At 68.8% G+C, this 57,109-nt stretch carries 50 protein-coding genes and 10 pseudogenes (1 of these 60 cut by a window edge); 33 read left to right on the top strand and 27 right to left on the bottom strand.

Going from position 1 to position 57,109, the window contains the following annotated elements:
* The 7 genes from ABD981_RS11485 to ABD981_RS11455 form a co-directional block, all read right to left on the bottom strand.
* Positions 1–415, bottom strand: partial view of an ABC-three component system protein gene (locus ABD981_RS11485; protein ID WP_240495459.1) — the 5' end (the start) only. It extends 812 nt beyond the left edge of the window; only the first 415 of its 1,227 coding nucleotides appear in the window; it begins with the start codon at positions 413–415; its stop codon lies beyond the left edge, outside the window.
* Between the two features lie 191 nt (positions 416–606).
* Positions 607–1,167, bottom strand: coding sequence for a telomere-protecting terminal protein Tpg (tpg, locus tag ABD981_RS11480; RefSeq protein WP_046911499.1), 561 nt, complete (start codon positions 1,165–1,167; stop codon positions 607–609).
* Positions 1,168–1,177: 10 nt separating this feature from the next.
* Positions 1,178–3,400, bottom strand: coding sequence for a telomere-associated protein Tap (gene tap / locus ABD981_RS11475; RefSeq protein ID WP_046911500.1), 2,223 nt, complete (start codon positions 3,398–3,400; stop codon positions 1,178–1,180).
* A 261-nt stretch (positions 3,401–3,661) separates the two neighbouring features.
* Complete coding sequence (locus ABD981_RS11470) at positions 3,662–5,044, bottom strand: hypothetical protein (RefSeq protein WP_046911501.1); 1,383 nt, start codon at positions 5,042–5,044, stop codon at positions 3,662–3,664.
* 50 nt (positions 5,045–5,094) lie between these two features.
* Complete coding sequence (locus ABD981_RS11465; protein ID WP_123955139.1) at positions 5,095–5,913, bottom strand: AAA family ATPase; 819 nt, start codon at positions 5,911–5,913, stop codon at positions 5,095–5,097.
* Positions 5,907–6,704: an AAA family ATPase gene (locus tag ABD981_RS11460; RefSeq protein ID WP_046911502.1), complete on the bottom strand. Its 798-nt coding sequence runs from the start codon at positions 6,702–6,704 to the stop codon at positions 5,907–5,909. Before ABD981_RS11460 ends, ABD981_RS11465 begins: the two co-directional genes overlap by 7 nt.
* A complete protein-coding gene (locus ABD981_RS11455; protein ID WP_046911518.1) occupies positions 6,701–8,215 on the bottom strand; it encodes a Mu transposase C-terminal domain-containing protein in 1,515 nt (504 codons plus the stop codon). Before ABD981_RS11455 ends, ABD981_RS11460 begins: the two co-directional genes overlap by 4 nt.
* 892 nt (positions 8,216–9,107) lie before the next feature.
* Here ABD981_RS11455 and ABD981_RS11450 point away from each other — a divergent pair.
* From ABD981_RS11450 to ABD981_RS11440, 3 genes are all read left to right on the top strand, one after another.
* Complete coding sequence (locus ABD981_RS11450; protein ID WP_131723937.1) at positions 9,108–9,356, top strand: hypothetical protein; 249 nt, start codon at positions 9,108–9,110, stop codon at positions 9,354–9,356.
* 19 nt (positions 9,357–9,375) lie between these two features.
* Positions 9,376–9,660 carry a hypothetical protein gene (locus tag ABD981_RS11445; protein ID WP_046911503.1) on the top strand — a complete coding sequence of 95 codons (285 nt, stop codon included), beginning with the start codon at positions 9,376–9,378 and terminating at the stop codon, positions 9,658–9,660.
* A 117-nt stretch (positions 9,661–9,777) separates the two neighbouring features.
* Positions 9,778–9,903, top strand: a complete 126-nt coding sequence (locus ABD981_RS11440; protein ID WP_276205615.1) for a hypothetical protein — start codon at positions 9,778–9,780, stop codon at positions 9,901–9,903.
* Positions 9,904–10,105: 202 nt separating this feature from the next.
* Here the strand turns inward: ABD981_RS11440 and ABD981_RS11435 are convergent, their stop codons facing one another.
* From ABD981_RS11435 to ABD981_RS11425, 3 genes and pseudogenes are all read right to left on the bottom strand, one after another.
* Entirely contained in the window at positions 10,106–10,837 is a 732-nt protein-coding gene (locus ABD981_RS11435; RefSeq protein WP_046911504.1) for a DUF2625 domain-containing protein, read from the bottom strand.
* 158 nt (positions 10,838–10,995) lie between these two features.
* On the bottom strand, positions 10,996–12,237 hold the full coding sequence (locus ABD981_RS11430) for an IS110 family RNA-guided transposase (protein ID WP_046911519.1): 1,242 nt from the start codon (positions 12,235–12,237) through the stop codon (positions 10,996–10,998).
* A gap of 407 nt (positions 12,238–12,644) precedes the next feature.
* A pseudogene (locus ABD981_RS11425) lies at positions 12,645–13,413 on the bottom strand (IS5/IS1182 family transposase).
* Positions 13,414–13,737: 324 nt separating this feature from the next.
* Here ABD981_RS11425 and ABD981_RS11420 point away from each other — a divergent pair.
* The 5 genes from ABD981_RS11420 to ABD981_RS11405 all read left to right on the top strand — a co-directional run bounded on the left by ABD981_RS11420 (position 13,738) and on the right by ABD981_RS11405 (position 17,783).
* Positions 13,738–14,526, top strand: coding sequence for a hypothetical protein (locus tag ABD981_RS11420; RefSeq protein ID WP_131723938.1), 789 nt, complete (start codon positions 13,738–13,740; stop codon positions 14,524–14,526).
* Positions 14,481–14,918 (top strand): DUF6479 family protein, encoded by a 438-nt coding sequence (locus ABD981_RS38875; RefSeq protein WP_425586404.1) that lies wholly within the window; start codon positions 14,481–14,483, stop codon positions 14,916–14,918. The genes ABD981_RS11420 and ABD981_RS38875 overlap by 46 nt, the downstream gene beginning before the upstream one ends.
* Positions 14,919–15,889: 971 nt before the next feature.
* Positions 15,890–16,132 carry a hypothetical protein gene (locus ABD981_RS11415; protein WP_046909634.1) on the top strand — a complete coding sequence of 81 codons (243 nt, stop codon included), beginning with the start codon at positions 15,890–15,892 and terminating at the stop codon, positions 16,130–16,132.
* Between the two features lie 79 nt (positions 16,133–16,211).
* On the top strand, positions 16,212–16,964 hold the full coding sequence (locus ABD981_RS11410; protein ID WP_425586403.1) for a YqjF family protein: 753 nt from the start codon (positions 16,212–16,214) through the stop codon (positions 16,962–16,964).
* A 336-nt stretch (positions 16,965–17,300) separates the two neighbouring features.
* Positions 17,301–17,783: a Ku protein gene (locus ABD981_RS11405; RefSeq protein ID WP_123954768.1), complete on the top strand. Its 483-nt coding sequence runs from the start codon at positions 17,301–17,303 to the stop codon at positions 17,781–17,783.
* A gap of 35 nt (positions 17,784–17,818) precedes the next feature.
* Here ABD981_RS11405 and ABD981_RS11400 read toward each other — a convergent pair whose 3' ends face one another.
* A complete protein-coding gene (locus tag ABD981_RS11400) occupies positions 17,819–17,947 on the bottom strand; it encodes a hypothetical protein (RefSeq protein WP_276205596.1) in 129 nt (42 codons plus the stop codon).
* 264 nt (positions 17,948–18,211) lie between these two features.
* Complete coding sequence (locus tag ABD981_RS11395; protein ID WP_046909635.1) at positions 18,212–18,997, bottom strand: sulfite exporter TauE/SafE family protein; 786 nt, start codon at positions 18,995–18,997, stop codon at positions 18,212–18,214.
* Between the two features lie 992 nt (positions 18,998–19,989).
* On the opposite strand from ABD981_RS11395, the gene ABD981_RS11390 reads away from it, so the two are divergent.
* From ABD981_RS11390 to ABD981_RS11375, 4 genes are all read left to right on the top strand, one after another.
* The gene (locus tag ABD981_RS11390; protein ID WP_205628231.1) at positions 19,990–20,256 is read left to right on the top strand and encodes a hypothetical protein; all 267 of its coding nucleotides are present in this window, start codon (positions 19,990–19,992) and stop codon (positions 20,254–20,256) included.
* Positions 20,257–20,670: 414 nt separating this feature from the next.
* Positions 20,671–20,880, top strand: a complete 210-nt coding sequence (locus ABD981_RS11385) for a hypothetical protein (RefSeq protein WP_123954769.1) — start codon at positions 20,671–20,673, stop codon at positions 20,878–20,880.
* A 60-nt stretch (positions 20,881–20,940) separates the two neighbouring features.
* The gene (locus ABD981_RS11380; protein ID WP_046909637.1) at positions 20,941–22,110 is read left to right on the top strand and encodes a hypothetical protein; all 1,170 of its coding nucleotides are present in this window, start codon (positions 20,941–20,943) and stop codon (positions 22,108–22,110) included.
* A 228-nt stretch (positions 22,111–22,338) separates the two neighbouring features.
* Positions 22,339–22,584: a hypothetical protein gene (locus tag ABD981_RS11375; RefSeq protein WP_240495333.1), complete on the top strand. Its 246-nt coding sequence runs from the start codon at positions 22,339–22,341 to the stop codon at positions 22,582–22,584.
* A 58-nt stretch (positions 22,585–22,642) separates the two neighbouring features.
* On the opposite strand, the gene ABD981_RS11370 is transcribed toward ABD981_RS11375, so the two are convergent.
* The 5 genes and pseudogenes from ABD981_RS11370 to ABD981_RS11350 all read right to left on the bottom strand — a co-directional run bounded on the left by ABD981_RS11370 (position 22,643) and on the right by ABD981_RS11350 (position 26,693).
* Positions 22,643–23,473 carry a DUF1206 domain-containing protein gene (locus ABD981_RS11370; protein WP_123954770.1) on the bottom strand — a complete coding sequence of 277 codons (831 nt, stop codon included), beginning with the start codon at positions 23,471–23,473 and terminating at the stop codon, positions 22,643–22,645.
* Between the two features lie 759 nt (positions 23,474–24,232).
* Positions 24,233–24,433 (bottom strand): hypothetical protein, encoded by a 201-nt coding sequence (locus tag ABD981_RS11365; protein ID WP_131723903.1) that lies wholly within the window; start codon positions 24,431–24,433, stop codon positions 24,233–24,235.
* The gene (locus ABD981_RS11360; protein ID WP_131723904.1) at positions 24,433–24,987 is read right to left on the bottom strand and encodes a hypothetical protein; all 555 of its coding nucleotides are present in this window, start codon (positions 24,985–24,987) and stop codon (positions 24,433–24,435) included. Before ABD981_RS11360 ends, ABD981_RS11365 begins: the two co-directional genes overlap by 1 nt.
* Before the next feature lie 557 nt (positions 24,988–25,544).
* A pseudogene (locus ABD981_RS11355) lies at positions 25,545–25,691 on the bottom strand (transposase); the annotation flags it as partial.
* Positions 25,692–25,739: 48 nt separating this feature from the next.
* Positions 25,740–26,693 (bottom strand): LysR family transcriptional regulator, encoded by a 954-nt coding sequence (locus tag ABD981_RS11350; protein WP_046909642.1) that lies wholly within the window; start codon positions 26,691–26,693, stop codon positions 25,740–25,742.
* 138 nt (positions 26,694–26,831) lie between these two features.
* Here ABD981_RS11350 and ABD981_RS11345 point away from each other — a divergent pair, with 138 nt between their 5' ends.
* The 9 genes and pseudogenes from ABD981_RS11345 to ABD981_RS11305 form a co-directional block, all read left to right on the top strand.
* Positions 26,832–27,650: an inositol monophosphatase family protein gene (locus tag ABD981_RS11345; RefSeq protein WP_046909643.1), complete on the top strand. Its 819-nt coding sequence runs from the start codon at positions 26,832–26,834 to the stop codon at positions 27,648–27,650.
* A gap of 41 nt (positions 27,651–27,691) precedes the next feature.
* Positions 27,692–28,288, top strand: coding sequence for an NADPH-dependent F420 reductase (locus ABD981_RS11340; RefSeq protein WP_046909644.1), 597 nt, complete (start codon positions 27,692–27,694; stop codon positions 28,286–28,288).
* 823 nt (positions 28,289–29,111) lie between these two features.
* On the top strand, positions 29,112–30,812 hold the full coding sequence (locus ABD981_RS11335) for a SpoIIE family protein phosphatase (RefSeq protein ID WP_131723905.1): 1,701 nt from the start codon (positions 29,112–29,114) through the stop codon (positions 30,810–30,812).
* Positions 30,813–31,170: 358 nt separating this feature from the next.
* A complete protein-coding gene (locus ABD981_RS11330; RefSeq protein ID WP_046909645.1) occupies positions 31,171–31,470 on the top strand; it encodes a YkvA family protein in 300 nt (99 codons plus the stop codon).
* An 825-nt stretch (positions 31,471–32,295) separates the two neighbouring features.
* Positions 32,296–32,877, top strand: coding sequence for a hypothetical protein (locus tag ABD981_RS11325; protein ID WP_123954773.1), 582 nt, complete (start codon positions 32,296–32,298; stop codon positions 32,875–32,877).
* Positions 32,878–33,021: 144 nt separating this feature from the next.
* A complete protein-coding gene (locus ABD981_RS11320) occupies positions 33,022–33,915 on the top strand; it encodes a hypothetical protein (RefSeq protein WP_123954774.1) in 894 nt (297 codons plus the stop codon).
* A gap of 237 nt (positions 33,916–34,152) precedes the next feature.
* Entirely contained in the window at positions 34,153–35,613 is a 1,461-nt protein-coding gene (locus tag ABD981_RS11315; RefSeq protein WP_046909647.1) for a basic amino acid/polyamine antiporter, read from the top strand.
* 182 nt (positions 35,614–35,795) lie between these two features.
* Positions 35,796–37,061 (top strand): arginine deiminase, encoded by a 1,266-nt coding sequence (locus ABD981_RS11310; RefSeq protein ID WP_046909648.1) that lies wholly within the window; start codon positions 35,796–35,798, stop codon positions 37,059–37,061.
* Between the two features lie 220 nt (positions 37,062–37,281).
* Positions 37,282–37,481 (top strand): annotated as a pseudogene (locus ABD981_RS11305) (ATP-binding protein); the annotation flags it as partial.
* A 33-nt stretch (positions 37,482–37,514) separates the two neighbouring features.
* Here the strand turns inward: ABD981_RS11305 and ABD981_RS11300 are convergent.
* The gene (locus tag ABD981_RS11300) at positions 37,515–37,928 is read right to left on the bottom strand and encodes a hypothetical protein (RefSeq protein ID WP_046909649.1); all 414 of its coding nucleotides are present in this window, start codon (positions 37,926–37,928) and stop codon (positions 37,515–37,517) included.
* 280 nt (positions 37,929–38,208) lie between these two features.
* Here ABD981_RS11300 and ABD981_RS11295 point away from each other — a divergent pair, with 280 nt between their 5' ends.
* Together ABD981_RS11295 and ABD981_RS11290 are read left to right on the top strand one after the other, a co-directional pair.
* The gene (locus tag ABD981_RS11295; protein WP_123954775.1) at positions 38,209–38,958 is read left to right on the top strand and encodes a hypothetical protein; all 750 of its coding nucleotides are present in this window, start codon (positions 38,209–38,211) and stop codon (positions 38,956–38,958) included.
* Positions 38,959–39,022: 64 nt separating this feature from the next.
* Positions 39,023–39,742 (top strand): annotated as a pseudogene (locus ABD981_RS11290) (Tn3 family transposase).
* Between the two features lie 20 nt (positions 39,743–39,762).
* Here ABD981_RS11290 and ABD981_RS11285 read toward each other — a convergent pair.
* Both ABD981_RS11285 and ABD981_RS11280 read right to left on the bottom strand, forming a co-directional pair.
* On the bottom strand, positions 39,763–39,987 hold the full coding sequence (locus ABD981_RS11285; protein WP_046909689.1) for a hypothetical protein: 225 nt from the start codon (positions 39,985–39,987) through the stop codon (positions 39,763–39,765).
* A gap of 118 nt (positions 39,988–40,105) precedes the next feature.
* Positions 40,106–40,609, bottom strand: a complete 504-nt coding sequence (locus tag ABD981_RS11280) for a hypothetical protein (RefSeq protein WP_046909652.1) — start codon at positions 40,607–40,609, stop codon at positions 40,106–40,108.
* 134 nt (positions 40,610–40,743) lie between these two features.
* Between ABD981_RS11280 and ABD981_RS11275 the strand changes: the two are divergent.
* From ABD981_RS11275 to ABD981_RS38865, 5 genes and pseudogenes are all read left to right on the top strand, one after another.
* Positions 40,744–41,507: pseudogene (locus ABD981_RS11275) on the top strand (transposase family protein).
* Between the two features lie 175 nt (positions 41,508–41,682).
* Positions 41,683–41,769, top strand: a pseudogene (locus ABD981_RS38870) (IS5/IS1182 family transposase); the annotation flags it as partial.
* 469 nt (positions 41,770–42,238) lie between these two features.
* Positions 42,239–42,364 (top strand): hypothetical protein, encoded by a 126-nt coding sequence (locus tag ABD981_RS11270; protein ID WP_276205597.1) that lies wholly within the window; start codon positions 42,239–42,241, stop codon positions 42,362–42,364.
* A gap of 951 nt (positions 42,365–43,315) precedes the next feature.
* Positions 43,316–44,266: a GNAT family N-acetyltransferase gene (locus ABD981_RS11265; RefSeq protein ID WP_123954778.1), complete on the top strand. Its 951-nt coding sequence runs from the start codon at positions 43,316–43,318 to the stop codon at positions 44,264–44,266.
* Positions 44,256–44,549 (top strand): transposase, encoded by a 294-nt coding sequence (locus ABD981_RS38865; RefSeq protein WP_123954779.1) that lies wholly within the window; start codon positions 44,256–44,258, stop codon positions 44,547–44,549. The genes ABD981_RS11265 and ABD981_RS38865 overlap by 11 nt, the downstream gene beginning before the upstream one ends.
* Positions 44,550–45,670: 1,121 nt before the next feature.
* Here ABD981_RS38865 and ABD981_RS11260 read toward each other — a convergent pair.
* Positions 45,671–46,666 (bottom strand): quinone oxidoreductase family protein, encoded by a 996-nt coding sequence (locus tag ABD981_RS11260; RefSeq protein ID WP_046909653.1) that lies wholly within the window; start codon positions 46,664–46,666, stop codon positions 45,671–45,673.
* 672 nt (positions 46,667–47,338) lie between these two features.
* The gene (locus ABD981_RS11255) at positions 47,339–47,770 is read right to left on the bottom strand and encodes a winged helix-turn-helix transcriptional regulator (RefSeq protein WP_046909654.1); all 432 of its coding nucleotides are present in this window, start codon (positions 47,768–47,770) and stop codon (positions 47,339–47,341) included.
* 95 nt (positions 47,771–47,865) lie between these two features.
* On the opposite strand from ABD981_RS11255, the gene ABD981_RS11250 reads away from it, so the two are divergent.
* Positions 47,866–48,216 carry a DoxX family protein gene (locus ABD981_RS11250; protein WP_046909655.1) on the top strand — a complete coding sequence of 117 codons (351 nt, stop codon included), beginning with the start codon at positions 47,866–47,868 and terminating at the stop codon, positions 48,214–48,216.
* A gap of 350 nt (positions 48,217–48,566) precedes the next feature.
* On the opposite strand, the gene ABD981_RS11245 is transcribed toward ABD981_RS11250, so the two are convergent.
* Entirely contained in the window at positions 48,567–48,755 is a 189-nt protein-coding gene (locus ABD981_RS11245; protein WP_046909656.1) for a hypothetical protein, read from the bottom strand.
* A 757-nt stretch (positions 48,756–49,512) separates the two neighbouring features.
* Here ABD981_RS11245 and ABD981_RS11240 point away from each other — a divergent pair.
* The gene (locus ABD981_RS11240; RefSeq protein WP_123954780.1) at positions 49,513–51,072 is read left to right on the top strand and encodes an FG-GAP-like repeat-containing protein; all 1,560 of its coding nucleotides are present in this window, start codon (positions 49,513–49,515) and stop codon (positions 51,070–51,072) included.
* Between the two features lie 156 nt (positions 51,073–51,228).
* Here the strand turns inward: ABD981_RS11240 and ABD981_RS11235 are convergent, their stop codons facing one another.
* The 3 genes and pseudogenes from ABD981_RS11235 to ABD981_RS11225 all read right to left on the bottom strand — a co-directional run bounded on the left by ABD981_RS11235 (position 51,229) and on the right by ABD981_RS11225 (position 53,118).
* The gene (locus ABD981_RS11235; RefSeq protein ID WP_046909657.1) at positions 51,229–51,417 is read right to left on the bottom strand and encodes a hypothetical protein; all 189 of its coding nucleotides are present in this window, start codon (positions 51,415–51,417) and stop codon (positions 51,229–51,231) included.
* Between the two features lie 55 nt (positions 51,418–51,472).
* A pseudogene (locus ABD981_RS11230) lies at positions 51,473–51,625 on the bottom strand (nitroreductase family protein); the annotation flags it as partial.
* A gap of 641 nt (positions 51,626–52,266) precedes the next feature.
* On the bottom strand, positions 52,267–53,118 hold the full coding sequence (locus tag ABD981_RS11225) for a hypothetical protein (RefSeq protein ID WP_123954781.1): 852 nt from the start codon (positions 53,116–53,118) through the stop codon (positions 52,267–52,269).
* Between the two features lie 438 nt (positions 53,119–53,556).
* Between ABD981_RS11225 and ABD981_RS11220 the strand changes: the two are divergent.
* The 3 genes and pseudogenes from ABD981_RS11220 to ABD981_RS11210 all read left to right on the top strand — a co-directional run.
* A pseudogene (locus tag ABD981_RS11220) lies at positions 53,557–54,305 on the top strand (IS5 family transposase); the annotation flags it as partial.
* A 533-nt stretch (positions 54,306–54,838) separates the two neighbouring features.
* Complete coding sequence (locus ABD981_RS11215) at positions 54,839–56,617, top strand: reverse transcriptase/maturase family protein (protein ID WP_205628234.1); 1,779 nt, start codon at positions 54,839–54,841, stop codon at positions 56,615–56,617.
* 108 nt (positions 56,618–56,725) lie between these two features.
* Positions 56,726–56,833, top strand: a pseudogene (locus ABD981_RS11210) (IS5/IS1182 family transposase); the annotation flags it as partial.
* Positions 56,834–56,847: 14 nt separating this feature from the next.
* Here the strand turns inward: ABD981_RS11210 and ABD981_RS11205 are convergent.
* A pseudogene (locus ABD981_RS11205) lies at positions 56,848–57,109 on the bottom strand (hypothetical protein); the annotation flags it as partial.

Raw genomic sequence — 57,109 nt, 5'->3', positions numbered from 1 at the left:
CGTCGGGATCGCCGGCGATGGCCTCGAGTTCTGCCAGTGCAGCGGTGACATCCCGGGCGTCGTGTCTGAGTTTGGCCAGAACATTGCCGGGCGAGACAGTCTGTGTGGTGACGAGCCTGAGCATGGGAAGCTGCCCCGCCGGCAGGTGTTCGAGCGCGTCGCACCAGGAGTTGATCGAACGCCACAGGTCGGCACTGGTGGACCCCAGTTCGCCGGCGTGTCCGTGGTGTTTGGACTGGACGAGCTCGACCGGCGTGCCGTGGCGGAGGAGGTCGATGTCGTCGAGCATCTCCATGCGGAGCTCGGTCTGCGGGTCCCTGAACCATCGGCGGGCCAGTTCCACCAGGGCCCATTCGCACTGGTAGAGGTATCCGACCATCTGGCCGGCCGCGGAGTGCGGCATCTTCTGTGTCACGATTGGCGTAACTATAGTTACGCACGGTCATGCTAGGCAAGGAGAGTAGCTCTTCTCCCCAAGGGGGATTCTTCGGTGCGAAGTGCGGTTCCGCTGACTGCCACCATCCTGTGACCACGGGCCTGTCTTGGCGGCGCCTCTCGCGCTGCGGTTCAGTTGCCGGGGCGGTGCCTCGTCCTGTGGTGGGATGGTCAGAGGCCGAACTCGATGTGCTGGACGTCGAACAGATGCACTTCCTCCAGGCTCCCGGCCCGCGTCCCATGGTTTTGGAAGTAGGTCTCCTTGAGTCCTTCGGCAGCGATCTGCTGGAGCTGGCTCTCAGAGGCGCCCTGCTCCTGCGCTGTGAACAGGCGCTCGGCGAAGCGCGGCGGCAGCGCTACGGTGAGGTGGCGTTCGCGTGCCTCGTCCGTGGTGCCGACGGGCGCGCTGTAGCCGAGGCGGCCCTGGACGTCGATGACGAGGCCGCTGCTCGTGCCGGCGGTCTTCTTCGCTTGCGCCTTCACGCGGGGCTGCCACCGCTTTTTCACCTCGCTGGACAGTCGGGCGGCGAGGTCCGGGCGCGGTTTTTTGAGCTGGTTCTTGATGTACCGCTCGACGGTGCGCTGGGAGATCCCGAGGGCTTGGGCTGCGGCCTTGGTTCCTTTCAGCTGCTTGACCAGGTAGCGCATCTGGACGCCCGGGCTCTTGGGTGCTGGGCGTGTGACGGCTTGTTCTAGTGCGTTGTTGAGTCCCTCGCCAACGGACTTGGTCATCTTTGGTGTCCTACTCCCCTGTGTCGGCGGTGGTGACGTCGCCGGTCTTGATGTAGCGGGCCAGGTTCAGCTCCGGTGCCTGGACGCGCTCGCGGAGCTCTTCGGCCCACAGGGTCGTCTGGGTGCCTTCGTGCTTGACCATTCCGGGTGACACTCCGAGCCGGAACGACCCGGGCACCGTCTTACCGGCGTCGTCGTAGGGCAGGACGTCGAGTGGTGAGGGTCCGTCGGCGGCGTAGACGGCGCAGTCGGACAGCACAGCGACCGGGTAGCGGCCGGCGGCGGCGGCCAGTGCCACCATCTTGCGGTGCATGCCGATCCGGGCGCGGGAGATCACGGCGGCGCGGATGTCCGGGCGCCACGTCGGGCGGGTGAGAGCCGGCCAGGGCTGTCCCGGCCGCCAGCCTCCTCCGCGTGCCTTCTCCTGGAACTTCCCGATGCCGTTCTTCACCGTCGACTTGATCGCGTCCAGGACGATCGCCGCCTGCGGGTCGCGCCGCTTGTAGCCGTCCATCGCCGCGAGCAGTTGTGGTGGTGTCAGGTTCTCGGTGACGCCGAGGTCGGCCATCGTCGACACATAAGCGTCGCGCAGCCGCTTGTACCAACCGTCGAGGTAACGGCCCGATTCCGTGCGGATGAAGGCCTCGGTGGGGGCGACGTCGTAGCCGAGTTCGGCGGCGTAGGCGACGGTCGGGGTCGCGTACCAGGCAGGCCCTTCGGGACGCTTGCCGGTCGGAGTGAACGGGCTGGGCAGGAGATCGCCGTCGAGGGTGTGCCACTGCTTGCCGACCTGCACGCGGGACAGGTCGACGTGGGAGAGGTCGACCAGCCACGAGCCGGGTGTCTTCGCGTCGAAGACGGGGTGGGTGACGTGGACGGGCGGGGTGGCGAGGCCGACGACCGCGCCGTTGGCGCTGGCGGCGAAGGCCATGTTCACGTCGATGCCGACGAGATGACGCTTCATGCACTCGTCGTCGGTGAGCGGGCGCGCCCAGTCGTAGGCCTCCTCGAAGAGTTTCTCGGCCGGGGTCCGGACGTGGAAGCGGGGCAGGTGGGAGAGGACGGGGTGGCCGTCGGTCGCCTCGCACGGCGCCGGGTCCATCGGCTCCTTGCCCAGGGAGCCGGGGTTGTGCTCGCTGTGCCGCTTGCCCGTCTCGTCCGGGGCGGAGGCCCGGGTCGGTGGGTGGAGGGCGGTCATCAGCTCCAGGCCGGTGACGGCGGTGGATCCTCGGGGGGTCATGACCCGGGTGGCGTATGTACCGAGAACGGAGGCGAGTTCGGCAGGGGGGAGGTCCGCGGCGTGGCCCCAGCTGCGGGTGTCGAGCGCGTTCCAGGACGGGATGCACAGCTGGACGCAGGAACGGCGGCCGCCCTGGGCGGGGCGGTAGATCCGTGCCCAGGGGCCGAGACCGCGTTTCGTGAGCTGCCACTGCTCCCGCGTCAGCTGGGCGATCGCCTTGTGGGCGTCGGGCAGGCGGCCGGCCAGGCGTTCCTGGTCGGTGAGCTCGGCGGGCAGGCCGAAGCGCTCCAGGGCGGTTTTCGTGAGGACGAGCAGCGGGTCGGCGTCCTTACCCGAGCCGTTCAGCCGCTGCGCACCCACCTGTGCTTCGGTCAGTGTCCACTCCACCAGCGAGGGCAGTGTCTTCGCGGGCACGTCCAGGACCAGACCGCCCACGCAGTACGCGAGAACCTGACCCTCGTCATCGACGTCGATGACGGCCAGCGGGCCATGCACAAACCTCGGATCGGAGGCGGGGGGCGCGGCGGTCACGGGCTTCGAAGCGGCGGCCTTCTTCGCGCCCGGGCGCCGCAATGCCGTTGGACGAGCTGTAGCCGCCGGGCTGGGTGCTGCTTCGAGCCTGCGGGGCTGTCCGGGTGCCGCAGCAGCAGGTGTCGGGGCCGGGGGCGTCTCCGGCGCCGGGGCGCATGGTTCCTCGAGCCTTGGCGGCTGCTGAACCGGGGTGGTGGACGCCTCCGGGGCGGGGGCGGGATACTTCTGCGCCCATCCCTCCAGCAGACGCTGATACGGCGCGCGGCGCGGGGGCCGTGGCTCGCTGCGGCCCGCCTCCCAATTCTTCACCGTCTGCGTACTGGTCTCCAGGACCTGCGCGAGCCGCGCCTGCGTGACCCCGGCCGCCTCACGCAGCCGCGCCCGCTCCGCCGGCGGTGGCATCTCCGGCTCCCCGGCCAGCAACGCATCCACCGCATCGAACAGCTCATCCTGAGTCGGCATACCCCAGAACCTAACAGATTTACCTACAGATTTAGCCTTTGCTTTACCCCCTTCCGGGTGACCCAGGCGGGCACGCCGTCCCGGCTGCACCACAACAACGAGCACAGACCGACGAGCGCCGTCAGCGGCGGTCCCCCGGCGAGAACCCCGGGTGCTGCGACGTTGCCCGGTAAGCCGGAGGGCCCTGTGCAGTCCACTGACGAAGGCACACACTGCGGTTGTGGACGGGCGGAGCGTCGGGGCTCGGTCACCCGAGGACTTTCAAAAGGGCGCAGGGAAGTCAGAAGTGCGCGGCGCGGGGGTGTGCAGATGCCAGGCGTGGGTGGCGGTGTGCCAATCGTCCCCGGCGTGGCGGGCCAGGGCGGGGATCGGGAGGCCGACGTCGGCGATGAGGGCCTCGAAGCGTGGGGTGGTGCCGAAACAGTTCGCGAACAGGCCGTGGTGGTCGTAGGTGCGCGGGGTGCGGCGGCGGAATGCGACGGCTGTCTGCAGCAGGGGGCGTGCGCGGGGTGGGACGGCGTACATGTGGCGGGGGCCGGGTGGTTCGCCGATGTTGATGCGGGAGTCGCGGTCGATGGCCAAGGTGCTGTGGGCGTGTTCGATGCCTGCGGTCTGGGTCATGGAGAGCAGCGAGGTGTCTGTGCCGGTGAACAGCAGGGCGGCGATCGCGGCGGCGCGCAGGGGGTTGGGCAGGCGCGTGGTGATCGTGTGCACGGTTTGCGGGGTGAGGGGCTTGGTGGTGATGCCGGGGCCTGTGCGGGTGGTGAGGTCGTGGGGTACGTCGAGCAGAGTGGAGCGGGAGAGGAAGCCTGCCTGGGCTCCTCGGACGCGGGCCAGGGTGTGCTGGGGGCTGGGGCTTGAGACGGTCAGGCGGGCAAGGAACAGCCTCAGGGCTTCTGTCTGCTGGAGGCTGAAAGGGGTGCGCTCGTCGCGGCGGCTGGTGGTCGGGGTGTTCTCGGGGCGGGGTGGCTGGGTCCGGGCCAGCCAGGTGCGGGCGGCTGCGTAGCCGGCGCGGTATTGGCCGTCGGTGTGGGCGAAGTCGGCTGGGTTCAGGCGGCGCCGGCAGTCCTCGCGGAAGACGGGCACCGGGCTGTGCGGCAACGGCGGTAGCCGGTAGGTGTGATCGTGCGGTGGGGAGCCGGTGCGCCGGCCGGCGGCCGGGCCGATCGCGTCGAGGACACAGGTCGTGCCGCGTGCGGCCACCTGGGGGTCGAGACCGGCGGCTGTGAGGTGCTCGAGCAGGCTCCGCTCGCCATCCCGCTGCGGGGTGTGCGCCAGGAGCGTGAGGCGGATGCCGGTCTGTGCCACCCAGACGGCCAGCCGGCGCAGGCGTTCAGCACTCAGGCGGTGAGCACGCAGCACGATGACGTCGCGTATGCCGGTGGTCAGGGTCCAGCAGGTCACCGCGCGCCAGGCCGGGTTGGTGGACATTCGCTCCGCCTCCGGGCGGAAGTACCCTTCACGGCCCATGGCGCGCAAGACGTCCAGTGCGAGGTGGGCCGGGCTGGTGGTGTGCGGGGTGGGTTCGACGGTGATGCGTCGGCGGGCGGGGTCCGCCCACTGGTGGGCGGACCGGTCGACCGCGTGGTCGTCGTCGGTGTCCAGGAGGAGTCGGACCGGCCGCTTCACAGAAGTCGCCGGCATCGGCCGGCTTTCCGCCCTCGTCCGGGCGATGCTGCTGAACTTGGGTGCGGTCACGGGCGCCGTCCGCCGTCGGCTCGGTCGGCCACAGCCTGCAGCATGACCCGGTCTGGCTTCTTCGCCCCGTGGGCGGCCATCGCCCGCTGGGTGTGCCGGGTCAGCACAGCCCACCGGCGCAGCACGCCGCCGGCACATCGGGCGTCGAGTGCGTCGAGGTCACCGGGCGCGACGCCCTGCCACAGCGCATGCAAGGCGGGAACCGCCTGCGGAATGCGGTCGCGGGTGAGCGGCTGCACACAGAGCCAGCTCGTCGTGCGGGTGGCGAGCATCCGCTGGGCACGCAGGAAGCGTTCGCCGCACGCCGGGGCGGTCAGGACCACGCACAGCCCCTGGGAGAGCTCGTCGTGCAGGAATCGCAGATACTCCCAGCACGACGGTGACAGCCGGTGGGCGTCCTCGACCACGACAATCCGCGGCCCCTGCGCGAGGGCGCGGCGGATCAGCGTGTCGGCAGGGGCGGGGTCGGCAGGCGCCTGGCCGGGGAGCCTCAGTGCCTCGTGGAGGGCGTCACGCAGGTCTGCCGGTGACGGCTGAGCACGAAGGTCCAGGGGCAGCAGCTCGCCGAGGCGGCGTGCGGCAGTGTGGACGGCGAAGGTCTTGCCGACCCCGGCCTGTCCCAGCACGCACACGAACCGGCCCTTGGCGTAGGCGTCGGCGAGCGCATCGCCCACGGCAAGCAGGCCCGGGGTGAGCAACGTGCGCAGACCTGGGGTGCCAAGGAAGTGCAGACCTGTCGGGGCAGCGTGTCCCATCGCATCGAAGAGGTCCGGCGCAGCGGCGGCACTCTGAACAGCCAGCGCAGTGGTCAGCAACGGTTCAGGGCCCAGTCCACGATGCGGTCGTCGACGTTGTCGGCCTTGAAGTGCTCCATGCCTTTGATCACGTGCTTGGTGACCTTCGCCCACTCACGGAAGGACCCGAGCGCGTACTGGGTGTCGACCCGCTTCAGCAACGCCTCCTGTACGCCTTTCCATACCGGGTGGGAGTCGGGCACGACCTTGAGGACCTCGTCCTCCCTCATCGCCGGAATCTCCAGGCGGATATAGATCCGCGAGGCCAGCGCCGGGTCGCTCTGCAGCGTCTCGTACGCCTCTCGGCCTCCGACGAAGACGATGGCAGGCTTGGGATCGCAGGTGTCCCACAGCTTGCGCAGGAACTCGAAGTTCTCCCGCCGGTACTGCTGGGCCTCGTCACACACGATCACATACGGGCGCCGGGGCAGCGTCTCGCGCAGCAGCTTGTCGAACGCGGTCGGCGTCCCCGGCATCTTGCAGGACAGATTCATCTGGTGGAACAGTTCCTCGCGCAGGTCCTTCGGCCCCGGGCGGGAACGAGCGAAGTCCAGCGGGAGGATCAGATCTGGGTTCATCTCCTGGATCGTGGCCCGGGTGCCGAAACTCTTCCCCAGCCCCGCGTCGCCGTAGATCACCGACATGGCCCGCGATTCGACGGTGTCGACGACGGTGTCCTTGATCTGCAGCAGCGTGTCGGTGGCGACCAGTGAGGAGTCCTTAAGGCCGAGGAAGAACTGCGGGCGCAGATCCGGACGGCGCGGCGGCCCCGACTCGGGCGGCGCGGCAGAAGTGGCGGCGGTGGTGGTCATGCGTCCTCCGAAGACGGATCGGCGGGGGCAGTGGCCTGGCCGGGGCGCACCCAGCCGGCTGGGACGGGCGTCAAAGGCTGATACGGCTCCACGCGCCGGCGAGGCGCGGCAGGCGCTGACCGGCTGGGGCCCGCGAGTTCGGCGAGCGCCTCTTCCTTGGTCATGCGGGTCGCAGAGACAGGCAGTTGGGGTTCGGTAGCCGGCAGATAACGGTCGTGCCTGCGCTCACCGGAGCGCTTGAGGGCCCGGCGCAGCTCAGCGCTGTGCTCCCGGCGGTCGGCAAGGACCTTGGCGCGCAGCTCCTTCGTGGCCTCGTCACTGAGGAACGCCCGGCCCAGGTAGCGGTCCCCGCGGAAGGTGTACAGGTCGATCTCGTGGCTGTGGTGCGGCATCCACCGCACCCGTACCTCGACCCCGATGCGGCCCACACCGTTTTCCGGCATGTAGCAGCGGCCCGCGAACTCCACCCCGTGGCTGGTGATCTTCCGAAGCCGGTGATCACTCTCCAGCATGAACGCGCGCAGCTCGGCCGGGGTGGGCTCGGGACGGATCTCGGTCGGGTCGGCCAGCCACGCCTCCAGCGGCGTCAGCCCGGTGCGCTTCACCACGTGCTGGGTGTTGTGCTCGGTGACCCACTCCCCCAGGAGCTCCACGAATGCCTCGAAGGTCAACGGCGGGTCCGTCTCGCCGACACGGCGGCGGTGATCGAGCAGGGGCGCCTTGGTGTAGCGGGGCAGGTCGGCGAAGAAGCGGGTCACGCCGGTTCGGTTCAGCCGCTCGACACCGCCCTTGTGGCGGGCGCTGCGCACCCGGTGTGCAGGGACACCGAGCAGGCCGAAGGCCCGCCGGACTGTCTTGGACAGGAAGTCGGCACCGCCGTCGACCCGTACCAGGTGCGGCAGTCCCCCGGCCGGCCCGTAAGGATCCTCCCGCAGGACCGAAGCCCGCACCGCCGCCAGGACCGAGCCGCGGTGCGCACTGCCGGCGGTGACCGCCCAGCCCATCACATAGCTGGTACCGCGGTCCTCGAACCAGGTCACCCACACCTTCGACAGCTTCTTGTCGGGCATCATCACGACGAGCGGAGCCTGCTTGTGATCCCCCTCCCACACCTGGTTCCGGGCCACCGCCGGGCGATGGAAGGCGGGGTCGAAGCCGCGGGCGGCCGGAATCCCCTCCCGCAGACCCGCCATGAAACCAGGGTCCAGGTCACGGGCGATCGCGTCGTGCAGCGTGGTCAGACCGACCGGCTTCTCCCCCGCCGCCTCGGCCACGCGCACCAGGTACTCGTGAGCGCGTTTCACATTGCCCTGGTGGTCGGCGAGGACTTCGATGATCTCCTCAGTGATACGGAACCGCCTGCGCTCCGGCTTCTCCGTGCTACCCGTCTCCTCCGCGCGGGCCAGCCAGCGCCACACCTGCCGCACGCTGACGTCCACTGACTCGGCGACCAGCCGTACATGCGCCGTCCTCAGCTCCCCCGCCCCACGCAGCTGCAGCAACCGGGCCACCGCAGCGGGCCGCAACTCGTCCCGATGCCGCCCCAAGCCCGCCTCCGCAGCCTCCGGGGCGACATCCCCTCTCGTCACCGGTGCCGGCAGCCGTAAAGCGGGCGGGCGGATAACGGCATGGTGATCACGTACAGCCTCCAGCAGTTAACGGCGTTGCAAGATAGCGAAGTCCAGCCAGGCGACCGAGCGAAAGATGTGCCTGACGTGAGACTAGATCCGGCACCACAGGCAACCACCCGGCCGATCACCACGACGGGTGACACCCATCCGTTTCACTCCCACCCCCTCGCCGCACGCGCTACGTAAAGCACGCCGGGCGGAGCAAGGAACCGCAAGCGCAGTCCACAGCCCGAAGGCGCCCATCTCCAGCGGAAGAAGCCCCCCAAGCGACAAGGCCGTAATCACAAAGGAGGTTCGGCGAACGTGACACCAGCCGATACGGCTTCACGTCACTGCAACGCTCGGAGAACTGCCACCATGATCAACCGATCTAGCAGCCCTTGAACAGCACGAACACGTCTACACGTCAGTGACGTAGAACGCCGAACATCCCAGTGACATCACGACCGAACCTCACATGATCTTGTTCTGGAGCGAGGTTGCTGACGGGCCGTCACTACGGGTACGGGTCGCGACCTGTCCGTTTCGCCTACGACGAGGAGCTCCAGACATGAACCGAATCCGACGCATCCTCTGCGCAGCGGTCTCTGCGGCCACTGCGGGGGCGCTCCTGCTGGGGGCTGCCCCGGCAGCGTTGGCCGACGCCGGCTCCCCGGCCTCGTCTGCTCCGGGGGCACTGCCTGAGGGGGCGCTGTGGGAGGCGTCCGGGCCCGCTCCGGGTCCTGGCGGGACGCCTCAGATCACTCCGTACTGGGAGTTCAACTGGGGGATCGTGACCGGGACGCTGTATCTGAACCGCAACGAGACACGTAACGCCCGGGACGCGGGGTACATCGTCGCTCTCGGGGCGGCTGTGTGCTCGGCCGCCGGCGGTATCTGCATGCCGATCGCGGCCCAGGCCGGCGGCATCGCGATCGCGGCGGGCCGGTACTACGAGGAGGGCAACTGCGTGAAGCTGAAGATCATCGGCCCGACGCTGAAGCCGGAACGCCAGAAGCGCGCCGCCAAGGGATGCTACTGATCACCAGGGGGTATGTCCGATGCGCTGGAACCCCAGCGACGGCCTGTACGCGGTCTTGCTGATCTGCTGGGCGGGCTACTTCGCCCTCCTGGCCTACCAGCGCGCCCGCCGTGACCGGCAGGCCACCGACCGGCTGATCCTCAAGCACCCCAACGTTTGGGCTGCTTTCCATGGCCTGGGCGCCGGCATCCTGCTGTCCTTCCTTCACCCCGCGTACGGGCTCCTGGCCGCCGCGGTCGTCTTCGGCGCAGTGCGCTGGACCGCGCCGAAGACAGCCCGGCGGCGGACCACCCGGACACGCTGACCCCCGGTGGCCGCTTGCCCGGCCGGGCAAGCGGCCACCGTCAGGGCCGTTCACCGCGGAGCTGGACCTCGCGGCGGCACTCGGTGCAGTCGGGCAGACGACGCGGCGTGGCGGCGGTTGTCGTACGACGAGGAGACCACCGTCCTCGCCCTGTCGACCGCCGCGCGCGGGGTCGCCGTGTGGGGCGTGGACGGGACGATCGAGCGGCTGCGGGCCCTGCGCGAGAGCGTCTCGCGGCCGTAGGGCCGGCGGTGGAGGTCCCCGCCGGCCGCGCCCCGGCCTGGAGAGAGAAGACCTCCTTGCACGGCTACGCGTACAAAGACACCTCATGCAGTTAAGCCGTCAAGCCGTGGGGTGATCGCCGCCCCATCGCGCCCGCACAACATCGGCCGAGTTGACCAGCTCCGGGCCTAAGCTGACGCACCAGGACGGTCGGCGAAGCCAGTCACAGGTCGCCCAGGAACCCCGGATCGGACGGCCCCATCTGGCGGGCGAAGTCCGCTGCGACTCCCAGCACCTCGCGCATCGGCACAGGTCGCCGACTCGTGGCTGCGAGATCGGCGTGAGCTTCCTCGGACCACAGGAACGGATACACGGACAGGCCCTGCTCGAAAGCCAGGGCTTCGGCCTCCTCGCGCCAGCCGGGCCAGCGCGTTCCGTCATAGAAGGTCTCCAGCCTGCCCGAGAGCAGCCAGGAGACCCACCCGGAGTGGCCCATCTCCATCGCCTCCCACTCCAGAGTGTCGGGAGCGAAGTACGTCATCTGTCCAGGTGCCCCGGGGCGGCCCGCGGCCGCAGGATCGCCACCGTTCAACGCGAAGACCCCTCCGACGATGTCGTGGCCGACGACAAGGCCTGTCGCAGGATGCCAATTGGGATCGAAGTCCGTGGGGAAGCGGTTGACCTGCGCCAGACTCGGAAGCCGCCCACCCTCGACCGAACCCGAACCCCCGCCGAACACTCGCAGCCACCCGTTGTCCACGAGCAATCCGCCGGTGTGCAAGGCCAATGCGCCCAGCGCCGATCGTGCGGTGACCTGCATCTGCAGAAGGCACCGGCGGCTCTCACTGGGGTCTCCGGGCAGCACGTGGACCGGCACGGAGCTCGCCCTGAGAGCCCCCTGCAGCTCCGGCCACGCCGGATCTTCCACATTGACCAGTTCATCGATGCCTCGCATCCGACGATGGTCGCACCTTCCGGTATCGCCTCATCGTGTGGGCTGGACAGCGGTCACTCGGAGGACGGGACGACGAGCCGGGCGGCGATCGTTTGCGCTTGGGGTCTCAGGGGCGTGGTCGTCGCTCGGCCGCCCCCGGACGAGCTGTCCCGTTCATTTCACCTAGCGGCTGTCCCGGCTCGTAGCGGCTGTGTGGGAAAGGCGATCGATTCATCGAAGGGAGTGCGCGCCAGGAGGCAGTGGTGGAACTGGCCGAGCATCCGGTTGAACAGGTGCCGCAGTGCCTGCATGTGCCAGTCCCCTCCCGCTCGGCGGCGCCGGTAGTGGGCCTCCGCCCCGGTAGAACCGCTGATGGAGGCGAAGGCCCACAGGTGGCCGACGTGGTTGAGCCGGTTGTTTTTCACGAACCGGCGGCCGACATAGCGACGCTTGCCAGAGGCCCGGGTGATCGGGGCCGAGCCAGCGTAAGCCTTCAGCCCACCAGCCGTGGCGAACCGGGTCCGGTCGTCTCCGATCTCGCCCAGAATGCGGGCACCGACCTGAGGGCCGATGCCGGGAAGGCTCAGCATGATCGAGGCGTCCGGGTGCGAGCGAAAGGCCTCCTCAGTGGCCCGCGCCAGGTCGTCGACCGCCTGGCAGGCCGCGTCCAGCTGCAGGAGCAGGGCCTGTGCCTGCTTGCCCATGGCGTCCTCAACGAGGGGCAGCTGCCGAGGGGCTTCCTCGCGGAAGAGCTGCTGGATTCGTTCGGCGTCGGTTTCGATGCCGCGGCGGCGGCCGGCTCGCCGGAGCATGGCGGTCAGCTTCCACATCTGCAGCTTGGCGGCCAAGGCAGGTGTGGGTGCGACGGCCAGGATCCGGCGGGCATCGGGGCGGGTCAGAGTTCCCTGTTTGTCCCGGAAGGCCTCGATCATCGCCGGAAAGTATTCCCTGAGCAGGGATCGGAGCTGGTTGGCGACCTGTTGGCGGTTCCAGACCGCGTCCTGCTGTGCGCGGGCCAGGACGGCGACCGCCTGGGCCAGGTCGGTGTCGGCGGGCAGCGGGCGGTGCATCGGAGCGTCGGTGCGGATGATGTTCGCCAGCACCAGGGCGTCGCCTGGGTCCGACTTCTTGCGGCTGACGCCGTGCCGGTCACGGTAGCGGGAGGCGGCCATCGGATTGGCGGCGTAGATCTGCCGGGGGCCCTGCCTCAGCGTGGCGACCAGTAGGCCGCGGCTGGTCTCGATGGCCACCGGGATCGGCGTCTCCGCGGAGTCGCCGTGCTCGACCAGGAGGTCCAGCAGCAGCCGGTAGCCGTCCAAGTCATCATTGATCCGGCACTTGGCCAGCAGCTTGCCGGTGTCGTCCACGAGCGCGACGTCGTGGTGTCCCTCCGCCCAGTCGATCCCACAGAACACGTCCACGAATCCCGCCCCTTCTCCGGTGCTGATCTCGAAGGCGAGCACGCGGGGCCGCACGGCGCACTAATTCCAGGGCTCCAAGGCCCGCCACCTCATCAGCCGTGCGCGGCACCGCCAGACCGCACGGGCGCACGCCGTGTCCAGAGCTCGAAGCTCGTGAGGAGAAACGCGTCACCGTGCGGCAGCTCATCCATCGAGGATCCCGAACCCGACGGGCCCGCGGGGCAGAACGTGCGAGGACCGGCCGGCGCCCAGCGCCACCAGTCTTTACAAAGGCCTCGCACGGTCGGAGGTGTCGTAGGGGTCACCACGGCACCGACCGGACCACACACGTCCTGCCCCGGGCTGAACAACGCCGCCCCGGGCCCATCAGAGATCCAGGACCTCTAATTACTGAGCCTTTTCCAACCTCACGCTGACGCGTGGTGAAGGACGAGGACGGCCTTCACCACGTCGGTGATTCGGTTGGTGCTGCAGCGGAGCTTCCGCAGGAGACGCCAGCCCTTCAGGGTGGCCGTGGCCTGCTCGCCGAGGCAGCGGATCTTGGCGTGGGTGGTGTTGTGGCGGCGCTTCCACCGTTTGAGGAGCCGGCCCCGAAACGGTACGAGGACGGGGTTGCCGGCGCCTTGGTACGCCTTGTCCGCCCAGCATCTGAGTCCTGCTTCGGCGAGGGCTTCGATGATCCCGTGCTGCCGTGCGGCGGTCAGGTCGTGGGTCGAGCCGGGCAGAGCCGGCGAGGCCCAGAGCAGCCGTCCGAGCGGATCGGTGAGGACCTGCACGTTCATGCCGTGGCGCTTGTGCTTCCCGGAGTAATGGGGGGGGGTCGGCGGCGATGCGGTCGATCGGCAGCAGGGTGCCGTCGAGGATGACGAACGCCTTCTCCCGGATCGTCCGCATCGCCTCGGCCAGGGACGGGGCAAGGCTTGCCAGGGCCTCGACGGCTTCGCGTATGTATCGGTAGGCGGTCGCGATCCCGACGCCGAACCCGGCGGCCAGCTGGGCGTAGGTGTCACCGCATCGCAGGTGGGCCAGGGCGAGCAGAGCCTGTCGCGAGGCGGGAAGGCGTCGCCAACGCGTCCCGATCTCCCGCCGCCTGGCCTCCAGCCGTCCGGTCAGGAACCGCAAGGTGCGGCTGGACAGATCAAGCTGCTCACCACGCGGGGGCGGTGAACAGACGATCTGTGAGGCTCACAGGTACCGCCAGCTTGGAAAGAGCTCAGTGACAGCAGTCAAATGAGCCTCATGCCGCACCGACGTAGCCAGCAACTCCACCGAGCCGAGTGGTGCTCCCGGAGGAAGGCGAGCTGCTGCTGGACGCCGGACGGCATCAGCCGCGTGCACTCCTGCCGGCGTATTTCTCGAAGTGCTCACCCACGTACAAGTGAACGTGCTCAGTGGAGTGCCGTATCGGGCGGGGCAGATGGCCAGGCAGTGTCGCGCTGTGGGCCCAGGTGGGTGAGGGGTGTGCCAGAAATTTGCGTGCAGAGGCTACGAGCTTTTGGCATGATCGCCCGGTTGTCCTACCGTGCCTGGTTCTGGAGGAACACCACGGCTATCAACTACGAGCTCGCTCCGGCCTGGCTGCCGTGGTCTGCCGTCGATCCCGACCGCATCGCCTTCGCCTGGGACGAAGCGGAGGCATCCGAGATCACCACGGTGATCGCCTCGATGGTGCCTCCTGACGATGCCGGGTGGGAAGACAAACATCGCTTCACCACCGAGGTCACGGCGCTCCTGGCCGCCCGATACGGCCGATGGACCTGCGGCTGGCATTGGGCGGTCGGCGAGGGTGGCGGCGGTGGCGTCGTCACCCACTGGTGCTGCACCTCCCATTCCATGGGTGGGCCCGCAGCAACGGCCGCCAAAGTGGTCGCGTCGCTGCTGGAATGGCGCGACTGGCTGGAGGAGTTGGCTGAGCGGTTCGAGCGGTTGGCTCCATCCAGCGGAGCGAATGCCGAGGATCGCAGCTGGCACCTGGAACGGGCGGCCATCCGACTCGTGACCGTGGTCATGGACCGCACGGGTGCCGAATGCGGCTGGTACGGACTGAAGCGACCCAGACCCGGCCCCCGTCCCTCCCGCACCACACCCTCAGACGGTCGGCCGTCCTTCAGCCCTCGCACCCCGCCGAGGGCAGTCATCTGCCCTGGAGGAGGCGGTGACCACGCGCGGGGACGGTGGGGGGTCTCTGAGCGCTCTTCTTCCGTCATGTCTTCCTGCCGGCGCCTGGCCGATTTCTCCCGAAGATGGACTTTTCGTTGTTTTTGCATCCGTCTGCGGAGCGGGGGCTGAAGCAGGGGCAGATCCATCGCTTCGCACCACGGGAGGCCGCTGTGCTCGTTCTGATCGGAGTGATCGTCGTCGCCGTGCTGATCGGCGCCTTCGTCCTGGGGTCCAAGGTCCGCGACGAGGAGACTGCGCCGCCGGATCCCGCCCTCGCATCCTCTGCGCCCCCTGACCGACCGTCTGCCGGGCGAGATGTCCGCGTACCGAAGGCCCTTCGAGGTGCCCCGCACCGACTGGGCCAACCGGCTCCGGCCGCATCAGCTCGGGGCCAGCACAGAGGCATCGCCGGTACCCCCGCAGGAATAGCCGCGGTCGGGCCGGGGGCTTCCGGGCGACGGCAGGATCCGGGCGACGGAGCGCGGCCCCCCGGGGTGAGCCCGGCACGTGCGGCTGTGTGACCGGACCCGTTGGGAAGAGGCGCATTTTTCGCTGCACCATCAGTGCGTGTTGCCCTGATGCATCGGTGCGGCGAACGTCAGGAGGAACGGTGACCCTGCCAGAGGAGCATGACATGGTCTTCGCACCGTATCCGGCTTCGGCGCAACGCAGCCGGCAGGCGCCGCCCGCGCATCCGCTCACATCTGCCTTCCGGGCCGGCAGTTCGGCGAAGAAGCACCGTGCCCCGGAAGCGGAGCCCGCGAGGCGGTTCGCCGGCGGCGATCCGCCCGCCTCGGTCCCCGCACTGCACGGACAGCGCTCTCCGCTGGTTTCCCCGCCTGCCCGACGCCCCGGCAGCACCCGGGACGCGCAGGACGTCACCCCACCGGTGTTCCGCTCCGCCCGGCACGGCCGCGCGCTGACGGATCAACCACAGGCGGCGCGTGCCCCGGGAAAGGAGGAGGGCGCTCAGACACTCAATCGCGTGCCCGTCCTGAAGGGCTCGGACCGACGTCACGCTCCCTCTGCGGTGGACCGCGTACGCCCGCCCGGGCCGAGGACTCCTCCGCGGGAGACAGGCGCTCACCCTCTCCGTCGCATCACTCCCACGCTCTGTCAAGGAGATCTCATGTCCCCTGCCGAGACCCACACGCCCGGCGCCTGCACCCCAAGAGCAGGCCTTTACGAGTGCGACTGCGCCGCCGGGCACCTCTGGCTCATCGATCTGGCCGGTCACGCCTTCCCCTCGTTCCCACCCGGTTGCTCCGCCGGCCTCTGGCGGGCGAAAGACCCCGGGACCACTGCCCCGGCCGGCCCCGAGAGCGACTCGAAGCTGTGAGAGGGCCGGCCAGGGCGCTCCGCGCAGCGCCCCAGCCCCCAGGCCGGCACCACCAGCGCCGGCCGGCGACCACGCGCTCCTGAGCGGACCGGACCTGTCTGCTCACTCCCGAGCAGACGCCCTCGTCCTACTCGACGAAAGCGGGAAACCAAGATGATCGTCAAGAAGCTCCACGAAGCAGGAGTCACCAGCGAACACGCCTACCTCGCGGCCTTCGGTTCGATCGGGCTGTCGCTCGCCTCGTGGCTCACCTCGCGGCGAAGCGAGAACCTGGAAAGGGCCGACCGCTGGGGAATCTTCGTCGGCGAGTGGGCGCCCACGTTCTTCACCCTGGGGCTGGCGCTGGCGAACTACGAGCGGGAGGAAACCCCTGCGGGCCCCGCCGACGCCGGGTAGCACCCCCACGGTGACGCCATCGGGCAAGGAGGAGAAGCAAGCCATGGCGAGGCCGCGCCGCAGTTGCGATGGATCACCCGTGCGCCGGGCGGACCGATACGCGGTGCCGCAGCCAGTGCCGGCGGCCGCTCCACAACACTCTTCCGGAAGCGTCTTCCGCCAGCGATGGACCGATCTGGTGTTCGTGCACTGGGAGACATCGCCTGACACCGTCGCCCATCTGTTTCCCAAGGGAACGCGGCCGGACGTACTCGACGGGAAAACCTACGTCGGCCTCGTCTTCTTCGGCATGCGCGAACTCCGTCTGGCGCGAGGCCCCGCCGTGCCCTACGGAGGCCGGTTCGAGGAGATCAACGTACGCCTCTACAGCGTCGACGCAGCCGGTCGGCGCGGGGTGGTGTTCCTGAGCCTGGACTGCAGCCGGCTGCTTCCCGTCATCGCCGCGAACTCACTGTTCGGACTGCCCTACCGCTGGGCGTCCGCCCGCTGCGACCGCTTCGAAGACAGGATCCTCTACACCATTCGACGCAAAAGCCGGGAATGTCCCCACTCCCGGCTCTGGGCCGCGATCGAGGGCGAGGAGCGGGGCCCGAACCCGCTGGAGAATTTCCTGACCGCCAGATGGGGCCTCCACGCCCGGACCCGGGGCCGGACACTCTACTGGCCACTGCACCACGAGCCATGGCGCTTCAGAGACGCGGCGCTGCTCCTGCTCGAGGACCAACTCGTGCGGGCAGCCACCGGCCTGACCGTCGACGCGTCCGCACCAGCAAGCCTGCTGTACTCGCAGGGCCTGTCGGTACGCTTCGGCCGGCCGTTCCGGATCTCTTGAACAAGCGCGCCGTGCCCCCTCCCGGGCATTCCCACCGTCACCCACCGCACCCGAGCCACACACCTCCACCCGCCAACCGAGCGGCAGCTTCGACCCAGGCGTCCACCAGTCGATGGACGCCTGCGCAGCACCACACCGCGTTCCCCGCCCCCTCCCCCGGCAACTGATTACGGCCCGCCTTCCAACCGCCCGGCCCACGCCTCCGTACGCGTCCAGCGTCAGTGGCACGGCTGCCCCTGGGCGGCGGCAGCCGGGTGTGCCGGCCACGGGAACATGGTTGAGTCTGCATAACCTGAGGGCGGACCCCAAGGGGGTGTCCCGGAGGAGCATCACCCGATGCCCCGACCCATAGGGAACGGCGCCATCAGCCTCGGACTCGTGACCGTTCCGATCACTCTCGAGCCCGCCACGGAGACGCAGGACGTCCACTTCCGGCAGGTGCACGTGGAGGACGGCGGCCGCGTCCGCTACCAGAAGCGGCGCGAGATCGACGGCCAGGTGCTCACCGAGGACGTGATCGGCAAGGCGTACGAGGTCACGAAGGACGAGCTGATCCCGATCACCGAGGACGACCTGTCCGGGATGCCGCCCCCCACCGCACGGGCCATCGAAGTCGTGGCGTTCATCGACGCCGGCAACGTCAGCTTCGGCACCGGCGACTATTGCCCGCGGCCAAAGGGCGAGGTCGCGAACAAGCCGTACACCCTCCTGCGTCAGGCCCTGAGCAGGACCGACAAGGTCGCCGTGGTGAAGTACGCGCTGCGCGGACGGGAGCGGCTGGGGCTGCTGCGGCCGGTCGGGGAGACGCAACGCTCCTAGCCGAGGCGCAGAAATACGCAAAGGTACACAATCGTTCACAGATCGATGAGAGGTCTGTAAAAGACTCCCTGACTGTCGGCCCACACCAGCCGCATCACGCCGGCAAATCCATCCTGCGCACGCAAGAAGCAGAGCACGCAGCCGAAATGCAGCTTCGCAAACACGTGCTATCCCCAAATGCACGCGAAGCAGCTCCTCGCGGCCTCGGCCAGGCGCTCGAACAGACCATCCCCGCGTGCGCGGGGAGCAGTCGTCGACCCAGCCGCGGGTGCGGGTGGCGCCGGGCGTGGTGAGTCCGGTGGCTCTGTACGCGAGAACGACAGCGCTTCGACACCGGTTCGGGAGGCGCAGCGGGCTGACGTCGGGGCCGGAATGGTCACGAGTTTCGACAGCGCCCCGGTGCTCCGGCACGGCTGGTCGCCGCACGGTCAGCGAAGGATCTGGGCTGCGTAGAGGGCGCCGATACCGGTGGCGAGGGTGCCGAGCAGGAGCCGGAGGGTCTTCTCGGGCAGGTGCGGCTGGAGGTGTGCGCCGAGGTATCCGCCGAGGAGTCCGCCGGCGCCGCAGGACAGGCCCAGCAGCCAGTCGGGGGCGACCTCACCGGCGGCGGCCAGGGAAAGCAGCGCGTACGTGGCGGCGCCGACGATGGAGGTCACGAAGGTGGAGGCCAGTGCTGCGGGTGCGACAGTGGCGACCGGTATTCCGCGGCCGACGAGGATCGGGCCGAGGAGCGAGCCGCCCCCGATTCCGTAGATGCCGCCGGCCACGCCGACGGCCAGGGCCAGCGACGTCGTCGCGCGGGGCGACAGCAGCTTCTCCCTGGCCCGGGGCGGGGCCGGGCGTACGGTCCGCAGCCACAGCCACAGCCCGAGCGGCAGGAGCAGGACAGCGATGAGCAGGCGGAAGACGCGCGGGCCGGGAACGGCGAACACGCGAATTCCGGCACCGACGATGACGCCGGGCACGGTGCCTGCGATCAGCAGCCGGGTCAGCGGCCCGCCCAGCTGTCCGGCTCTCCAGTAGCGCAGGAGGGCACCAGGGCCGGCCACGACGTTGTAGAGCAGGTTCGTGGGTGTCACGGCCGGGCTCGGCACGCCCAGCACACTGACCTGGACGGGCAGCAGGAAGACCGCTCCGGAGACGCCCACGGGCGCCGTGACGACGGATATCAGGAGCCCGGCGGCGAACCCGAGCAGCCCCATCGACCACTCCACGACATCCCCTCAGCCCACTCCCACCGGCACCCGGAACAGGCCCCGGATCAGGTGCCTCCCGTTCTCGTGAACACCGACCCCGCCCCGATCCAACCGCCTCCCGAGACGATGAACAACAGCCGTCCAAACTCCGAACAAAGCCACGTACTCGGTGTCTGGGACACGACGCCCAGGTGCCTGCGCGTGAGCGGCGCAGTCCAGGGCGCCGGGGTGTGCCGGGGTGCCGAGGTAGGCGTACCAGGACACGCCCGCCCCGCTCGTCATACCGTCGGAGTCGACGTCCTGCGGCATGAACGCGCTCAGTACCAGGGTTCCGTCGTCGTCCCGGTCCACCATCCACCACTCCCCCACCAGCGCCGCTGCTGCGCCGGCACAGCAGGGCCGCGGCCTCACGTAACACGCCCTTCTCCTTCACCGGCCCCCGAACTCCGCGAGCGCCCGGTGGTCGCCGGTGGGGGCGTAGCGGCGGGTGGCGAGGTCTTGGTCGGTGGGCTCGGCGATCTGGTCGCAGAGCAGCACCTGGGGCTCGGTGCCGGCGGTGCCGGAGCGGTAGGCGGGGGGGCGATGTCCAGCATGAGCTCGCCGAGCTCGTGGCGGGGCGCGAGGAGCTCTGCGACGAGGGCGCGGCCGGCGGTGGTGGTCGGGTCAGATGGTGGTTCGGCGCGCGGCGTGGGCGGGGTGCGGACGTCGTGGACGCCCTGCCGGGCTGTGGGCTTGTTCGGGGGCTGAGAGCTGCTGTGAGCGAGCACGGCGAGGCAGTCGGTATGTGCCCAGCGATGTCGGTGGAGCGGGCGGAGACGGCGAGCAGGTCACGCTGGGGTAAGCCGTAGTCGAGCGCGGCCCGGGTGGCGGCCGGGTCGGTGTGGGTGGTGACGGGGCGGGCGGCATCGAGGAGGCGGTCCGCCTGCGCGCGGCTGATCTTGGACTCCGGCGAGCGGTAACCGCGTTCATCGACGCCCAGCCTGTCTCCCGTGTGGCCTGGGTTTCGGGGAGTGCCTTGTCGTGGAGGTGGCTGGTCCGCGATCGTCGCCTCGATCGAGCCGGGCCTTCCCACCAGCGTCCACTGGATCGGCGACTGCCACGCCTATGGCTGGGACGGCAAGGAACTGACCCTCTGGAGCTCGGACCAGACGATGGGCGAGTGGCTGCGCTGGAACGGCGGCCGCAGCATCCAGATCGTGCCCGAGGAGATCGCGCAGACCCAGGACAACCGGGCACGGCTCGGACTGTCCCAGGCGACCGAGATGACGTGCCGCTAGCTGGAGATCCCCGCGAACGTCCCGCTCGGCCTCCTGGTCTCGGACGGCATCTCCGACCAGGTCGACCCGGACGTCTGGGAGGCCCTGTGCCGGAAGCACGCCAGCGACCCGCAGGCCCTGGCGGACGCTCTCGTCGCCGCCGCCGAGGACGGCGAGCTCGACAAGAACGACGGCGGCGGGACCCACCGCGACGACGCCATCGTGGTCGCCCTGCTCACGACCGACTGAACACCAGCGGCTGCTGCCGCTCAAACGGCCTCGGGACCGGTGAGCTCGCATGTTGAGGTGTCGCGTACTCCAGCTCAGAGCGCCCCGATCGGTCACTTTGGGTCATGCGGGCGGTGTTCAGGGTCCGGCCCGGAGTGAGTATGTTCGTCCGATGGCGCCTCGGGAGGGGAGAGCGTCGTCGCGATTATGGAAGCACTGGCTGAACAGGGCGTAACGGTGCTGTTCAAGGCCGATGCTGAGCGGATGGCAGAGAGGGGCAAGCCTTGGACCTTCGTCGCCAGTGGAGCGCCGTTGCGCGAGGACGTCCTTGTACGAACCGATGCCGTGTTTGTGGAGCAATGCCTCGCAGTGTGTTTGCCCCGCCTGCGTGAGCTGGGCTTTTCGTTCCCTGAGTGAGAGAGCGGGTGGGGCCGAACCGCCGCCCTGGATGTCGGTGCCTGCTGCTTACATGAGCCCATGGACACCGTGCACACGACCGCCGCCCTCCTCCCCGACCCCGCCGAGCTCCGCGCGTACCTGCGTGCGCTGGCCGTGCTGGACCAGGCGATCTGCCGCGACCCGCGGTTCTCCCGCTACTCCTTCTCCACCACCTGGGGGCCTGGGACGGAGGTGGCCCTGATGGACAACGGCTCGGGTGACGACTTCTCCGTCCTCTTCACCCCGGCCGGTGTGCTCGTCCGCGGCTTCGACCACGAGTCGGAGATGAGTCCGTACGGCACGGACGACGAACAGGTCTGGCCCGGTGTCATCGACGAGGTGCCCGTCGCGCTGCGCCCGCTCCTGGACGACCCGGCCTTCGTCGACGAGGGCCTCGGCGCCCCGCGGGTCACCGCCTGCCTGTGGTGGGAGACCGGCGGCAGCGCATGGCGCACCGGCTCCGGCATCGAGTTCCCCTCGGGCAGCCCGGACCCGGACGGCTCCGGACACCTTTTCCGCCTCCTCACCGACCGCTCCCCAGAGGCCGTCCAGGCGCACTTCGAGGAGGACTACGGGCGGCCCGTCCCCCTCGACACCGTCCGCCACGTCCTCGCGGGCCACCCCCTGACCCCCGAAGCCGCCCGCGGCCTCAACCCGGCCGCCCTCTCCGACGAGGCCCTGCTCCGCCGGATCGCCGCCGACCCTGCGCTCGAGGCGTACCTCGCCTGCGACGGTGAGTTCGACCTCACGCGGACCGACCCCATCGAGTCGATCGCCCTGCCGACCGGTCTCCCGGTGGAACCGGTGGCCGGCTGCAACGCGGGAGGCACCCACTACCTCTGCGGCCCGGCCGGCTCCGACCGCGTCCGCCCCGTCCTCTACACCGATTCCGAGGGCCAGGCTTCCCTCATCGCGGAGTCCCTCGCCGAGGCCCTGACCCTGGCCATCGTCCTCCCCTCCTGGCGCGACGCCCTGGCCGGCTTCCGTCCCCCCTCGCTCAACGCCGACTACCTCGAGGACAACCCGGACCACCCCGAGGTCCGCGACCACCTCCTCGCCGCCCTCCGCCTCCCCCCGGCCACCGAGCCCGAGGTCCTGGCCCGCCTCCTCACCACGGCAGCCCGCACCGTCCCGGACGGCTTCCTCCCTTCGGTCGAGGGCGAGGAGGACGCGGCCTTCGAACCGATGCTCCGTCTGCCGGCCGAGTAGGACAGCCCCGCCGCGCGCCGGGGAAACGGTCCGCCACGCCGCTGACCGGCGGGCCCGGGCAGCGGCTGAATAGGCGGTGGCCGGGCGCCCTACGATGCCGGGGTGGGCCCTTACGTTCCGGGTCATGCCAGTTGAATTGTCGGTGGTGTGTGGTGGGATGGCCGGGCTCTGCCGTCGATCTGCTGGGAGACCGTCGTGACGTCTTCGTACCCGTCCCTGACTCGCGCCTTGGCCGAGGCTTTGTTCGATGTCCTGTGGTTCATCGACGGCAGTGATGACGAGCAGATGGACCAGGACGATGCGGTCAAGGTCATGGAGGGCGTCGCCCACGTGGTCAGCACGCTGTCGAGTGATCAGCAGCAGGAGCTGATCGCCCTGCTCGGGGAGACGGCAGCTGCCGAGACCAACCCCGCCCGCCGTGAGTTCCTGGAGGAGCTCCCGCAGGGCCTCGGGCTCATCGACCATCTGTCCTGAAGGACTTCAGCGTGCCGCGCAACCCCGGCACCAAACTACGCCGGGGGTGCGGGCGGGCTCAGACGTCGCGCCACTTGGCCTGGCCGAAGGAGAACACACCGAAGAGGACGAGTCCGACGGCCACGGCGACCAAGAGCCACGGCCCCACAGGCGTCTGGGCGAAAGAGCGGATGGCGTCGTCCATGCCCTTGGACTCCTTCGGGTCGAAGGTGACCGCCGCCCGCAAGCCGAAGTAGCCCACCGCGCCGAAGACGAGCCCGCGTCCCACCCCTCCACCGATTCCCGTCACGTCCATGAACCGCCGCTGAGGCTTCGTCATCCCGCCCCAGGCCAGGTGCTTGCGGTAGGCGCGCAGTACCGCCCGGCCCGCGATCCACAAACCCGCGCCGACAAACCCCGCGGCCGCGGCGCCCACCCACCACTGCCCGCCGGGCAGAGCCAGAAGGCGCCCGGTGACGTCCCGGCTCTGCCGGTCGGTGGAACCCGCCCCGCTCCCCCGGTCACCGGCCGCGAAAGCCAGGACCAAAAACGAGGAAACCCCGTAGAACACGCACCGGACGCCGGACAGGGCGCGCTTGCCCGCACTGCCGCCCTTGGGCCCCGCCGAGCCGAACAGCGCCTCGCAGAGCCGCCACACCGCCATCCCCGCAAGCCCGGCACCCAGCGCCCACAGCAGCCCGGCCCCGAAGGGTGTCGCGGCGACCTCGGTGAGAGCCCCGCCCCGATCGGCCTGCTCGTTCGAGCCCGTCACTCCTATGCGTACGGCCAGGACTCCGACCAGCAGGTACAGCACACCCCGCGCCACGAAACCCGCCCGGGCACCCGCACGAATCACCTCCCCCCGTGCCCCACGCCTCACAGCAGCCCACGACGACCCGTTTACAGCCATGCCAGACCCTCCCCATCCTCCGAACCCCCCGTATGCCCCGACCACCCGCCCCGAATCACAAGACAGAAACCACGACCACCAACGCGCCCCACCCAGCGATCCGCCATCCCCCCGTGGGACAAGTCCGGACCTCCTGCGAAGTACCTTGGCGGACATGCTGCGGCGCAGGACGTAGCCGGTGTCGTACTGCTCGGCCCTGACCTTGGTGGTAGCGCTTCGGCGCAGGCGTCAGCAGTGACCTGGTCCATCCGGCGGCGGTCGCGGGCCCTCTGTCCTGCCTTCCCTGGTGAGGGCGGAGGTGGCCTTCGCGTCGTTGCGGCTGCCCGGACGGCGGCGAACTGCCGTCAGACACTCTCCCGCCTGGTGGCCTGCCGACCCACCAGGTCGGCCGCGCGTTCGACGCGATCATGCACATCGACAACGTGAACGGGCGCAACGCGCTGACCTCCAACGCGTACACGCCCGCCACGTCGTCGAAATGCAGCAGTACATCCGCAGGAAGACCAGCACCACCTGCACCCCGGCCACCTGACACCAGCACCCAGGTGACCGGCTCCCCCGCACACGAAGAGGAGTCGGCCACCGTGGTCCACCACTCCCACGTGGGCCCCGCCGGTCCGGCGGGGCCCACGTTCGCCGCCGGGGAGAACGAGGCCGTCCCGATACAGCAGGACGACGAGATCGGCCAGCTGCCGCTCAGGGAGCGGCGGGCCGCCGTGGTGGCGCCGCGTCTTCAGGTAGTGCGGACAGGTCGCGCTGTTACCGCTGCCAGCGGCGCATGAGCCAGAGCACCAGCAGGCAGCCGGGGACGGCCACCGTCAGGTAGAGCGCGAGCGTCTGTGCCAGACCATCCCCGCTGGACCGCCATGTAGTACACGAGAGCACCCCGAAGAGGACGAACAGGCCCACGACCAGCCCGGTCGAGAGCGGGGTGGGACGGCGCACGACGGACTTATCCATCAGTAGCACTTCACCCCGGCCGACCTGCCCGTGTAGGTGAACTTCATCTCCACGCCGTTCTTGCACCGGTCGATGCCCTCGTTGCCGAGCGAGACCATGTACGCGTACACACCGGCCGCGACGGCGGCGCCGATGCCGCCGGTGATAACCCCGATCAGCCCGGCTGCGGTCGCGGCCGAACCGGCGTTCACGGCCTTGGCCTGGGACTTGCTCAGCTTGACGTAGACGTAGCAGCCGAGGGACACCCCCCGGGCCACGCGGGAAGAGGCTTCGCCGTTCTCGCGGGGCAGCTCGCCCCGGACGACGGTCACGACGGCGGAGTCCTTGAAGGCCTCGACGGCCTCCTCGTAGGTGTAGCCGGCGGAGGCCAGGTCGAGGTAGGCGCCGCCCCCGTCGACGTTCACCACCGTGGCGGCGTTCGCCGGCTTCGCCGCGGCAGCCGGCCCACCGGCGGCCGAGGCGACGGGCGCGACGGCCACCAGCAGGGAGGTGGCGAGGACGGTGGCACAAGCGGTCCGGAACGTGCGACGGGACGTAGTGGTGCCAGAGTTCATATGAGAATCCCCCATCGAGGCGTATGGATATACGCATCTGTTGATCAGTCACATAAAGTCGATCATGAATACGAAGGCGGCCTAAGGGACAAAAGTCCCGAGCGGCCCGACGAAAGTCCTGGCGGCAAAGGACTGGCCCTGTCCACGCCGTAGAGCAGCGTTCCGAGACCGGTTCGGGAGGCACCGCCCGCACTCTCAACCAGGGCTGGCCCGCCGCCGGCGTCATCAAGCTCGCCACCGCCGCCCTCGCCCTCATCACCCTCACCGTCGCCACTGGCAGCGGCGGTGAGTAGGCCCTCAGCCTGGTCGTGGTCCCTGCATACCGCCGGGACCACGACCAGGCCGGGACCAGAGGAGAGCCGGCCGACACCTGACCGCTCCGCGAGGGTGAACGCCTGATCCAGCAGGAGGCCGGCAGCACCTTGCGGTCCTCGAGGGTGCAGCCCGGGGCCGACATGACCTTCATCCATCCGAACAAGGCGCACGGCAACCCGCCATCGCGGCCAGAACCGCGTAACGGAACAGCGCCGGGGCAACCGCAGCCGCTCCTGGCCGGGTCAGGACCCGGGGCCAGGTGTGCCGGTCCGCTGCCACCGACGGAACAGGCCGCAGACCCGGCCCCACGGCCCGTACTCGACGGGCACATCCCGCCACGGAACACCGACCCGGACCCGAAATCGTATGCCGCCGATCAACCGCGCAGATTCCTGGTGAGGTGCAGGGGGCTGCTCGGCCTCGAGCGTGGTGCGGCGTCAAGGTGATCGTGTGGGCGGAGGGGTGAGGCGCCCGGACGGCGCCGAGGGCGGCGCTGCGCACGTGGCCAGCGCGGTGCGTGCCAGCCCGCGCAGCCAGGTGTGGGCGTGGTCGGTGTCGTAGCGCTGATGCCACGACAGGTATACCGGTGCCGGCGGCAGTTCGAGTGGGAGGGGGAGTACGGCCAGGCCGGGGTCGGCGGCCGCTGAGCGTGTGGTGGCTTCGGGGACGCTGATCAGGAGATCGGAGCCGCGCGCGAACTCCAGTGCGGCTGCTTCCGTGGGCGCGGTCGCCACGACGCGGCGGGTGAGGCCGAGGTGTGCGAGGGCGTCGTCGAGGGCGTTGCTGAGGTTTCCGCGTCGGGAGACGGAGACGTGCTCGGCGTCGGCGTACTGCTGTGCGGTGAGGGTCCTGGCGCGGGTGAGGGGGTGCCCTTGCCTCACGACGATGACGAGGGGGGTCTCGCCTACGGTCTCGGCCCGGATGTCCGGTGCGCTCGGGTTGTTGGCGTTCGCTTCCAGGTCGACCTCGCCGCGCCGCAGCTCGGGGGTGTCGGTGCTCGATTCCGCGACGAAACGCAATCGCACGCCCGGCGCCTGCCGGCGCACGGCCGTGAGCAGTGCGGGGCCGCTCAGAGCGACAAGGGAATCGTGCCAGCGGAGTGTGAAGGTGCGCTCCAGTGTGGCCAGGTCGAGTTCCCGGCTGGGTGCCAGCACCCCCTGGACCTGGTGCAGCAGCTCGTGTACCTGTTCCCGGACGGCGATCGCATACGGCGTCGGGGTCATCGTGCGGCCGGTGCGGACCAGGATCTGGTCCCCGGTCGTGCGCCGGATCCGGCCCAGGCTCCGGCTCATCGCGGGGGCGGTGACGTGCAGGCGTGCTGCTGCCCCGGCCACGCTTCCCTCCTCCAGTAGCGCGTCGAGGGCGGCGAGCAGATTCAAATCCAATTGCATGCGAGTAATGCTAGTCGTGCTTTACATGCATTTGAAGTTAATGGTGGGGCTGGATACGTTCGAGGCGAAGGCGCGGGAAGCAAAGCGCAGTTCGGCCCCGACCGGCCTCATCACCCCTCCTCACACGGGAGCACCGCCATGTCCGAAACTCTTCAGACCACTGACCTGTCCGTCTCGGACGCCGGCCTGCTGGCCCAGACCGCGACCGCCGTGCGCGCGGCCGGTTCGGTGCTGCGCGAGCGGTTCGGGGAGGTGGTCCGCTACCAGAGCCGCGACGAGCTGATGCGCGCGCTGGCCGCCAACGACGACGCGGCCCTCGACATCCTGCGCCCGCGCCTGACGAGCTTGCGCCCGGAGGCCGGCTGGGTGGAGGACGAGCTGGACGGCGGGGCGCTGCCGCCCGGCGAATGGTGGGTCGTGGATCCGGCCGAAGGCAACGTCAACCACTTGCACGCCCTGCCGGAGTGGGCGGTGACCGCCACCCTCGTGCGTGAGAACCAGCCGGTGCTCACCGTGGTTCACCTGCCGCTCACCGGTGAGACCTACACCGCGCTCACCGGCGCGGGCGCCCGTCTCGATGGCCGGCCGCTGCACGTCTCCCCGACCGCGGACCTCGGCCTGGGCATCGTGGCCACCAGCCAGGCCCGGCCGCAGGAGAACGAGAAGGTCGTGCGGCGCGTCGGCTCCTCGATCACCGCGATGCTCCTCGACGCGCTCGTCGTCCGCACCTCTGTTCCCGCGACCCTGCACCTGCTGAACGTGGCCGCCGGCCGGATCGACGCCTTCTGGCAGTTCGCCGGCGCCCGCGCGGACCTGCTGCCCGGAGCGCTGCTCGTCACCGAGGCCGGCGGACAGGTCTCCGACGCCGAGGGCCGCCCGTGGACCCCGCACAGCGAAAGCTTCCTGGCCGCCGCACCCGGCGTCCACGCCGGGGCCGTCGCCACGCTCTCACGCTGACCGCACACCACAGCCCGCACACACGGAAGGACCAGATCACCATGACCACCCTTGCAGTTCTCGGAAACGGCCGCGTCGGCAGCAGCCTGGCCGCAGCCCTCACCCGGGCCGGGCATGAGGTGAGCGTGGCGGACCGCGCGCCCGGCGCCGCTGCCGACGCCGCCTGGAAAGCCCAGGTCGTCATCAACGCCACCCCGGGCGCCGGCTCGCTGGAGCGGCTCGCAGCCCTGCGGGAGGAACTGCGCGACAAGATCCTCGTCGACGTCTCCAACGCCACCGTCGACGGACCCGACGGACTGCCCGCCGGCCTGGTCTACCCCGGCTCAAGCCTCGCCGAGCAACTCCAGGAGGCACTCCCCCGAACACGCGTCGTCAAGACACTCAACACCATGCTCTTCCCGGTGATGACCGCACCCGACACACTCACCCGGGCGCCCGATGTCTTCCTCTCCGGCGACGACGCGCAGGCCAAGCAGATGGTCCGCGAACTGCTCACCGACCTCGGCTGGCGCAAGGAATGGATCACCGACCTCGGCGGGATCCAGACCGCCCGCGCCACCGAAGCCGCGATACTGTTCGTACCGCACGTGATCCGGTCCAGCGGATTCGCCCCCTTCGCGATCTCGATCGCCCGCTGACACCCACACTCCGCCCCCGGCAGCCGCCGGGGAGGGCGGGCCCCGTCCAGAAACGGATACGGCAGCACAGCCCAGGGCCAGCGATCCAGCGCCCTCCGACGACCCGTGGTCGCCCCCTTTCCCCCCGCGGCCGTCAACCTCGCACCGGGGAATCGGCCGTCTCACGGCGGAGGCAGCCACCGGCACCGGCCTCACACCCGCCGACTCCACGTGCGCCGGCGCGGGCACGGGCGAGCGCGGGCACCAGCGGCCAAGGGCACGAGCGTGAGAGTGCGAGCGCCGGACGGCATCACGCTGCCGCTGAAGCAGTGGCCTGGCCTGGCAGCGAGGGCCAGGCCGCCTGGCCGTAGACGTCCGCGCCAGGGCCGTCGCACGCAGCGGACAGGAGCAGAGACGGCCAGGAGGACCGCGTCGGCGGCCCGACGCCGCAAGGCCCGCCTGACTGCCGAAAGGACGGGGTGGGGTGAGGTGGACCGGCCGCCGGATCCGCTGCGGGAAGCACCGCCGAAGACCCTGCCGCAGGACAAGCTGGCATCACGCCCGTACCGCTTCGAAGACGGCGCCGGCCTTCAGGGGCCTCCGTACCGGCCGGCAAGGGGGGTGGGCCCTGCCTGTGCTGGGCGGCGGGGTCCCTGGCCGCGGGGGCGCTCGCCTCCGCAAGCACGACGCAGGAGGTCGGGTGAGAGGCGGCCGTGCCGGGCTTGCGTGCTTCAAAACGCTCCCCTGCCTAAAATGGGGCCCGAGGCAAAAGGCAAAAGCCCCAGGTGGAGATGGCACAAGCCCACTCGCCCCGTCGTTCCCCAGGATCTTGGGAGGCCACGGATTGAATCGGTTCGCCCGGCTCGCCGCCCGAGTGCTGGCCGCCCCCCTCGGCCTCGTCTGGCTGGAGCCAGCGGGCGAGGCCGCAGGAGCGCTCCCCGAACGCTGGCCGCCTCAGGCGCTGCCGCCCCGGGAAGGGCTGGAACGCTGCCGCCGGGTCGCAAAAAGCGGGCGCCCGCAGTTCCTTGCACGTGCCGAGACCGGCTCACCGGCGTTCGGGTTCGCCGGCGTCCCGCTCATCGGAGGATCCGGCGAAGTCCTGGGAGTCCTTGCCGTCATCGACCCCGCCCCCCGGGTGTGGAACGAGGACGACATGCAGGATCTGGCGGACCTGGCGGGGGCCTGCAGTGCGCAGATGCGGATGCGGAAGCGTTCCGAGAACGGGCGCCAGGCCCGCGAAGCCGCCGAGGTCGCCGCGCACACGGCCCAGGGGGAAAGCCACCGTGCGCACAGGCTCCTGAGCCGTTCCGAGCTGCTGCTGCGGGCCTCCGAGGACCTCGCCGACACCAGCAGCCTGGACGACGTACGACAGCGTGTAGGAGACCTGGTCAGCGGAGACCTCAAACCCGCCCGCATCGACCTCGTCCTCTTGCGGCAGGGCAGACTCCACCACGTCCGAAGCCCCGTCGACGGCGAGCAGCCCGACGTCCCCGACTCATTCGACCTCGATACGGCCTGGCCGGCCGCGCAGGCCGTACGGAGGAACCGGACCGTCGTGGTCGACACCCCGCCACAGACCGACGCCCCCACCGGCGGCATAGGCAGCCCGGCCTTCGCCACCCTGGACCTCGCGACCGTCGCCTGTCTGCCCCTGCGCGGAGCCCACGGGGTTCTCGGCGCCCTGGTACTGGGATGGGACGCCCCCTACACGATCGGCCTGGACGAGCTCGCGGTGCTGACCACACTCGCCAGCTACACCGCTCAGGCGGTGGAGCGCGCCCTGCACCTCGACGAACGGGTGACGGTCGCCCGCCAGCTTCAGCGGGCCATGCTCACACAACTCCCCCACACCCCCGGCCTCGAACTCGCCGCCCGGTACAGGCCGGCCGCCCGGGACGACATGGTCGGCGGTGACTGGTACGACGCATACCCACTGCCAGACGCACACAACACCGACGTGACCGGAGGGCTGGCGCTGACCGTAGGCGACATGACCGGCCACGACATACGAGCCGCCGCCCTCATGGGACAGGTCCGCAGCATGCTCCGCCAGGCCGACCACGACCACCCCGGCAAAGGCCCCGAGCAAGCCCTCACCGCACTCGAGCGGGCCTGCCGCCGCCTTGACCTGCCGGCCACCGGCACCGCCGTCCACGCCCATCTCCGCCCGGCAGCCGACGGCTACTGGCACCTCAAATGGAGCAACGCCGGCCACCCCGCACCCCTGCTCGTCACCGCCGACGGCACCGTGGAAAGCCTCACCCAGCACGACATGCTCCTGCACCACGCCCTGCCACCGAGTGCACGCACCTGCGACAGCCGTTCACTGGCCCCCGGAGACACCCTGCTGCTCTACACCGACGGACTGGTAGAGGAACGCGGCAAAGACATCGAGGACAACATCGACCGCCTCGCCCACCACCTCACCACCACACCACCGGGCACGACACTGCCCGCACTGCTGCGGTCCCTCCTGGACACCGTCGGTCCACACGAAGCACGAGACGACACCGTGCTCTTCGCCATCCGCATCACCACAACCTAGACCCCGTCCGGAAGGTAGCGCCGTCTGCCCTCAGAACAGGGCTCGCAGCACAGGGCTCGCAGCGTCTGGCGCGTGCGAACGCAAAAGGCCGTGCCCTCATAGCGGAGCCAGCTGGGCACTCCGGCAACGCGGCGATCGTGCGTGCCGGACGCCGCGAACCAGGCCGGCCTCTCCGGACACAACCCAGGCACCGTCTTCCGGAACAGGCCGGATCAGCCCGCGGCGCCCGTGCGCCTTGCTGCCCGAGCACATCGGACCGGCTTACTCGTCGTAGCCTGGAACACACCGCGGACGGCCGGCGCGGCACGACATCACACCCACCCGGCATCCGCCGACCGGCAGCGGGCAGGAGAACGGCATGGACGGATCCCTCTGGGCCATCGCGGCCGTGATACTCCTGCTCGCACTCGCCACGATCGCCGTCGTCCTGCTCGTCCGCGTCTTCCGCGCCCGCCGGATGCTGCGGGACGCCGGCGTCCCGCTGCAGTCCAAGGCCTTGTTCTGGGCAGCGGTGGTCTACACCATCTCCCCGGTCGACCTCATCCCCGACCCGGTCTACCTCGACGACATCGGCGTGCTCCTGATCACCCTACGGGTACTGCACACCGCGGCCACGAAAAGCAAAGCCACACCCGAACAACTCCCCGAAGAGCAGTAGCAGCGCCCATTTGCCGGCCAGCCGTAGCGGCGACCCCACTTCCCGGAAAGCGGTAGCCGCGACGCCGGTACAGACCCTCCCGCATCAGCACGCTCACAGCACCACCACGGCAATCCGCGACATCCGGCCATGGCCCGTTCAGGCCGAACCGTAGCCGTCCACGCATCCCACCGCCCGCATCATTCCCACGCCCCCATGACGAAGCTGACAGAAGTCAGCGATCGTGCGCCCATGCGGTGCTCGTACCAGACCAGGAAGGGCACCGAACTCGCCAGGCCGCCCCTGCCCACGACGCGAAAGGCGTTCGGGAACACGCCGGCGAAGACGCCGTGTCGCAATGGAAGCCCCCCGTCACCGTCTTCGTGGCTCCGCAATGGGGCCTCCGGCCTTCGGGTCCGGCATGACTTCCTCCCTTGTTGTTCATGATCCGGGGGAGTGGTGTCGCCGGGTCCGGAGGCATCGACGGACCGCTGATGAGGGGCTTGAGCACCGGCTTCACCCAGGCCGGAAGAGCTCTCCGTAACGTGGAGGTGGCAGCTCGGTGCCGAGGAAGGCCGGACGCAAACGTGAGCGGAGGGGCCTGCACGTGAGCGACACCCGCGGCATCGACGTCTTCCTCGGCCTGGACGTCGGCAAGGGCGAACACCACGCCACCGCCATGTTTGTAACCACCCTTTTGGGCTCCACTGCACGGTCCAAAAGTGGCTCCACGACGTATGAAGTTGATCTGGCCCCACCGTGCGGGTGCTCCGCCGCCGGCTTCTGGATTCCACCAGGGCTGAAGCCACGGCGGCGGGGTCTTCGGGCCAGTGAGACGCTGTCGCCGTGACAGAACGGAAGACTTTCCAAACGCATCTGCGGCAGGCCGCCATCGGGATCCTGGAGCGCGTCCCCGAGCAACTGAAGCGAGAGGTATACGTCCTGGCCTTCAACGTCTGGCGCATCGACGCCGACAACCGCCACCCGTACGTGGACATCGGCTACAACACAGAGAGCCAGTACGAGAAGGGGATACGCCGGGATTCCGATCCCTGGGAGGTGCGCTGGAACTATGCCTTCTGGATCCTTGAGGGCTTCGACAAGCTCGGCAACGTTTCCGAGGACCCGGTCGGCGGCCCACTGTATGAGGAGGAGGCCAGGGGGCTCGGCATCTGGTACGACGGCGAGTTCGATCTCGGTCGGATGCTGGAGGACAAAGAGCTTCGCGCCAAGTCCGGGCTCCTCGAACTCCACTTCCACGACGCCGTGATCGACCTCGCCCGTTACCTCCATGCGAGCGGCGCCATCGAGAGGGTCTTCGGCCGCCGACTGCCCGTCGTTGTGTTCGACATGGACTGTCCAGGCTGGGAGGAGGAGGCCACCAAGGCCGCCAACCCGGCCGACCTGATCGAGGACTTCCTGGCGTGAATGCCGGTATCCGACACTTTCACGACGTGCCCTCTTAGGAGTGAATGCGCTGGTCCGTCCGCCCGGCGACGGCAGGATTTGTGCGTCGATCACGGTCATGTCGGAGGCCGTGCTGCTTGATCACGGTCATGTCGGGAGGCCGGGATGGGCCTGTCGCGGACAGAACTGTTCGCTGCAATCCGGAGGGACAAGCGCCTTGATCCGGAACTGTCGCAGCGGAGTCTGGCGGAGAAGTACGGGGTGCACCGCAGGGCGGTGCGGCAGGCTCTGCTGTCTGCGGTTCCGCCGCCGCGGAAGAAGCCGGTGTCCCGGGCCACGGTCCTGGGCCCGGCCAAGCCGTGGATCGGCGACATGCTGCGGGAGGACGCGGGTGCGCCGCGCAAGCAGAAGCACGCCGCCCGTCGGATCCATCAGCGTCTCGCCCAGGAGTACGGCTTTGCCCTGGTGTCCTATTCCACGGTCTGCGACTACGTGCTGGCCAGGCGCCCGCAGGTCGAGGCCGAGGCGCCGGAGGGACGCCGGCATCTGACGGGCATCCTCCCCCAGGTCCACCTGCCCGGCGAGGAGGCCGACGTCGACTTCGCCGACGTCTGGGTCCGTCTGGCGGGCGAGGTCGTCAAGAACCACCTGTTCACGCTGTGGCTGTCGCACTCCGGCAAATCGTCCACCGCCTACGCCTCGCAGGCCCAAGAGGCAATGGCAGTCCACGGGTCGGTGCCAGCCCGCTCGGCGGCGGCGAGAGTAAACATGACATCGACTTATACCGCCACGGCTGGCGGAGCTGCACATTCCAGTGACTCGTCACTCCCCCTCGGACAGAAGCCGCAGGGCGAGGGCATGCCCCTGAGCTCCCGCCGCACGTCCCTGAACCAAACGTCGAGGGTCTGCGCCGGCACCGGTGACGGCCGACCGGCCACGGGCTTCGCGGTGGCCCCAGCCCGCCGCGTGAGGACGTCACGCCGCGGCCTCGCCCCGATGCCCGAGGAGCCCACCAGACACCGCCGCCAGACCCACGCCGGGGAGCCCCCTCCCGAGTGACCGACGGGCGATTCCCCGCCTTCGCCCATACCGGAGCCATGTGGATCGCATGGAGCACAAGGGGCGACCAACGCGCCTGGGCCCCGCCGAGACGCGGCCACGTCATCACCCGCGCCCTTCGCCATTGGAGCGATTTTCCCGCGCGAATGGGTAATCAAATCAGGATGAATCACCATCCGGGAGGTTAGATTCCCGTGTTACTGCCGCAACGGAACGCTCCCGTCTACGAGGTATGCCATGACCCATGCGGAAACCAGCACCGAGGCCTCCTCGGGCGGTTCCCCGCCCACGGCCAAGCTGACGCTGTTGACGCTCACCGCCATGGTCGTCGGCTCCATGGTCGGAGCCGGCGTCTTCTCGCTGCCCCGGCGCTTCGCCCAGGAGACGGGCGTCGCGGGCGCGCTGATCGCCTGGGCGGTCGCCGGCCTCGGCATGCTGATGCTCGCCTTCGTCTTCCAGACCCTCGCGGTCCGGCGCCCCGACCTGGACGCCGGCGTGTACGCGTACGCCAAGGCCGGCTTCGGCGAGTACCTCGGCTTCTTCTCCGCCTTCGGCTACTGGGCCAGTGCCTGCGTCGGGAACGTGACCTACTGGGTCCTGATCATGTCGACGATCGGTGCCATCGCCCCGGCGCTGGGCGACGGCGACACCGCCCTCGCGATCGTCCTGTCCTCCGCAGGGCTCTGGTGCTTCTTCCTCCTCATCCGCCGGGGCGTGAAAGAGGCGACGGCGATCAACCGGATCGTCACCATCGCCAAGATCGTGCCCATCATCGTCTTCATCATCCTGGCGCTCTTCTACTTCGAGCCGTCCGTCTTCGCGGACAACTTCGCGGGCGCCGACTACGCGGGATCGCTCTTCAACCAGGTCCGCGGCACGATGCTCGCCACCGTCTTCGTCTTCCTCGGCGTCGAGGGCGCGAGCGTGTACTCGCGGCACGCCAAACGCCGGGAGGACGTCGGACGGGCCACGATCCTGGGCTTCCTCAGCGTCTTCGCGATCTTCGCCTCGGTGACCATCGTGTCGTACGGCATCATGCCGATGAGCGAGATCGCCGAGCTGCGCCAGCCCTCCATGGCGGGCGTCCTGGAGGCCGCCGTCGGGACCTGGGGCAAGGCCTTCGTCAGCGTCGGCCTGATCGTCTCCGTGCTCGGCGCCTACCTCGCCTGGACGCTGATGGCCGCGGAAGTGCTGTTCGTCGCGGCCAAGGACAAGGACATGCCCCGCTTCCTCGGGCGCTCCAGCGGAGACGACGTTCCGGTCCCGGCGCTGCTCCTGACGACGGCTCTCAGCCAGGTCGTCCTGGTCGTCACGGCCTTCTCCGACGACGCGTTCAACTTCGCCCTGGACCTGACGAGCGCCCTGAGCCTCATTCCGTTCCTCCTGGCCGCCGCCTTCGCCGTGAAGATCGCGCTGCGGCCTCAGGCGGAGCGGGTGGCCGGGCGCGGCACCCGGCGCGAGCTGGTGGTCGCCCTCGTCGCCACCCTTTACACGGCCTTCCTCCTCTACGCAGCGGGGCTCAAGTTCGTCCTCGTCTCCTTCATCCTCTACGCCCCCGCCACCTTCCTGTTCGTCAAGGCCCGGCGCGAGCAGAACCGGCGCCCGTTCTCCCCCGCCGAGGCCGTGATCTGCGCGGTCTCCGTCGCCGGAGCCGTCATCGGGGTCGTCGCGCTCGCCGCCGGCTGGATCGAGCTCTGAACCCGCCCGTACACGTACCCGGCGCACACCTGCCCAGTCACGTGAACGACGCACCCGTAAACCCGGCGGATACGTAAGTGACGCGCACGTAAGCCACGCACACGCACCCGACGGCCACGCAACCGACGCCGCGCACACCTAGGCGGCGGACGCGTGCCCGACTCTTCTCGGAAAGGCTGACCATGAACAGCACCCGCTCCGGCTCCGCCCCCTCCCCGCTCGGCGTCCACTCCGAGGTGGGCCGGCTGCGCAAGGTCCTGGTCTGCTCCCCCGGTCTCGCGCACCGGCGGCTGACCCCGACCAACTCCGACGACCTGCTCTTCGACGACGTCATGTGGGTGGAGAACGCGCAGCGCGACCACGCCGACTTCGTCAACAAGCTCACCCAGCGCGGCGTCGACGTCGTCGAGCTGCACCAGCTGCTCGCGGAGACCATGGCGATCCCCGACGCGAAGGCCTGGCTCCTCGACCGGAAGATCGTCCCCAACGAGGTGGGGCTCGGACTGGTCGACGGCACCCGCGCGTTCCTCGAGTCCCTCGCCCCGCGCGAGCTGGCGGAATACCTCATCGGCGGACTGTCCACGGCCGACCTTCCCGATGACTTCCGCTCCGGGTACGTGTCCCTGGCCCGGGAGGGAATCGGGGCGCGCGAGTACCTCATGCCACCGCTGCCCAACACGCTCTACACCCGCGACACCACCTGCTGGCTGTACGGCGGCGTCACCCTCAACCCGCTGTACTGGCCGGCCCGTCACGGCGAGACACTCCTCATGAAGGCCGTCTACACCTTCCACCCCGACTTCAAGGACTCGACCGTCTGGTGGGGCGACCCCGAACAGGACTGGGGCCAGGCGACCTTCGAGGGCGGTGACATCATGCCGGTCGGCAACGGGGTCGTCCTCATGGGCATGAGCGAGCGCACCTCACGCCAGGCCCTCACCCAGGTCGCCGCCGCCCTCTTCCACAACGGCGCCGCCGAGCACGTGATCGTGGCCGGCATGCCGAAACTGCGGGCGGCGATGCACCTCGACACCGTGTTCACCTTCGCCGACCGCGACATCGTCACGGTCTACCCGACCATCATGGACGCCGTGCACACCTTCTCCCTGCGGCCGACCACCAAAGCACCGGGCGTCGAGATCACCGACGAAGGCACCACCCCGTTCGTCGACGTCGTGGCCAAGAGCCTCGGTCTGCCCGGGCTCCGGGTGATCGAGACCGGCGGAGACGCCTACGCCTCCGAGCGCCAGCAGTGGGACAGCGGCAACAACGCCGTAGCCCTCGAACCCGGTGTCGTCTTCACCTACGACCGCAACACCCACACCAACACCCTGCTGCGCAAAGCGGGAGTGGAGGTCATCACCATCGTCGGCGCCGAACTCGGACGCGGACGAGGCGGCGGACACTGCATGACCTGCCCGCTGATCCGGGACGCGGTGGACTTCTGAGCCACCCCGGCTCCGCCCTCCTCACGACCGCCACACGCTGCCGGCACCCCGGTTCAGACTGCCGGCGGCCTGTGAAGTGCGGCAGCAGGGGCGAGGCGCCCGTCAGCCCACCGGTCCCGGGACCGACGATCTGCACGGCGGCGAGCTCCCACTCACTCCCCTGCGGGAGCAAGGCCTCGCGAAAGGTTCCGCCGAAAGACTCCATCACCGTCGCGAATCGCTGACCGAGCGGGAGGAAAGGCAGCGTGGCCATCGCCTCGAACGAGTCTTTCGGCGGCTGGACCAAGACGTTCACCGACCCCCGCCTCTGCGCGGCCATCGTCGACCGCCTCACCCCTCAACGGCACCATCTTCGAGACCGGCACCGGCTCCTACCGCCTCGCCAGCACACGAGCCCGCGCCGAAGCGGCGGCCAGCTAGGTTCCGCTGGGGACGTCGGCCATTTCTCCAGTCTCAGGGGGAGCTGGCCAACGCCCCATCGGAGCGAAGCAGGGCCCGCAACTCGTACGGGGTGACAGGCCCCGGCTCACGAACGGGATGACCGACGTCGGCAGGCCAACTGGGACGGAAGTGTTCGACGAAGTCTGTGAAGTCGGTCCGCACATACCGAGAGTCGGACGGCTTCAGCCGGATCTGCTGGCGGCTGTCTGCCCACCAGATCTCGAAATCGGCAACCGTGCCCTCCGCCGACCAGTCTTCGCCCTCGCTCGGCAGCAGCGGAACATCGACGAACCCCCCGACGCTCAGGCCGATGTCCACGAAGATCCCGATTGCACCGGGCCCAGGAACCTTCACCACGGTGCCCTCGAAGATCTGCCCGAAGCGCAGGTCCCTCCGAATCCGAGCCCACTCGACATCTGTCACCACGAACAGACCATCGCACCATCGTCCGTCTGTCTCAGCGGCACGTCACCGCCGTCATTTCTCGTGAGCATCCGCGAGCCGGCAGATGACCAACCGCTGCCGAAACTCACCGACCAACGCTGCTGCTGAACCCGAACGAAGCCACTCGCGGGCCGACTACCTCGCCGCCCGCGCCCACGACAGGCGGAGGCACCCGGGCAAGGATGTCCAGGACGGAGTCCCCCGTCTCCCCTCAAGTAGAAACACCCAGGACAACTGGCACCGACTCCGAGACCATCAGCCAATGACCACAGAACCGCATCTGCTGTCCCTCCGCATCGTCGTGCCACCGTTGGGAAGCCGGCACGGCGCCGTGGAATGTCGACCGGTCATCAACGGACGAGACATCCTGGCCGACGTGTTCGACGAGGGCCCGGCACATGACCCTCGGAATCTGTTGGGGCAGCTTGCGCCGCTTCACGCGACAGACACGCCTCACGAGGTTCGGATTGCCGAGGCCGAGTGCACGGAACGATGCTGCGGCGCTGTCTACGTGACCATCCGGCGCGAAGGGCATCACGTCGTCTGGAGCGACTGGCGCAACCCAGGTGAGGAGGATGTCGACCTCCCAGAGCTTCGATTCGACGTCAATCAGTACGACGCGGAGGTCCGCCGGGCCTCGACCGACCACAGCTGGGAGTGGCCGGCCCGAACAGTCGCCAGGCTTCTGGAAGAGCGGCTCCGCGAACGTGTCGGCTGGCTGACGGCCTGGGAATGCGAACTGGGAGCCGTCTCAGCTTGGCACTGGGAACCTGACCAGATCAGCGTCTTCCTCTTCCATCCCGGCCGTTCCGCGATCAGAGAAGACCGTCCCTGGCTTCAGTTCAGGATGACCCTTCCGGTCTCCGGCGACGATCCGGGTGACCAAGCAGAGCGCATTGAAGCACGCCTCACGGCCGAAGACCCCCGCGCGGTCGCCGAGGTTTGTGGCGGTTCGAAGGAGTTTGCTGATCAGCTCGGCTATGCCTGGCCAGGTCCCCGACGTCGAGCATGAAGCGCGGCTGGAGCGAGGAATACGACCTGCCGGGAATAGGTGATCTCCGCCAATAATCGACCAGGTGGCGGGGATCTGCGCGAGGGTGATGCGCGGCACCCCGCGCGACAGCCTGTTCACCCTGGACACGCTGCTGAACCTGGACGGCGGCGTGCGCCCGGAGATGGTGGCCACCGACAACGCCTCGTACTCGGACATGGACTTCAGCCTGTACGAGACGCTCGGCTTCCGCTTCACCCCGCGCTTCCGCGACCTGGCCTGACCAGCGGTTCTGGCGAGCGGACGTACCCCGCGCCCGAGGGCGAGGCCTGCCGGAGACTACGGCCCGCTGGAGGCCATCGCCCGGCACAAGGTGAACCTGAAAGGGATCGAGACGCACTGGCCGGACATGCTGCGGGTGGCCGGGTCGCTGCTCACCGACCAGGGGCGGGCGTACGACCTGCTGCGGATGTTCGGCCGCGAGGGGCACCCCACGCCACTTGGGGCAGCGTTCTCCGAGTACGGGCGGATCGACAAGACCATGCACCTGCTGGCCCTGGTCGACCTGATGGACGACACCTTTCGCCGGCTGATGAACCGGCAGCTCACCGTGCAGGAGTCCCGACACCGGCTCGCCCGCGCGATCTGCCACGGCGGCCGCAGACAGATCCGCCAGGCGTACCGGGACGGCCAGGAGGGGCAGCTCGCCGCCCTCGGCCTGATCCTCTACGCCGTGGTCCCGTGGAACAGCAGCGCCGTCGCCCAGCTGCGCGCCGGCGCCATGTACGGCCCCGACGACTGGTGAGGTCGGACCACGGCACGGTGCTACGGGTTCGTCAGAATGCCCGCGCAGTCGTAGAACCTGTCGCCGGGGCGGCACAGCTGACCCGCGTGGTCGTAGAAGCTGTCACCGGGGCGGCACAGCTGACCCGCATGGTCGTAGAAGCTGTCACCGGGGTGGCACAGCTGACCCGAGCAGTCATAGAAGCTGTCACCAGGGTGGCACAGCAGGCCCGCGTGGTCGTGAAAACGCTCAGACTTCGAGTACATGCGACCCCTCCAACTCAGCACAATGCTTCCCACCGGTTGACCCCACTCGATGCTCCCCGCGAGAGCCGCCCCGGCGCCGAACACGACGCTTACGTAAGGGCTGTCCCGCAAAGAGCCCTCATAGCTCCGGGAACGGCAGGGTGTCGTCCATCACCTGCAACAACTTCCGAGCAGGTGTCGCTTCCTCTGGCCGTACGGAGGAGGCGACACCCTCGATGACTGACCGGCCTGCGCACACGGCTGTCCTTGAGGCCGTCTCCCAGCCGGTTTGCTGCCGGTAGCTCGCATCGTGCTTGCGGTCCTGGGTCGCCGAAGCGGCGGAGTGCCACTGGTCGGTCTGGTAAATGCTTCCCAGCAGGTCTAGCAACTCGGCCTTGCAGGCCACGTGCGGGGACCCGGCCAGTTCGAGAAGGAACGGGACCGTGGGAGCTGTCGCCTCGCCGACAACGAACCCCAGCGCGCAGATGGCATCGCCCAGGTCATCGATGGCGATGCGGGCCGTGTCCTCGTCCCCGTATGCGATCCGGGACAGCAGAGGGGGGATACCGCCGGCTGCGGCGCCCGTCGCGTCGCGCAGTTCTCCCCAGCGGACCCCGGAGAGGCTCCTCAACAGACTTCCCACGCCCTGCTCCTCATCAGATCCTCGTGCCGGCCCCAGCGGTGCCTTGAACATGGTGCAGCTACGGGTGAGGCCCTGGCCAGGCGACCTTTGACCGGGTGGTGCAACAAACCACCGGCTGGCGCCATGATCTTGCTGTGACTGGAGTGATCACGGCGTCGGCCCCGTCCTGGATAACCCCGTTCACCGGGCTGAGCCCGAGCTGCTTCGGCAAGCTGGTGACCGCGCTGCGCCGCGAGGGAGCCGACGAGGTACGGCGGGGCCGGCCGTGGGGGGTGCCGCTGGAGGACCGGGTGCTGCTGGTCACGGCGTACTGGCGCACCAACTTGAAGCTGCGCCAGCTCGCCCCGCTCTTCGGGGTACCGAAGTCCGCGGCTGACCACGTCGTTAGACACATCAGCCCCCTGCTCGCGCTCCGGCCGCGCGAGCGGGTCCGCAGGGACACTGTGCTCATCGTGGACGGCACCCTGGTGCCCACCCGGGACCACACGGTGGCGGAGCAGTTCAAGAACTATCGGTACTCGACGAATCGCCAGTGATCGACGCCGACACCCGCCTGGTGGTCGTGGTCGGCCGGCCGCTTGCCGGGAATCGCAACGACTGCAAGGCGTGGGAGGAACCTGGCGCCAAGGCCGCCGCCGGCAGGACCATGACGATCGCCGACGGCGACCACCCGGGCACCGGACTTGTCATGCCTCACCGTCGGCGAAAGGGCGATGAGCTGCCCGAGTGGAAGGAGGCGCACAACAAGTCCCACAAGCAGGTCCGTGCCCGTGGCCAGCACGTCTTCGCCCGGATGAAGACCTGGAAGATCCTCCGCGACTGCCGCCTCAAAGGCGACGGCGTTCACCACGCCATGCTCGGCATCGCCCGGATGCACAACCTCACACTCGCCGGATAGAAGAGCGGCGCACGACGGCCGGCCATGCCCGAGGCGACCCGGAGATCATTCGCGGGACAGCCCTTAGGCCGTCTCTTTCGTATCATCGGATCGATGGTTGATGTGTGTCGTTGACTGACGCCCAGTAAGCCCGCATCGAGCCGTTGCTGCCGGACCGTACGCCGAAGCGGGGAGGTGGTGGCGTGATCACCGGCAGGTGATCGACGCGATCGCGTTCAAGTACCGCACCGGCACTCCGTGGATGAATCTGCCCGAGCACTTCGGGTCGTGGAAGGTGCCCATAACCGGCTGCGGAAGTGAGCCGCCGACGGCACCTGGGAAGAAGTCTCCACCGCCCTCCTCGCTGAGGCCGACACTGAAGGCGACCTCGACTGGGTCGTCTCGGCAGACTCCACGATTGCCCGATTTCACCAGCATGCCGCCGGGGCCCGTCAAAGGGGCCCCGGCCCGCGAGCAGTCTGACCATGCCCTCGGACGCTCCTGCGGCGGACTGACCACCAAGATTCACCTCGCCGCCGACGGACGCTGCCGACGGCTCGCCTTCTCTCGGTACGCAACCGGCCCACCAGACGGCCTACGCGATACCGGGCGCACGCGCCATGGTCAGGCGTATGCGGTGGTCGCGCGCATGCTCGGTGGTCGGGGACCGCTGGTTCTATGCCACGGCATGCCACCAGTGCGACTGCGCCTACGGGTTGAGCCGGGCCAGCGGATGGCCGATGGCGATGACCATGGCCCACACTCCATCCAAGCGCGGCGGACAGACCTACTGCTGCTTCCACCACATGAGCCCCGCGCCGCTGGCCGTGGTGATCAGAGCGATGAGCCAGCCGGGGACGTGCTGCAAGGTCAGGTGAAGTCCACCTACTCGGACTTCCATGAATGGACGCGGACTGGCGACGGGTACGGCTGAGCGCTTGGACATGTGCGTGCCCTTTCAATGCGGGTTGGGTGGGCTGCTCCTCTCAAACCCTAGGGCTGCCGGATCGATCAACTGTCTGTTGATCACGAAAAGTTCAGTACGTTCGACTGAAGAGAATCAGACTACCGGCGTTTACCAGTGCGACTAGTCGGGAAGGACGGGCGCTTCCCCTGAGGGAAAGTCATGAGAGCCGAGAGCCGGGGCCACCGCGCCGCGAGCGGATACCGCTACCGGAGCGGCCTGCCCGTGCGGCTGGTCCTTCGACGTCCACGCAGACGCTCGAGCGTCCTCGGCCCCGCCATCCGCATCCACTTCGACGAATCCAGGAACTGCGCACGACCGCCGCACCCAGCCCAACCAGACGTTCCGGCGCCGGCACATCGCCCTGTACCCCCAGATTTGGCGCCCCGTTCCAAACGCCCACTGCCAGGAACACGACGCGGGTCGGCCCGCGCCAGCGATTGCCGCAAGCCCTGCGCACTGGCGTGAGCGGCGCCCAACGGTGACCGTGGATCCCGAACTGGCCCCCGCGGGCCGATCATGAATCCGTAGGCCATGGACACAGGCCATGGAGTACCGGCCGACCCCGGCCCGGGCGACACGGATGCCTTCCGACTCGACGGAGACCTGCCCGCCACGAGTCAAAGCGGTTCGGCGCGAACGGGACAGGCGGCACAAGAGGGGCGCACCACGCTGCCGGCGCCTACCGGCGAGGTCGGGCAGAACCTCGGACGGAACTCGCCTGGTCCCGGTCGGCGGAACGTGCGCCGCCGTCCGAAGCATCGCCAAGAGCCTGCTCGTTCACCCGGGGAACCAAGAACGTCCATGAGCGACAGCGGAGTAACTCGGATGCGGACACACGTGGTCGTCGTGTTCCATCGGCCGTATGACGATCGTTTGTGGCAAGCCCCGCGTCGACGAACTGGGCGACGTCGTGGACATCCTGCGAGATTGGCAGGACGACGGCGCACCGATGCAGCTGCATCCGGGTGACCTGGGATGGTTTTGGAGATCCGGCGCGGAAGCAACGGCCGACGCGGTGCGCACCTGGCGCCGGGACGAGCGAGTGCTCGCCGTCGGGCTCCTCGATGGGGCCGAGCTGTTGCGTGTCACGCTGGCCCCGGACGCTCGGCATGACCCGGACCTGGCGCAACAGATCCACGACGACGTGACCGACCCACGGCGAGGCGTGCTGCCCGAGGGAAGTGTCTCGATCGAGGCGCCCGGGGACGCACTCATCCGCGATGTACTGCTCGCGCGCGGCTGGTACGGCGGCGAGCCGTGGACATCGCTGCGGCGAGACCTGACGGAGCCGGTGGAGGACTCGGGCCTGCGGATCGAGGTGGTCACACCCGGCAACGCCCACCGTTTCGCCGCCGTGCTCCGGGCAGCCTTCGACGGGTCCACGTTCACGGACGCACGCTGGCGGGCTATGACGGCCGGGTCGCCGTACACCGACGCGCGGAGCCTCTTGGCCTACGACGACAAGGGCAACGCCGTGGCGTCGGTGACTGTGTGGTCGGCGGGCCGCGGCCGACCCGGCCTGCTCGAGCCGATGGGCGTGCACAGGGCCCATCGCCACCTCGGCCATGGCAGGGCGATCACCATCGCCGCGGCGGCCGCGCTCCGGGAACTCGGCTCGTCCAGCGCGCTCGTCGGCACCCCGAGCTCCAACGTCGGCGCCGTCGCCACGTACGAGTCAGCCGGGTTCCGCCGACGCCCCGACGTCCGCGACGTCTGCCGCGACGGCGGCCAAGACGTCTCTTCAGGTCCTGCCGGTCAAGAGGTCCTCACAGAAGCCGTGGATGGCGTGACTGTCGGCTTGGATGCCCGCTGATCCGTTCGTGGCGAAGAGGAACTCTCGGCGGTGGATTGAGTCCGATGAACCGTGGTTCCTGGTCAAGCCGATATTGCCGGGCTCGGCACCGCAGCTGGTGGCGGGTCGGCCGCGGGTGCCTGACCGGCAGGCTCTGCGCGGAACCCTGTTCGTCCTCCACACCGGGTTCCAATGGGAGTTCCTGCCTCAGGAGCTCGGCTCAAGATCCGGTATGACGCGCTGCCGACGACTGGCTGCGCGGAACGAGTCCGGGGCGCGGGACCGGCTTCATGCGTCCCGCTGACGAGGCTGCGGTCGACGAAGCAGCTGGACCGGTCGCGGGCGTTGATCGACTCCAGCCACGTCAGGGCTGCTCACCCGTCCAGGACCACGAGCGCGACGCTCTGCCACGGCTGGTGGGGGTACGGGCAGCTACCGCGGCAGGCGAGGCGGAATCCATGATCGGGACCGTAGGCGGCTGCGGTCCTCTGCAGCGTCTGCACGCCGCAGCCTTGGCATCGACAAGCCCCCGCCCGAGCCGGACACGCTACCGGAGGCGAGGGGACCGAGATCACGTAGCGGATCGATCAGGCGATCCAGGCCTGCCAGGAGGCCCGGTGCACGGCGTAAGCGGCGGTGAGAGCATCCAAGTGACCTTGGGCTTCGGTCACGCAGAGAGTCGCGAAGGCGCGCAACGCCTGTTGGGTCATCCGGTACAGGTTGCCGACCGACCGTATCCGGCGCACCGAATCTTACTCCCGAAATCGGCAGCCACGCCAAGCGCGAAAGCCTTTCGAAGGCCTCTTGTCAGGTGCAGCCAGAATGACGCAGCGATCGAGCCGGCGATAACAGATCTCGCCTACAACCCCAAGGCCGTCGATGATCCTGGGAAGTTTATCGCCAGCCGGTGATGGGGCGAGCGGATGAGATTACGGCAATGCCAAGCCTGATATGCAGCTCATCGATGGGGCCGCCTGACAGTTTTGCCTTACGCACCAAGGTCGCCATACTCCGGCTGGACTCCAGCAGGCGTTTCACGTTTCCCACGCTATGCGTTTTCCGGAGGGCACCCAAAATCTCCTCAACCTCCTTCAGTGCTACGAGTCTATCCGGCTCGGAAAGGTGAAACGACGCTCCGATTTTACGGTCCTGCTCCAAAAGGTCAACGAGTCGGATCAGCGGATCAGGTCCTCAGAAGCGCATTCTTTCCCTCGCCGCCTAAACCGTCACCGTCCCCGCCGTCGGCACCGTCCTTGTCGTTGACGGTGCCGTGCAGGACGTCATCCAGGAGCGCCACGTCGATGGTGGACGGTCGCGCAACTCCCCTCTCCTGGTCCGGTGACCGGCGGCACCCTACGCCGCGCGACCAGAGTTCAGCAGGCGTCACCGGAAATGCGCCGGCCGGCTGGGCTGGTCGACTCCAGATCAGGCGAGCGAGAGAAGGGCCTTGCCGCGGCCGGTGCCCGTCTCCAGGAGCTGGTGTGCCTTCGCCGCCTCGGCCAGCGGCAGGACCTGCGTCACCCCGGGCCGGATCCGCCCCACCGCGAGCAGCCGGAGGGCCTCGGCGAGGTACTCGCCGATCCGCTCGGGAGCCCGACGCGCGAGGTCGCCGATGTTGAACCCGGCGATGGTCCGATTGCCCTTCCACAAGTCCCACACCGAGGCCGTCCACTGCTCGTGCCGACCGAGGTCTCCGTAGGCCACCAGGCGGCCGAACGGCGCCAAGACGGCCAGGCTCTGCTCCCGAACCGGCCCGCCGACGGGATCGAGGACCAGGTCCACGCCCCGGCCACCGGTCACCTCGGCCAGCCCCTCCGCGAAGCCGTCACGCAGGAACACTCCGTCGTAGCCGAGTTCGAGGCCGTACGGGATCTTCTCCACCGAGCCGACCGTGCCGTACACCCGAGCGGCCCCCAACTCCCGGGCCAGCTGGGCGGCCGCGAAGCCGACGCCTCCCGCCGCGGAGTGGATCAGCACGTCCTCCCCCTCCCGCAGCCGCCCGGCATCCTTGAGCACACCAAAGGCCGTCGGGAAGACACACGGCAGCCCCGCCGCCTCAGCCGGGTCCACCTCTCCTGCCGCCGTGCGCAGCGACCGGACGAACCGCGTGTCCGCGGTCACCACCTCGGCGTATCCGCCGAAGGCAGGCAGATACGCCGCAACCGGTTCGCCGACCACCAGCCCGCTGACCCCCGCTCCGAGCGCGGCGACCGTGCCGGCTACCTCCAACCCGGGAACGTCCACTCCACCAGGCCCGTCCGGGGCGCCGAACTCGCCCCGCCGGTGCTGGATCTCGGCGAAATTGACGCCCGCGAAGGCGACCCGCACAGCGACCTGGCCGGCAGCCGGCACCGGCTCGGGCAGCTCCAGCTCCTCCAGTACCTCGACGCCTCCGTTGAACCGGAACCCAACTGCCCGCATCCCACTCTCCCCCTATCGTCATGGCCCTCCCGTCGGGGCCATATGGGCGCCCCAACTGCTGCGGCGATCTTGGTATTCCCACCGCAGCCCAAGCCGCCTCCCACGACCGCCGTCCGCGGGTAAACACGACCGTCGACACTCTTCGGTGCGGCAACCTATGACGGGGCAAGACCGCACACCCCGAAGAGCTCTCCGGACCCGCCGCACCCCCGACCCGTAAGACGGCGACTCACCACCCTGACCGAAGCGAGTCGCCCCGCTGACCGAGGAACCAAACGGTCCTGGACAAGGAAGCCGCGGCGGAGCTTCAGGAGCAGGCGGCCGCCGGGGCTGGTCCAGAAGAGGATCGCAAAGCGGCGGTGGAGCTGCTCCTCCGCCGCCCGATACTCGAGCCGTAGTTCTTGGTCACTGTTGCGGAGCGGCCCTTCGTTGCCACCGCCCGTCGTCGATCGTGGGTGGCCTCAGCCGTGCCGCCGCGCCGGGCGGACACCGAATATCTGCGCACTGGTAGCAGCGCCCTCTGGGGCCCGCCGGTTGCGGAAGGCCCCTCAGGACCAAGGGCTTGATCCTGAGGTGACGGTCCACGTTGGCCCCGTGCAGGAGGGCCCCGATCACGGGGATGGCCAAGTCTCCAGCGACGGCAGGGTCTACAGGTACAGCCTCTTGTATCGATCAGAAACGGCTCGGGTTCTCATCAGCATGAGGGGACTGCACCGGGGTCGCCTGATCCGCCTCGTTGACCCTGGCCGCCTCGGCTGCTTCCCGGAAGGTGACGACCGCCTCGCCGTTCTCTCGCGCCCATGCGGTGAGCATCCTGATGGGCTCCTCCAGAGTTCGCCCGAGATCGGTCAGGCCGTACTCCACGCGCGGCGGCGCCTCAGCGTACGCGTGCCGCTCGACGAGTCCGTTGGCCTGGAGTCGGCGCAACGTCTGGGTCAGCACCTTGCGCGAAATGCCACCGCTCAGCTCGACCAGCTCGCCGTGGCGCAACGGGCCGTCGGTCAGCGCGAAGAGCGTGACCATGGACCACTTGCTGGCGATGATCTCCATCGCCAGGAGAGCGGGACAGTCGGCAAGGAACACAACTCCGGGGCGCAGGCTCATGCCCCGAAGGTTACCTGGAGGTACCTGACGGCTGCCTATCGTCGTCGAGGTGCGCACAGCCCCTACTCGCATCTCGCACGATTGAGGTTTCAGCCATGTTCGTCTCTCTTGCCGTCGTCACCGTGTTCATGTCGGCGCTTCTTCTGGTATCTGCCGGAGCCAAGTCTCTGCGGACACGGCACATCACCGAGCAGATGGCGACCCTCGGAGTACCGCAGAGCATGATGGCTTTCCTGATAGGCGCTCAGATCGCGGGCGCGGCCGGTGTGATCACCGGACTGTGGTGGGGACCCGCCGGAATCGCCGCCGCGATCGGCCTGACGCTCTACTTCGCCGGGGCGGTCGCCTTCCACCTGCGCGTCGGCGACCGTAAAGGCGCATCCCCGGCCGTAGTCCTCACCATGGCCTCCGTCGCCCTGATCATGCTGCGTGCCGCCACCCTCTGACAGCAGACAACCCATCTGACGCTGGCCCGATCGTGTTGAGCGAGGCTGGTCTGCGATGAGGACGGCCCACCGTTGATCATCGTGAGTTGTGTCGACCAATTAAGAACAACCAGCAACCGCGAACCACACCCTCGTCCGTCCACGAGACAGGCCGGTCCTCCCGGAGGACCCACCGAAAAGATCGCACGCCATGTCCGGACCCCCAATCAGGGCGGCTGCGGTCGGCATCAAACCAGTGTGGAGCGCAGTCGGCGCGCTCAGCTCTCAGCTCTCAGCTCTCAGCTCTCAGCTCTCAGCAGCCTCCCCGCTGCCGTACCAGTGCGGGGAGGCTGCTGCGTGACCGCTGACCGTCAGGACTCGTCGACAGCCTTCTTGAAGGACTGGCGCACAATCTTGCGCGCGACGGGGCCGCCGAGGGCCGCGAAGAGCGTCACCCCGGCTACCGTGAGTTCTTCTTTCACTCCGGGGGCCGGAAGATCATGGTCTTCCCGGTAACGTTCGTTGACCTTCTCGGCTTCCTCATACCAAGGCTCGGGCATGGCGCCTCCTGTTGTCGAGCCAACGCTTCACACGCCGGCACACACCCCATTCAGACACCTTGAGGGGGCGCACGGTAAGGGCGCGCGGGCGGCTCGGATCTGGCTGGAAGGCTTGCTGGCGGAGGCAGCAGCCGGGCACGGGGAGGGCAACCCTGCCGGCCTCGGGTGGGCGCCCGACCGTCGGAGGAGCATCCCGAGGGCGCACCTCGTCCTCCATGAGGCCGAGCGGCGTGAGCTGCGTGAGGCCGCGCGCAGGGCTATCTCGTGCAACGTGCCCGGCCCGCCGCCCTCCCTGCGGAACTCCCCTGGCGGCCCAGCTGCGCGGGCGCCTGTCCGCGGCGGCTACGGCGGACGACGGGTACCCGGAAAACGACGAGCTGTTCATGGATCCCCGCTCCGGGGCGCCCAGGCTCAGGGCCCGCCGGGCGGAGAAGCCTCGCAAGAGTGCGCATGTCCTGGAGCAGGCCGCCAATCCCTGCTGCCTGCAGCCGAGGTGCGCGGCGATGGCGTCGCTGGCGCTCACGAGGCAGTCGACCTCTCGTCGTCGACCTAGGAACTGGAAGCGGTTGGGGTCGAGCGGAAGCCGACTTCGACGCCGCGAGGCCTGCTGACGGCGCCTGAGCACTGCCCCACGCTGTCCGCGGTGAGGGCGGCAGCATGGCAGACCTTGATCCACTTATGGAACAGGCCTAGTCTGGCCGAGCCGACGCGGCCCACCCGGCCGGACCGTCTCTTCCAACAAAGGCACCTCACCCTGATGAAGCGCATCACCGCTGTCGCGGCCGGCCTTTCGGTCGCCCTCGGTTCCGTGCTCCTGGGCACCGCCCCCGCCGTCGCCGCCCCGGCGCCCGCCCCTCCGCTGGTACGGATCATGCCGCTGGGCGACTCGATCACCGAGGGCGTGCTCAGCTCGAGCGGGGGCGGGTACCGGGCGCCGCTGTGGGAGCTGATGGCCGACCGGTCCCACTTCACGCCGGACTTCGTCGGCTCGGGCTCGTCCGGCGGTGTCCAGGACGGCGACCACGAGGGGCACAGCGGCTGGACCATCGAGGGGATCCTGCCCCGAGTCACGCAGTGGCAGCGGGCGGCGGACCCCGACGTGGTCCTGCTCCACCTCGGGATCAACGACCTGAAGAACGACCGCCCCCCTCCGGACAAGGCCGCGGACCGGATGACGGAGCTGATCGACACGCTCTTCGCCAACCGGCCCGGCTTGACCGTCATCGTCCAGGGCCTGTTCACCGAGACGACCGGGGTCGCGGACGAGACCATCCGGTTCAACGGCCTCATCCGCGACCAGCAGCTCGACAGGCGTGCTCGCGGGGAACGGTTCACCTTCGTCGATGCGCCGAACGTGGACGTCGCCACCGAACTCCCGGACGGTATACACCCCAACGACGCCGGGTACCGGAAGATGGCCCGGGTGTACGACGGTGCCCTGGAGCAGGCGTTCACCGACGGGTGGGTCGTCCGGGCCAAGGCCCCGCGGGCCGGGAACGAGGCGGGCGGCACCGGTTCCGTCCGCTGGGCCGACTTCGACGGCGACAGCCGCACCGACCGGCTCGTCATCGCGGACAACGGCGAGGTGCGCGCCTGGCTGAACCGGGGTGGCACGCCGGGCGTCGGCTGGCAGGCGCTCGGCGCGGTCGCCACCGGCACCACGAACGACCGTACCCGGGTCCGGCTCGCCGACTTCGACGGCGACGGCCGCGCCGACTACTGGGTGATCCAGGCCGACGGTTCGGTGCGCGTCTGGCTGAACCACGGCGGTGACGTCGTGGGCGCGAGCGGCTGGCAGGGCATCGGCACGGTGGCCACGGGCACCACCACCAGGCCCGAGCAGGTCCGGCTCGCGGACTTCGACGGCGACGGCCGGGCGGACTACCTCACCGTCGCCGACAACGGCGCGGTGAACGCCTGGCTCAACCGGGGCGGCGACGCCACGGGCAACACCGGCTGGCGTCCCCTGGGCCAGGTGGCCTCCGGCACGACCCAGGACCGCACCCGGGTCCGCCTCGCCGACCACGACGGCGACGGCCGCGCCGACTACTGGGCCGTCGCACCCGATGGGTCTGTCATCACCTATCTCAACCGGGGCGGCGACGGCCACGGCGGCTGGCGGTTCCTGGACCGGACGGCGACCGGGGTGACCACCGACCACAACCGGGTTGAACTGGCCGACTTCGACGGCGACAGCCACGCCGACTACCTCCTGGCCGGCCCTGCGGGCTCCGTCTCCGCCTGGCTCTTCGACGGCGGCGACACCTCGGGCCCGAACGGCTGGAAGCCCCTCGGCACGGTATTCCCCGGCAACTGACGAGCTCGTGCACGGTAAGCGGCGAGACGTCGAGCCACGAGTGGTCGATCATGGTGAGCCGGTCGGAACCGTGACTCGTGCAGGGTCGTCAGCAACCGTAGGATCACGGGCTCGTCAGCCGACGTGAAAGCTGAACTCGACGCGGACCTCAGCCCGTTATGGCATGAACGTGACCAGGCACAGCTGGCCTCCCGGCCGCGGCGGCGTGCTGTGGGTGCCGGCGAGAAGTAACGGCTGGTGTTCATCGACCGGCTCCTGGTCATGCTCATCCATCTTGGTCATGGGGTCACCCATGACCAAGATGCCGACGGCGAGGCTTTCGCCGGCCTCCTTGATCGGGTGCACACAGGATCGCCTGACCTGGTACTGGCGTTCCGGACGCCTCGGATCAGCCTGACCGACTCTTCACCGCGTTCGTACCGAGGGGACGCAACGCCGCGAGCCACTCGTCACCCAGCCGGCCGTCGTAGGAGAGCTGCTCCTCCTGCTCGGCGGCGGCACGGATCCTCTGCCGCAACGCAGGGTCCTTGACCAGAACGAAGGTCCAGGGCTCCGACATATCGATAACCCCGCCCCCGCTCAGTCACGTCAGCCAACCTAGAGCACTTCCGACACACGCCCTAGGAGTACAGCCACCCCCCGCGGGGGTTTCGTGAAGGAGACCGTTCGTCTTCTGGTCGGACACGGCCGTCAAGGACGCAGGCAAGCGCTTCAGCGTCCACCTGGCTGACCAGGGCGGCCTGATCTTCGTCGTCGTCCTCAGCCACACCCAGGTCGAGCCCGAACAAGACCGTGCTGACCACGCTCGCCGCAGTCAGCGGAACGGTGAGCTGTGGAGTCGACTCCTCGGACGAAGGGCGCAGGATCTGGCCCTTCTGTCCACCGATCCCGCACGGAGCCAGACGCCCGCTGACTGCGCCGCGGGGCCCAGGCCGACGCCGCGCGCCGAGCGGGCCACGAGCGGCACGGCGTCGAACGCCTGCTGGGACCCGTCTGCAGAACGGCGCGGGCCGACGCGTCGTCGCCCTCCGGCGCGGCGCGCAGTATCCCGCCCCTGAGCACGACTCCCCGGCTGGTCCGTGCACAACAGCCGCCCCGGCTTGAAGCTTGCGTCAGAGGCTTGCGGTCCTCAGACCTGTCTCACCATGTGCCGGGGCTAATCGTGGTCGTGGATCGCGGGGCTGGGTGAGTGACTTACTCGTCGTCGAAGTCATAGGGCGGAATGGTCCAGCGCATCACCGTCTCTCCCGCCTCGTCGGCTGCGAGCGTCACCGGATAAGTCTGGCCTGCGGCCCGCTCGCCGCTGTGCCTGATCGAGTGGTCGCCCTGGTCCCAATCGATGCCGAGCACCTGACAACCGCCGACCTCAATCGCCCCGACGCGAAGCGGATGACGCCACCCCGCCCGCTGGAAGCGGTGCAAGTCGGTGTGTTCCTCGACCGAGGAAACGAGCCCCTTGCCATGCACGCGGTCGCACCAGGCATCGAGTTCGGCCGCACGCGCTGCCGCCTCAGCCACCGGAAGGTCCAGCCACCCGTACGGTCCGTCGATGCCGTACTGCGCGATCCGCTCACCACCGAAGCATGCATGCGCCTCGTCTGCGTACAGGCCCCAATAAAAGACGTCGGCAAGCCCGTCGGCCGGCTCGTCGTCCCAGCCCGTCCACGCGTCGAGCCCTGCGGCGTCGCCCACCACCATGCCGCACCGGTCGACCGGCAGGTCCCCAAGCGGGACCGACCGGACCGTGGTCTCGCGCCAAGGCAGACCGAGACCGACCTCCAGAGTCGCGATCGTCGGCTCCTCGTCGAACGGAGACGGGGAGGTCACCGCCCGCACCTTCAAAGGACGATCCTCTGCTGCCGGGAGTGCGACCGCCTCAGACAACCCGTCACGAAGGTGACCCCCTCCGCCGGCCGCAGCTGTCCTGGCGCGCTCGGAGAGGGGCCGGCCCAGCTTTCGCCACTGATCGATGCCCCCGGCCATGCCAAGCACCAGCACACCAGATGGTGCATCGACGGTTCCCAGGTCGAAAAAGTTCTCAGACATGCGCCGATTGTGTCCCCCCAGTACGACAAACCTCCGCGCAGGGGGCCGCTGCCCCGCGTGGAGGTCTGCACGAGCTCACAGGACGTCGGGCCCATCACGCCGTACGGTCAGCGCGGGCCGCGGACATCGTGACCGCCCAGACCTCGGGGGCGTCCAGGAAATCCGCGAGCCCCTCAGGCCGCACGTCCGTGTGGCCGGTGGCCGCCAGCCGGACGCGTCGGATGCCAGGTGTGCGGTCCGCACACGCTGGCGCCGGCGACGACCGCCGGGGTTCGGGTCGCGGCCGACGGAGGCGATGACATCGGCGGCGGCGTCGAAGGCGTATACGACTCCTGCCGTGCCTCGGGGTCTGGATCGGTGGCGGCCTTCCGCCAAGCGGCGACCGGCACCACCCCGCCAAGGACCTCGTCGACTAGGGCGTTTCGTTTGGATCATCCGATCGTTGGCCTGGGTGTGCCGTTGACTGATGCGCAGTGGGCGCGGATCGAGCCGCTACTCCCGGACCGGGCACCGAAGCGCGGTGGACGGTGGCGGGATCACCGAGAGGTGATCGATGCGATCGCCTGGAAGTTCCAGACCGGATCACAGTGGGTCCATCTGCCGGAGAAGTACGGCAACTGGCGGGGTGTCTACAACCGTCTGCGGATGTGGGCCGCCGACGGAACCTGGGAGCGAGTGTTTACCGCGCTGCTGGCCCAGGCCGATGCTGAAGAGAATCTGAACTGGGCCGTCTCGGTGGACTCCACGATCGTGCGCGCTCACCAGAATGCGGCAGGAGCTCGCAAAAAGGGGCCCCGGTTGGCGAGCCAGATGACCGTGCCATCGGCCGGTCTCGCGGTGGGCTGACCACGAAGATTCACCTCGCTGCTGACGGAAATTGCCTGCCGATGGCCTTCGTCCTCACGGCCGGACAGGCCGGTGACGCACCCGCTTTCGCGAAGGTGATGGCCCGCCTGCGTGTGCCACGCCGACACGGGCGACCTCGCACAAGGCCGGATGTGGTCCTGGCCGACAAGGCGTACTCCTCACGCGCGATTCGCGATCACCTGAGCAAGCGCGGCATCCGAGCGGTGATCCCCGTCCCTGCGGACCAGCGGGGCCACCGCCGGCGTCGAGGCAGCCGCGGGGGTCGGCCACCAGCCTTCGACCGCGAGGCCTACAAGCAGCGCAACACCGTCGAGCGGTGCATGTGCGCCACGAGGCGCCTTGTTGTATCCCCGGCTCAGCCGGGAGGAATTGGAGGGATATTCCTGGGCCTGATGGCTCACCTGGATCCGAAAGGTGATGGGGACCAGAGCATGCCAGAGAATCAGCGACCGGGCTCAGTTGCCAGGGACGGTGCGCTGAGGGGCCCGCGTGATAAGGCGAAAGCTGGATTGCCTGAACCCCAATCTCCAGTCGATGAAAGTTCGCATCCATCGGAAAGGCTGCTGAAACCGATGCCATGTCCTGTGACGGCTTTGATGCATGGCCGACACACCTTCCGAGACATGGGGCGATGTCCAATGAGGACATTGAAGGAGATGAGTGGGGCGCCTACGTCACGCTATGACGTACAACAAGGACGAACGTGGGATCGCCTACGGGGTGCGAACCCTAGGGCGACGGAGTGTCCGTAGTAGTCGCAGGAGTAACGACCTGCCAAGGAGAGCGGGAAAGCCGCTCGCAGGGCGAAGGGGCGCAGGTGACTGGATGCGAACGAGACCGGGAGGTATGCGAAATGCAGAGTGCCGACACGGTGTTAGGCATCCTTCGTGAGCGCGGCAGACGTGGTCTGCCGTGCAGTGAGCTGTATCGGCAAATGTTCAATCAACAGCTGTATCTGGTGGCTTACGGCCGCATCTACTCCAACAAGGGAGCGATGACGCCGGGAGTTACGCAAGAAACTGTGGACGGCATGTCGCTGGGCAAGATCGGTCGCATCATCGATGCGATGCGTCACGAGCGCTATCGGTTCAGCCCGGTCAAGCGAGTCAAAATTCCCAAGAAGAATGGGAAGACCCGGCCGCTTGGGCTGCCAACCTGGTCGGACAAGCTTGTCGGCGAGGTGATGCGGCTCCTTCTGGAGGCGTACTTCGAGCCGCAGTTCTCCGACCGCTCCCACGGGTTCCGACCCAAACGGGGCTGCCACACCGCCTTGACTGAGGTGGGCAATACCTGGACGGGTACTACCTGGTTCATCGAAGGGGATATCTCTGACTACTTCGGCTCGATCGACCATCAGATCGTCATCGAGACGCTGGCAGAAAGAATCCACGATGGCCGGTTTCTTCGACTCGTGCGCAACATGCTTGAGGCCGGGTACATGGAAGACTGGACCTGGGGAGCCACGCTCAGCGGGGCACCTCAAGGCGGAGTACTCTCTCCGCTGCTGTCCAATATCTACCTGCACCGACTGGACAGCTTTGTCGAGAAGGTTCTGATTCCGCACTACACCCGAGGGCGAAGCAGGGCGCGAAACCCTGCCTACCTGGAGGTGGTCAATGCGATCGCACGCGCCCGCAGGCGCGGAGACCGGGCCGAGGTCCGGTCACTTCGCAAGCAGCAGCGCAGTATCCCCAGCGTGGATCCGAACGATCCGGGCTTCCGGCGACTACGCTATGTGCGATACGCCGATGACACCCTTCTAGGGTTCATCGGGCCGAGATCCGAGGCCGAGGAGATCAAACGGCGTCTCGCGGTATTCCTTCGTGAAGACCTCAAGCTGGAATTATCACCAGAGAAGACACTGATCACCCACGCCCGTAAAGGTGCGGCATCGTTCCTCGGATACGAGATCACCGTGCAACACAACGACAGGCAGGCAACCCGAGGCCGCAGGACGGCCAACGGTTCGATTGCTCTGCGTGTGCCAGCAAAGGTGATCCGAAACAAGGCAGCCCCATACCTCAGGCGCGGAAAACCCGCGCACCGGCCCCAACTCTTGAATGACGACGACTACACCATCGTCAACGTCTACGGGGCCGAATACCGGGGCATCGTCCAGTACTACCTCCTGGCCGGCAACGTATGCCGACTGCATCGGCTGCGTTGGGCCATGGAAACCTCGTTGCTCAAGACACTGGCAGCGAAGCATGGCTCGACGGTCTCCAAGATGGCGGCCCGTTACAAGGCCAAGATCGAGACACCGAATGGGCCGCGCGCATGCTTCGAAGCTAAGGTCCTCCGCAGCACAGGCAGGAAACCACTGGTCGCACGATTCGGCGGAATCTCACTGACGCGACAGAAGGCAGCGGTCCTAACGGACCGTCAAGCGGCCAACCCCCACCCCAGAGAAGAGCTCATTACCCGGCTCTTGAAGGGGAAGTGCGAGCTATGCGGGACGTCGGAAGACGTGCGGGTGTACCACATCCGAAAACTCGCTGACCTTGACAGGGTGGAACCGCCTACCGAATGGCATCAGATCATGGTGAAGAAACGGCGCAAGACTCTGGTTGTCTGCGCTGGTTGCCATGACACGATCCACTCGGGAAAGTTAACCGGTAGCGTCACGGAATAGGTCACTGGAGAGCCCGTTACGGGGAAACTCGTACGGCGGGTTCGGAGGGGGGCCGTGCGGAAAAGGGCCTGCACATGGCAGGCACCTCGTCGCACGGCCTACCCAACCAACCGCCTGAAGCAGTGGCGCGGCATCGCCACCCGCTACGACAAGACCGCGACCATCTACCTGGCCGGACTCCACGTCGCCGGCATCTTCCTCTGGTCCGCCCACTGACCGTGCCGGACTGGTCAGCTGCAGTCGCCCAGGAAGCGACCTTCGCGGTGGTCGGAGCTGATGAAGACGAATCCGCTGCCGTAGCCAAAGTTGAGAAAGAAAGGATCCTTCGCGTCCTCGCCCCGGTCGGCGAACTGGCAGAGGAACAGCCAGGAATCGTCGTCGAGGCCCCAGGCACGGCCGTTGGGCAGTACAGCCGTGCCGCCCAGGAAGTCTTCGGGCTCGTCGCCGGACGGCAGGTCGACCTCCGGTCCCTCGTGCCGCATGTAACTCCAC

The sequence above is a fragment of the Streptomyces showdoensis genome (genome assembly GCF_039535475.1).
Lineage (GTDB): Bacteria > Actinomycetota > Actinomycetes > Streptomycetales > Streptomycetaceae > Streptomyces > Streptomyces showdoensis.
The sequence above is the reverse complement of the archived record's forward strand: the minus strand, read 5'-3'. Positions and strand labels throughout refer to the sequence as shown.

Coding starts and splice junctions, on each gene's coding strand:
- tpg (WP_046911499.1), bottom strand. CDS start 1,167: ATGACCAAGTCCGTTGGCGAGGGACTCAACAACGCACTAGAACAAGCC.
- tap (WP_046911500.1), bottom strand. CDS start 3,400: ATGCCGACTCAGGATGAGCTGTTCGATGCGGTGGATGCGTTGCTGGCC.
- ABD981_RS11470 (WP_046911501.1), bottom strand. CDS start 5,044: ATGCCGGCGACTTCTGTGAAGCGGCCGGTCCGACTCCTCCTGGACACC.
- ABD981_RS11460 (WP_046911502.1), bottom strand. CDS start 6,704: ATGACCACCACCGCCGCCACTTCTGCCGCGCCGCCCGAGTCGGGGCCG.
- ABD981_RS11445 (WP_046911503.1), top strand. CDS start 9,376: ATGCGCTGGAACCCCAGCGACGGCCTGTACGCGGTCTTGCTGATCTGC.
- ABD981_RS11435 (WP_046911504.1), bottom strand. CDS start 10,837: ATGCGAGGCATCGATGAACTGGTCAATGTGGAAGATCCGGCGTGGCCG.
- ABD981_RS11420 (WP_131723938.1), top strand. CDS start 13,738: ATGATCGCCCGGTTGTCCTACCGTGCCTGGTTCTGGAGGAACACCACG.
- ABD981_RS38875 (WP_425586404.1), top strand. CDS start 14,481: ATGGACTTTTCGTTGTTTTTGCATCCGTCTGCGGAGCGGGGGCTGAAG.
- ABD981_RS11415 (WP_046909634.1), top strand. CDS start 15,890: ATGATCGTCAAGAAGCTCCACGAAGCAGGAGTCACCAGCGAACACGCC.
- ABD981_RS11405 (WP_123954768.1), top strand. CDS start 17,301: ATGCCCCGACCCATAGGGAACGGCGCCATCAGCCTCGGACTCGTGACC.
- ABD981_RS11385 (WP_123954769.1), top strand. CDS start 20,671: ATGGAAGCACTGGCTGAACAGGGCGTAACGGTGCTGTTCAAGGCCGAT.
- ABD981_RS11380 (WP_046909637.1), top strand. CDS start 20,941: ATGGACACCGTGCACACGACCGCCGCCCTCCTCCCCGACCCCGCCGAG.
- ABD981_RS11370 (WP_123954770.1), bottom strand. CDS start 23,473: ATGGCTGTAAACGGGTCGTCGTGGGCTGCTGTGAGGCGTGGGGCACGG.
- ABD981_RS11365 (WP_131723903.1), bottom strand. CDS start 24,433: ATGGATAAGTCCGTCGTGCGCCGTCCCACCCCGCTCTCGACCGGGCTG.
- ABD981_RS11360 (WP_131723904.1), bottom strand. CDS start 24,987: ATGAACTCTGGCACCACTACGTCCCGTCGCACGTTCCGGACCGCTTGT.
- ABD981_RS11350 (WP_046909642.1), bottom strand. CDS start 26,693: ATGCAATTGGATTTGAATCTGCTCGCCGCCCTCGACGCGCTACTGGAG.
- ABD981_RS11345 (WP_046909643.1), top strand. CDS start 26,832: ATGTCCGAAACTCTTCAGACCACTGACCTGTCCGTCTCGGACGCCGGC.
- ABD981_RS11340 (WP_046909644.1), top strand. CDS start 27,692: ATGACCACCCTTGCAGTTCTCGGAAACGGCCGCGTCGGCAGCAGCCTG.
- ABD981_RS11330 (WP_046909645.1), top strand. CDS start 31,171: ATGGACGGATCCCTCTGGGCCATCGCGGCCGTGATACTCCTGCTCGCA.
- ABD981_RS11320 (WP_123954774.1), top strand. CDS start 33,022: ATGGGCCTGTCGCGGACAGAACTGTTCGCTGCAATCCGGAGGGACAAG.
- ABD981_RS11315 (WP_046909647.1), top strand. CDS start 34,153: ATGACCCATGCGGAAACCAGCACCGAGGCCTCCTCGGGCGGTTCCCCG.
- ABD981_RS11310 (WP_046909648.1), top strand. CDS start 35,796: ATGAACAGCACCCGCTCCGGCTCCGCCCCCTCCCCGCTCGGCGTCCAC.
- ABD981_RS11295 (WP_123954775.1), top strand. CDS start 38,209: ATGACCACAGAACCGCATCTGCTGTCCCTCCGCATCGTCGTGCCACCG.
- ABD981_RS11285 (WP_046909689.1), bottom strand. CDS start 39,987: ATGTACTCGAAGTCTGAGCGTTTTCACGACCACGCGGGCCTGCTGTGC.
- ABD981_RS11270 (WP_276205597.1), top strand. CDS start 42,239: ATGGCCCACACTCCATCCAAGCGCGGCGGACAGACCTACTGCTGCTTC.
- ABD981_RS11265 (WP_123954778.1), top strand. CDS start 43,316: ATGACGATCGTTTGTGGCAAGCCCCGCGTCGACGAACTGGGCGACGTC.
- ABD981_RS38865 (WP_123954779.1), top strand. CDS start 44,256: ATGCCCGCTGATCCGTTCGTGGCGAAGAGGAACTCTCGGCGGTGGATT.
- ABD981_RS11260 (WP_046909653.1), bottom strand. CDS start 46,666: ATGCGGGCAGTTGGGTTCCGGTTCAACGGAGGCGTCGAGGTACTGGAG.
- ABD981_RS11255 (WP_046909654.1), bottom strand. CDS start 47,770: ATGAGCCTGCGCCCCGGAGTTGTGTTCCTTGCCGACTGTCCCGCTCTC.
- ABD981_RS11250 (WP_046909655.1), top strand. CDS start 47,866: ATGTTCGTCTCTCTTGCCGTCGTCACCGTGTTCATGTCGGCGCTTCTT.
- ABD981_RS11245 (WP_046909656.1), bottom strand. CDS start 48,755: ATGCCCGAGCCTTGGTATGAGGAAGCCGAGAAGGTCAACGAACGTTAC.
- ABD981_RS11240 (WP_123954780.1), top strand. CDS start 49,513: ATGAAGCGCATCACCGCTGTCGCGGCCGGCCTTTCGGTCGCCCTCGGT.
- ABD981_RS11225 (WP_123954781.1), bottom strand. CDS start 53,118: ATGTCTGAGAACTTTTTCGACCTGGGAACCGTCGATGCACCATCTGGT.
- ABD981_RS11215 (WP_205628234.1), top strand. CDS start 54,839: ATGCAGAGTGCCGACACGGTGTTAGGCATCCTTCGTGAGCGCGGCAGA.